This is a genomic window from Microbacterium sp. RU33B (genome assembly GCF_900155915.1).
GTDB lineage: Bacteria > Actinomycetota > Actinomycetes > Actinomycetales > Microbacteriaceae > Microbacterium.
Window position 1 is genome coordinate 674,262 of sequence record NZ_FTPO01000001.1, and the last position, 55,198, is coordinate 729,459.

A 55,198-nucleotide genomic window follows, 5' to 3' on the forward strand; every position below is an offset into this window, starting at 1 on the left:
ACCTGTCACCGATTCCGCCCCGCCTGGGCGCATCGACTATGTCGCGGTGGAGAACTCGCCGCGGTTCGTCGAACTGAAGAAGAAGCATCGCAGCTTCGTCTTCCCCCTCGCCGTCGCGTTCCTCGTCTGGTACTTCGCGTTCGTGCTGCTCGCCTCGTTCGCGCCCGAGTTCATGGCGCAGAGGGTGTGGGGCGACATCACGATCGGACTGCTGCTCGGGCTCGGGCAGTTCGTCACGACCTTCGTCATCACGATGTGGTACGTCAGCTACGCGAACCGCCGCCTCGACCCGATCTCGTCGGAGATCCGCGGCGAGCTCGAGAAGGTGGAGTCGGGCGCATGAACGAACTCCTCGGAGCCGTGCACACGGCCGTGCAGACGGTCGAGAACGATCCGCTGCTGAACATGCTGATCTTCGGCGGCTTCGTCGCCGTGACGCTCATCATCGTGATCCGCGCGAGCCGCAACAGCAAGACGGCGGCCGACTACTACGCAGCCGGACGCTCGTTCACCGGACCGCAGAACGGCTTCGCGATCTCCGGCGACTACCTCTCGGCGGCGTCGTTCCTGGGCATCTGCGGCGCGATCGCCATCAACGGGTTCGACGGGTTCCTCTACTCGATCGGATTCCTCGTGGCCTGGCTGGTCGCGCTGCTGCTCGTCGCCGAGCTCATGCGCAACACCGGGAAGTTCACGATGGCCGACGTGCTGTCGTTCCGCCTCAAGCAGGGGCCGGTGCGGATGGCCGCGGCCATCACGACCCTCGCGGTGTGCTTCTTCTATCTGCTCGCGCAGATGGCGGGAGCCGGTGGACTCGTGTCGCTGCTGCTCGGCATCGACGACAGGCTCGGGCAGTCGCTCGTCGTCGCGGTCGTGGGCGTCCTCATGGTGGTGTACGTCCTCGTGGGCGGCATGAAGGGCACCACCTGGGTGCAGATCGTGAAGGCGTTCCTCCTCATCGGCGGCGCGCTCGTCATGACGATCTGGGTGCTGGCGATCAACGGGTTCAACCTCAACACGCTGCTCGAGAGCGCCGTCGCCGCCTCCACCACCGATCCGAAGGACGCGATCCTCGGGCCCGGGCTGCAGTACGGCAAGAACCCGTGGGACTTCATCTCCCTCGCGATCGCCCTCGTGCTCGGCACCGCGGGACTCCCGCACGTGCTCATGCGCTTCTACACCGTTCCGACGGCCAAGGAGGCGCGTCGCTCGGTCGTGTGGGCGATCTGGCTGATCGGCCTGTTCTACCTCCTGACGCTCGTCCTGGGCTACGGTGCCGGGGCGCTCGTCGGGCCGGAGACGATCAAGGCGGCACCGGGCGGGGTCAATTCCGCCGCACCGCTGCTCGCGCAGGCGCTCGGCGGACCGTGGCTCATGGGTCTCATCTCCGCCGTCGCGTTCGCGACGATCCTCGCGGTCGTGGCGGGTCTGGCGATCACCGCGGCGGCGTCGTTCGCACACGACATCTACGCCAACGTCATCAAGAAGGGCAACGTCCCGCCGGACGGCGAGGTCAAGGTCGCACGCCGCACCGTCATCGTGATCGGCGTGCTCGCGATCCTCGGCGGCATCGGCGTGCAGGGCCAGAACGTGGCGTTCCTCGTGGCGCTCGCGTTCGCCGTGGCGGCGTCGGCGAACCTTCCGACGATCCTGTATTCCCTGTTCTGGCGGAGGTTCACCACGCGCGGAGCGGTGTGGAGCATGTACGGCGGTCTCATCGCCGCCGTCGGCCTCATCATCCTCTCGCCCGTGTTCTGGGGCACGGAGACGAGCGTGTTCAAGAACGTCGGAGTGGCGATCTGGCCGCTCAACAACCCGGGCATCGTGTCGATCCCGCTTGGCTTCTTCCTCGGGTGGCTCGGTTCGGTGACCTCTCGCGCGAAGGAGAGCCCGGAGAAGGCGGCGGAGATGGATGTGCGCTCGCTGACCGGATACGGCGCCGAGAAGGCGGTCGAACACTAGGCCGGTGCACATACACGCGGCCCCGGGTGGGGAGGGAGACCTCCCGTCCCGGGGCCGCGTTCGCGTGCCGGCGGCCTACTCGCCGGCGCCGCGGGCCTCGGTCGACTGCTCGAGGTCGACGAGGAGCCGCTTGATCTCGGGATGCCCGCCGTACTCGCCCAGGGAGCCGTCGGAGCGGACGACGCGGTGCACAGGCACGACGAGGGAGAACGGTGTGGTGGCGCAGGCCGTGCCCACCGCGCGGGCCGCCCCGGGACTCCCCGCCGCGATGGCCACCTCGCCGTAGCTCGCGGTCTCGCCGTACGGGATGTCGCGCACGGCTTCGAGCGCCGCGCGCGTGAATCCGCGTACCAGCCGCCAATCGAGGACGACGTCGAAGCCGCGCCGCGCACCGGCGAAGTACTCGTCGAGCTGTTCGTCGACGTCGCCGCCCGCCGACTCGTCGTGCTCGGGAACGGCGTGCAGCGCGAGCGCCAGGCGTTCGATCTCGACGCCCAGAGGTGCGCGCAGCGGATGGAGGGTCACGATGCCCTCGTCGGTGGCGACGATGAGGATGTCGCCCACGGGCGACGGGTGCACGCGGTACGCGGTGGAGGTCATGCGATCCATCCTCGTGGGGTGTCGCGCCGTCCGCGGGGGAGACCTCCGGAACGGGGGACAGCCGACCCCGCGAGCGCGGTGGGGAGGAACGGCCGGTCACCCGGCGTGTCGGGCAATACCGCGAAACTCGGCCGGGATGCGGGGGAGCGGCGCGGTCGGCGCTTAGGGTGACTCGTGTGTGGCGAGCAGATGGCAGCGCCGTGATCGGCGACGAGGTTGCCGGGTCCGCGGCATCCGTACTCCCCGGTGATCTCGGACTCTCCGACCCCGGGGTGACCGTGGTGCACGTCGCCGAGCCCGAGCGCGACCGACTGAGGCAGCTCTCCGCCGATCTCGGCGGCCGCTCGACGCTCCTGCACGTCGACGACACCGCCGACGCCGGCATCGAGATCACGAAGGCGCACCCGGGCAGTCTGCCGCAGTTCCTCACGGGGCGCTCGACGCTCCTCTCCAACCTCTTCCGCGACGAAGTCGCGCTGCGCAACGCCCATCTCGCCGCCGAGCGCATCACCGCGAAGAACGTCGAACTGCGCACGGCCCGGGGCATCGAGGCCGTGTTCCTCGCTGTCGGACTCGCCTCGTGGAGCATCGGCGGGCTGTCGTGCACGGCTCCCGTGCTGCTGCGCCCTCTCGCGATCCGTCGCCACCACGCCGACTTCGAAGTGAAGCTGCACGGTGCGTTCACGATCAACCCCGAGCTCGTCCGCGCGCTGCGCACGCACCTCGGTGTGGAGCTCGACGGCGCGGAGCTGGCGGCCCTCGCCTACGACGGCGGGGTGTTCAAGCCGCAGCCCGTGATCGACCGGCTCCGGGCGCTCACGGCATCCGTCGACACGTTCACCGTTCACCCGCGCCTCGTCGTGTCGACCTTCGCCGATGTCGGGGCAGGGATGGCCCGCGATGCCGCCGACCTCGACCACCCCGTGCTCAACGCGCTGGCGGGGCACCCCGACGACCGCGAAGCGCTCGCCCTCCGACGCGACGAGCCCGCGCGCACCAACCCCGACGAGCGCTCGCCGGCCGCCGACACGCTGCTGCTCGACGCCGACGCCGAGCAGGAGGGCGTGCTGGCCCGCATCGGTGCCGGCCACTCGCTCGCCGTGCACACGCTCCCGGGCACGGGCGGAACGCAGACGGTCATCAATGCCCTCGGCTCGCTCGTGGCCGACGGCAAGCGGGTGCTCGTCGTGAGCGCGCGCCGCTCGACGCTCGAAGGCATCCGTCATCGCCTCGACGGCATCGGCCTCGGCGGCCTCGCCGTGTCGCCCCGGCACCTGCAGCGCGACCTCATCCGCGCGATCGGCCGCAACGAGAAGGCCGAGAAGCCGAAGGTGTCCGATATCGACGGCGCCCTCGTGCGGCTGCGCGGCGTCCTGCGCGACTACCGCGGCGCCGTCACGGTGCAGCATCCGGGGCTCGGGGTCTCGGTCCTCGACATCCTGCGGACTCTCTCGACCCTGACCGGGGCGAGCGCCCCGGCGACGCAGACCCGCTTCGACCTTCCCACTCTCGAGCGCCTCGCCGGCGCCCGCAGCGCCGCCGTCGACAAGCTCACCGCCGCGGCACGCCTCGGCGAGTTCCGCTTCGGCCCCGACGACTCGCCCTGGTACGGCGTGTCGTTCGCCACGACGCAGGATGCCCGCGCCGCCCACTCGCTCGCCTCGTCGCTGCACCGCCGCGACCTCCCCGCACTTCTCGAGCGCGGGTACGAGCTGATCGGCCAGACGCGCATGCGTCCGTTCGCGACGGTCGCCCAGCTGGGGGAGTACCTGCGCCTGCTGCAGGGCATCCGCGATTCGCTCGACCGCTTCAGCCCGACCGTGTTCGAGCGGCCGCTGGTCGAGCTCATCCAGGCCCACGGCAGCCGGCGCGACGCCCCCGACATGAGCGGGGCCAACCGGCGCAGGCTCAAGCGGCTCACGAAGGAGTATGTGCGCCCGGGCGTGCACATCGTCGACATGCACGAAGCGCTCGTGCGCATCCAGCACCAGCGCACCGAGTGGCAGAAGGTCGCGGCGCAGGGCGTCACCCCTGAAGTGCCGACCGGGCTCGCCGACGTGCTCGTCGCATGGCAGCGCGTCGACGCCGATCTGGCCGCTCTCGACGGAGTGCTCTCGCGGTCGGGCACGTCGCGCCTCGCGCAGCAGCCCGTCGCGCGCCTCGTGCGCATCCTGGCGGGACTGGCCGCCGAATCCGACGTGTTCGACAACCTCGTCGAGCGCGCGACCCTGCGCGCGGAGCTCGCCGACCTCGGTCTCGAGCCCCTGCTCACCGAGCTCTCCGTGCGCCACGTGCCCGAAGACGAGGTGCGGGCCGAGCTCGAGTACGCCTGGTGGCAATCGGCGCTCGAGCACCTGCTGCGCAGCGACCGCGCGCTCCTCGGCGCGAACACCTCCGTCGTCGACCGGCTCGAGCGCGACTACCGCCTCGTCGATCAGGCGCACGCCGCGGCATCCGGGCCCCTGCTCGCCTCGCAGCTGGCCACCCAGTGGCGCATCGCGATCGTCGACGAACCGGCCGAGGCGACGGCGCTGAAGCAGGCGATCAAGCGCGGCGGTGCGACGGCCTCCGAGATGCACGCCGTGGCCCCGCGGGTCATGCGCGTTATCGCTCCGGTGTGGATCGCGTCGCCGTACGACGTGCCCGAGATCCCCGACGACCTCGAGTTCGACGTCGTGCTGATCGCCGACGCCGCCGCCCTCTGCCTCGCCGAAGCCGCCCCCGCGCTCCGCCGCGCACGTCAGGTCGTCGTCTTCGGCGACCCGGTCACCCAGCGTCCGACGCCGTTCCGCGTCGCGAGCGGCCCGGCCCCCGCGCCCGGCACGGTCGACGACCCCGAGGCCCTGCCCTTCGACGATGTGAGCGTGTTCGAGCGCCTCGCCGAGATCGTGCCGGTGGCGACCCTGACGCGCAGCTACCGCGCGGGCGGAGAAGACCTCGCCGAACTCGTCAACGACGCGTTCTACGGCGGCGAGATCGTGTCGCTGCCGTGGGCCGGCTCGTACCTCGGACGCGGCAGCCTCAGCGTCGACTACGTCGAAGGCGGCATGGGTGCGCCCGACCCCATCACGGGAGCGGTCGAGAGCCCGGATGCCGAGGTCGCCCGTGTCGTGACGCTCGTCGTGGAGCACGCCGTCAACCGCGGCTCCGAATCGCTCATGGTGGTCACCGCGAGCTCGAAGCACGCGGAGCGCATCCGCGGTGCCGTCGAGGCCGCCTTCGCCGGGCGCTCGGACGTGGCCGACTTCGTCTCGCGCGACACCGCCGAGCCGCTCGCCGTGCTGACCCTCGAAGAGTCCGTGGCCGAGAGTCGCGACCGCGTGATCTTCTCCCTCGGCTTCGGCCTCACCAAGCACGGTCGGGTGCTGAGCGACTTCGGAGACCTGTCGACCCCCGACGGCGAACGCCTGCTCACCGTCGGGATGACGCGCGCGCGTCGCTCGATGGTCATCGTGTCGTCGATCCGGCCGTCGGCCTTCGACGAAGGACGCCTCGAGCACGGGGCCGCGACGCTCATGGGCATCCTGGGGGGGCTCGCCGCTCGAGCCCGCGAGGCCCGCCTCGAAGACCTCGCCGACCCGCTCACGCTCATCCTCGCCCGCGAGCTGCGGCGCCTCGGGATCGCGGTCGACGTGGACTACCGAGGACTCCTTCCGCTCGTCGCCCAGCACGGCGGGAAGGCCGTCGTCGTCGAGAGCGACCCGGAGACGACGGGTGACTCGCTGCGCGAATCGCTGCGGCTGCGCCCTCAGATCCTCCGCCGCCTCGGCTGGCACTACGTGCGCGTGCACTCGTTCGATCTCTACAGCGATCCGGCTGCCGTCGCGAGACGCATCGCCGCCATGCTCGGCCTGTCGGAGGACACGCCGACCGTCGACACGGAGACCAAGCCCATCGATGCCGGCGAGTGACGACACCGAGCCCCCGGCCGTCCCGCGTCAGCGCATCGAGCGCGTTCGCGGTGCACGGCGGGCGAAGCTGACCCCGGTGGAGGGCACGATCACCGATTTCGCGGACGGTGACGACGTGCCGGATGCCGCGGCTCCCACGGCATCCGGGACTGCCGGTCCGAACGACGAGCAGCTGCGACGGGACGTCCCGCCGCACTACTGACTACGGCGCGGAAGACGTTCGTGTTCGCAACTCCTCAAGATCTCGACATCCCGGGCGCGTCCGGACGAGACACGCCGTCACGACACCGTCGTTGAGGAGTTGCGAGCCGTCATGGCGACCGGATGCTGCGCCGCTGCGGCCCAGGACTCAGGGAGCGGGCGGCGTGGTGCTGACCGAGGAGCCGGTCTGCTTCTCGAGCAGATCGCGGATCTGCGTGAGCAGCTCCTGCTCGGTCGGCGCCTTCGCGCCCTCGTCCTCCGAGACGCCGGCCTTGGCCGCAGCGCGCTCCTTGAAGTGGTTCATCGGGAGGACGAAGACGAAGTAGACGACGACCGCGACCGCGAGGAAGCTGATGACCGCGTTCAGGAGGCCGCCGATGGGGAACGTGACCGGTCCCCAGATTCCGTTGACCGTCGGTCCGACGTTGCCGCTTTCGTCGGCCTGCCACACGAGCTTGATGATCGGCTCGATGATGCTGGCCACGACGGCGTTGACGAGTGCGGTGAACGCCGCGCCGATGACGACAGCGACCGCGAGGTCGATGACGTTGCCCCGCATGATGAAGTCTTTGAAGCCCTGGATCACGAGCTGCCCCCTTGAAATCTCCGGCCTGGACGGCCTATGAACCCGACGACGCGGGAGAAGCCTTCGCTTCAGACTTCGATGATGCCGAAGATGAGGAGGAGTCGCCACCCGACGAGCCGCCTGTCGACGAGCCGCCGGTCGACGAGCCGGAGCCGGCGGTCGAGCCCGCCGCCGCGCGGGAGTCGGTGCGGTAGAAGCCCGATCCGTTGAACGTCACGCCGATCGAGCCGTACTCCTTGCGCAGCGCGCCGCCGCATTCGGGGCATTCGGTCAGCGTCGGATCGGCGAAGGACTGCACCGCGTCGAAGCGGTGTCCGCACTGCTTGCAGGCGTAGGCGTAGGTGGGCATGAGCTTCCTGTGGTGGGATCAGCGCCGCGAGGCGGGGAAGGCGAGGGTGCGGGTCGGGGTGACGACTCCGCTGACGCGCTCGTCGCGCACATCGGAGGGAACCTCGTCGAGGATCTCGGAGTCGAACACGACGGCGTACACGGGCGGGCAGCGCTCCATCGAGCCGATGGTCTTGTCGAAGTAGCCGCGGCCCCATCCCAGCCGCATCCCGATCGAATCGACGGCTGCCGCGGGGATGATCATGAGGTCGACGTCGCCTACGGCGATGGGGCCCAGGAGCTCTCCGACGGGCTCCGGCATCCCGAGCAGGCCCTCCGTGATCTCGCCCTCCAGCGACGCGGGAGACCAGTCCAGCAGGCCGTCCGCGCGCGTGATGGGCAGGAGGACGCGGATGCCGCGCGCCACGGCCGCCCGGACGAATCCTCGAGTGCCGGGCTCGGTGGTCGTGGACAGGAAGCACGACACGGAGCGCGCCCCGAGTCGGTCGACCAGGGCGTCGAGCTGCTGCTGGACCCCGAGCGCCGCGGCATCCCGCGCACTGTCGGAGAGGAGCTGACGGCGCTCGCGCAGATCCGCGCGCAGTGCGCGCTTGGCGCTGGCGATCGCGTCGGGCATGCCCTTGATTCTAGGCGCCGCCGTCGGGCGCCGTTTCCGCAGCCGGGACAGCGACTGGATAGACTCGCCCCATGCCCACCAAGCGCTTCAAGGCCGTCATCCCCGCCGCCGGACTCGGTACCCGATTCCTGCCCGCGACGAAGGCCATGCCGAAGGAGATGCTCCCGGTCGTCGACAAGCCGGCGATCCAGTACGTCGTCGAAGAAGCGGCCAACGCCGGCATCGACGACATCCTGGTCATCATCGGGCGCAACAAGAACGCGATCTCGAACCACTTCGACTCCGTGCCCGAGCTCGAGGTCAAACTCCGCGAGAAGGGCGACGACGCCCGCCTGCTGCGCGTGCTCGAATCGAGCGACCTCGCCGACATCCACTTCGTGCGTCAGGGCGAGCCCAAGGGCCTCGGCCACGCTGTGCTGCGGGCCCGCGCGCACGTGGGCGACTCGCCGTTCGCGGTGCTCCTCGGAGACGACCTGATCGACGAGCGCGATGAGCTGCTGACCACGATGATGGCCGAGCACGAGCGCACGGGAGCGGCGATCATCGCCCTCATGGAGGTCGACCCCGACCACATCCACATGTACGGAGCAGCCGCCGTCGAGGAGACCGGAACCGACGACGTCGTGCGCGTCACCGGGCTCGTCGAGAAGCCCGCCAAGGAAGACGCACCGTCCAACCTCGCCATCATCGGGCGCTACGTCCTCGGGCCCGAGATCTTCGATGTGCTCGAGCACACCGAGCCCGGCAAGGGCGGCGAGATCCAGCTCACCGACGCCCTGCAGGTGCTGGCGGCCGATCCCGAAGGCCCCGGCGTGTACGGAGTCGTCTTCCGGGGTCGTCGCTACGACACCGGCGATAGAGTGGATTACATCAAGGCCATCGTGCAGCTCGCGTCGGACCGCGACGACCTCGGTCCGGAGCTGCGCCCCTGGTTCAAGGAGTTCGCGGCGACCCTCTAGGACGAAAGGGGTGGGATGGACCCGATCGCACCTCGCCGGCACGGTCCCGTGTCGATCCGGCTCGTCAAGCCCCGCGACGCGCGCGTTCTGCAGCAGGAGCTGCTGAGCAACCGCGCGTGGCTGCGTCCGTGGGAGGCCACGAGCCCCGACGGCCCGGTGTCGTTCGACATGCGACTCGGCATCCGACGCCTCCTGCAGCAGTATCGCGACGGCGGCGGCATCCCCTTCGTCATGGAGTACGACGGCGAGGTGACGGGGCAGCTCAACGTGTGGGGCGTCGCACGCGGTTCGCTCGCCTCGGCGACCATCGGCTACTGGGTGAGTCAGCGGTACGCGGGGCGCGACATCACCCCCACCGCGGTCGCGATGGCCACCGACATCTGCTTCACCGAGCTGCGGCTGCACCGGATGGAGATCTGCATCCGTCCCGAGAACCTCGCGAGTCTGCGCATCGTGGAGAAGCTCGGATTCCGCTACGAGGGCCTGCGTCGGCGGTACATCCACATCGACGGCGACTGGCGCGATCACTACGCCTTCGCTCTCGTGCGCGAAGAGGTGCCCGAGGGCGTGCTCCAGCGCTGGGTGCAGGGTCGAGCGCCGCAGGATGCCGCGAGCATCCCGCCCGCCGACCGCTCCCACGCCTGATCGGGGTGGCGCTGGCCCACGCTGCTGGTCCGCGAGGGCGCCGCGACGGATGTCGGAGGCCGGGCTTAACCTTCGAGTAAATGTCGAGAGTGCGACACGCGCACGGATGGGGCGGCGTGTGCTCCGCCGTCGCCTACCGTTTACGACATGGGTGGGCAGGTGCTGGGTGGCGGGGTGATCGTCCTCGTCTGCGTACTCCTCTGGCTGGTCTATCTGCTTCCGTCGTGGGCGAGCCGTCATCGCTACGACGCGTCGGAGCGCAATGCCGTGCGGCTCAACCAGGCCCTGCGCATCCTCGCCGAGACGAGTGAGACACCCGAGGAGCTGCGCATCGAGCTGAACACGCGCACCGCGTACACGCAGCAGAAGCTCGCCCGCCGCGCCCAGGCCGAGCGCGACGAGATCGAACGCCGCGCCCAGGCGGAGCGCGACGACATCGCCCGTCGCTCGCTCGCCGAGCGCGAAGAGCTCGCACGGCGTGCTCAGAACGCCCACGAAGAGCTCGAGCTCCGCGCAGCACGCGAGCGTGAAGCCGCCCGGATCGAAGATGCCCGGCGCGAGCTCGCCTCGGCCCGTGCCCTTCCCGCCGCCCGTCGCGCGCGTGCGCGGCGTCGTGCTCGCCTGCTCACGACCTCGCTGGCCCTCGCCTCCCTCGTCGTGATCGGCGTCGGCATCGCGATCGTCGCGCAGTCGGGAGCGCAGGCCGTGCTGTGGGTGGGCGCCGGACTCGCCGCGGTGAGCGGTCTCCTGCTGCACCGCATGTCCCGAGTGGGACGTCCCGTCGCCGTTCAGGACGCCCGCACCGCGGTCGCTGTGCACGCCGAAGCGCCCCTGCAGGACGTCGCCCTTCCGTCGGATCGCCGCGACTGGCAGCCCCGATCGCTTCCCCGACCGCTCACGGCGTCGGCCGGTTCGCGCGCCGCAGCGGTGCTCGACGCCGCAGAAGCTCGTGACGCGCTGCGGCAGGCCGCCCGCGAGGAGGCTCTGCGCGAGCGCGTGGAGGCCCAGCGTCCGCCCTCCATCGTCGCCGCTCGCCGTGCCCGCGACGAGGCGGCAGCCGCCGAGTTCGCCCGCCGCGGACCCGTCGACGACGACGCGATCGAGGCGCATGTGCGCCAGCTGCTCGAACGGCGCGCCTCCGGCCAGTAGCCGCACTCCGGCCTCGGCGCGACGCGCAGGTCAGGCCCGGTGCACGGGGTGTCCGCCGCCGATCACGACCTCGCGCGGGGGAGTCCGCACGAGGGCATCCATCGCGTTCTCCGCGTCGATCAGCACGATGTCGGCCCGCTCGCCGGCGGCCAGGCCTGCTGTCTCCGCACCGACGAACGGCGAGGCGGCCGCGCCCGCCAGCGCGACGACCCGGCGGAGGTCCTCGTCACGGACGAGGCCCGCGGAGCGCGCATACTGCCAGGCGATCCCGAGGAGGTCTCCGGTGCCGTAGGGGCTCCACAGATCCCGGATGCCGTCAGTGCCGAACGCGAACCGCACACCGGCCGCATCGAACTCGTGCAGCGGCAGCTGGGGCAGCCGCAGCGGCGCCACGGTCGTCATGCTCACGTCGAGCCCGGCCATCCGCTGCAGCAGATCCCGGCGGCGCGCGGCATCCGTCTGCGCGATCGCGAAGCCGTGCGCGATGGTGACCCGGCCCTGCAGGCCCAGGGATTCGGTGCGATCGAGGATGAGGTCGAACTGGAAAGTCCCGAGCTCGCCGCCGTCGTGCAGGTGGATGTCGATGCCGGTGCCGTGATCGGCGGCGATGGCCATGATCGCATCGAGCTGTCCGACCGGATCGCGGTCGATCCCGGCCGGGTCGAGTCCTCCGATGTGCTCGACACCCGCTGCCGCCGCCTCCGCGAGCAGCTCGATCGTCCCCGGCCGGCGCAGGACGCCGTCCTGAGGGAACGCGACGATCTCGCTGGTGAGGGCATCCCCGTAGTCGGCGAGCGCTTCGCGCACGACGTCGATGCCGCGCAGGCCGATGCCGAGGTCGACGTCGACGTGGGTGCGCAGGCCCGTGGTGCCGTGCCGCACGAGTTCGGCCAGCACCCGGCGGGTGACCTCGACGCCCGGGATGCCGAGCTCGTCGCGGCGCGCCCGCTCGTGCCGGATCCGCCCGTCGGTACCGCCCTCGCCGCCGTAGGACTGCCACGGAAGGCCCCACCACGACTTGTCGACGTGCGCGTGGGCGTTGACCAGTCCGGGGAGGGCGAGGAGCCCGCGTCCGTCGATCTCGGTCGCCCCGACCGGCGCGTCGGATGCGGGTTCGATCGACCCGATCAGGCCGTCATCGTGGATCAGGACGTCGTGCAGGCCGGGGGTGTCATCGAGCCGGATGCCGCGCAGCGCGGTGATGCGGGGAGGGAGGAGCATGCCTCCATCCTGCCCTCCGTCGATTCGAACCGGCTCCGCGACCGTGATAACCTGAACGAGGTTCACGGGCCTATGGCGCAGTTGGTAGCGCGCCTCGTTCGCATCGAGGAGGTCAGGGGTTCAAATCCCCTTAGGTCCACCGGAATCCAGAAAGCCCCCGCTTCGGCGGGGGTTTTCTGCGTCACCGGACGTGCCCGGGCTGCGACGTCTCCGTGGCCTCTCCGCACCTCGGCGAAGGCATGTCGAGGATGTAGGAGACAGCCGCTGTTGCGCCGCCGACGGCCCCCGTCGTCGTGTTTCTCCTACGATCTCCCACCACCACGCCGCCGAGATCGCCGGTCTTCGGCGGCACGGATCGGTCCGAGCTGCCCGAGGCCTCCTCCACAGCCACCGCCCCGTCGGGATGTTCCCCGGATCTGCCGACCCGGCCGGGAGGTCCGGCCGGAGGGCTCGGACACTTCAGCATGACCTCGTTCCGAACGACGCCGGCCCTGCATCGTCGCGTCGACCTCTTGGCCGCTGGCTGGACAGACCGCCGCATTCGAGCGGCCGTCGATTCGGGTGCCCTGATGCGGTTGCGGGGTGGCGTCTTCGCGCCGGCCGACACGGCAGAGGGTTGCCTGGCCGCGGGGCGCGTCGGCGGTCGGCTGACGTGCCTGTCGGAGCTTGCCCGGCTCGGAGTATTCGTGCTGGAGGAAGGTCCGCTCCACGTGCACGTCCCGGCGAATGCGCCGCGCCACCGGCGGATCGGACGTCCTGTCACGCTCCATTGGCGCGAGCTGTCCCGGAGCCCACATCCTCGATCGCTCTCGGTAGAGCCCTTCGACGCGCTCGTGCAGGCCGTGCGCTGTCAGACGCCGCGCGCATCCGTGGCCACGATCGACTCGGCACTTCGTCTCGGCGTACTGCACAGCGACGACCTCGACGCTCTGTTCGCTGCACTGCCCCGCCGGTACCGGATGCTGCGGAAGCTCATCGATCCGCGAGCCGAATCCGGCCCGGAGTCGCTGCTCCGGCTGATATTGATGTCGCTCGGATGCCGCTTCGAGGATCCAGGTATCGGTGCCAGGCGTCGGCCGTGTCGACTTCGTGGTCGATGGCTGGCTCGTGATCGAGTGCGACAGCCGGGCGCACCACTCCACATGGGAGGCACAGCGGGAGGACAGACGTCGCGACCGGGCGCTCGCCGAACGGGGCTACGCCGTACTGCGCGTGATCGGCGAAGACGTCATGTGGAATCCGTCTGCCGTTCTCGCGGCCGTAGGAGGACTCCTCAGCGGCCACCGTGGTGGCCGCCGACTCGTGTCGAGAACCGTAGGAGTTTCCGTGGTCTGAGCGAGCTCAGGATGCCGCGCCCGGCGAGTCTTCCTACATTGTCGACGAGCCCGCTGAACGCCGGTGAGGCCGAATGCCGGTCAGCAGGCCGGTCAGGCCGGTCAGGCGGTCGCGGAGGCTGCGGCGCGCGCGGCGGCGGGAAGCGCGTCGAGGATGCGGGAGATCGCCGCGTCGTCGTGGGATGAGGAGACGAACCAGGCCTCGAACACCGACGGCGGCAGCGAGACACCCGCCTCGAGCATCGCGCGGAAGAAGGGCGGGTACCGGAACGCGTCCTGCGCCTTGACCTCGTCGTAGTCGCGGGGCGCGGTGCCGGCGAAGACGATCGAGAACAGGTTGCCGGCGCGCTGGACGACGTGCGTCACGCCTTCCGCGGCGAGGGCGGACGACGCGGCGTCCGCGATCGTGTCGGCGCCCGCGTCGATGCGGGCGTACGCCTCCGCGTCGAGGTGCTGCAGGGTCGCCAGGCCCGCGGCGACGGCGAGCGGATTGCCGCTCAGCGTGCCCGCCTGGTACACCGGGCCGAGGGGCGCGAGGAGGTCCATGATCTCGGAGCGTCCGCCGAGAGCGGCCAGCGGCAGCCCCCCGCCGACGACTTTGCCGAACGTCAGGAGATCGGCCTCGAACGGCACGGGGTCGATGCCCCACCAGCCCGCGGATCCGACGCGGAAGCCCGTGAGCACTTCGTCGACGATGAGCAGGGCGCCGTGCGCGTGCGCGATGTCGGCGAGCGCGGAGTTGAAGCCCGGCGCGGGCGGCACGACGCCCATGTTGGCCGCGGAGGCCTCGACGATGACCGCGGCGATCTCGTCGCCGCGGGCCGCGAAGACCTCGCGGATCGCATCGAGGTCGTTGTACGGCAGCACGAGGGTCTGTGCGGCGATCGCGGCGGGGACGCCGGCCGACCCCGGCAGGGCGAGGGTCGCGACGCCCGACCCCGCTTCGGCGAGCAGGCCGTCGGAGTGGCCGTGATAGTGGCCGGCGAACTTCACGACGAGGTCGCGTCCGGTCGCGCCGCGCGCCAGGCGGATCGCCGTCATGGTCGCCTCGGTGCCCGTCGAGACCAGCCGCAGCTTCTCGATCGGTCCGTCGACGCCGTCGCGGACGACGCGGTCGCGGATGAGCTCGGCGAGCTGGGTCTCACCCGGCGTCGAGGCCCCGAACCCGAGGCCGCGCGTCGCGGCATCCTGCACCACCTGGACGACGGCGGGATGCGCGTGCCCGAGGATGGCCGGACCCCACGACCCGACGAGGTCGACGTACTCACGTCCCTCGACGTCGGTCACGTACGGTCCCGCCGCCGACACGAAGAAGCGCGGCGTGGTCTGCACCGAGCCGAACGCGCGCACGGGCGAACTCACGCCGCCCGGCATGGCCGCACGCGCGCGGGCGAACTCCTCGGCATTCGTGGGGGTCATCGCAGCCATCCCGCCAGCTCGGTCGCCCAGTAGGTCAGCACGGCATCCGCTCCCGCCCGCCGGATGCTCAGCACCGACTCCTCCACGGCCCGGCGCCGGTCGATCCATCCGTGGGCGGCGGCCGCCTCGATCATCGCGTACTCGCCCGACACCTGGTACGCCCAGACGGGGACGGGCGAGGCCGCCGCGGCATCCGCCAGCACGTCGAGGTACGACATCGCCGGCTTCACCATGACGATGTCGGCTCCCTCGGCGACATCGAGATCGATCTCGCGGAGACCCTCGCGGCGATTGGCGGGGTCGAGCTGGTACGTGCGGCGGTCGCCGACGAGCGACGACTGCACGGCTTCGCGGAACGGGCCGTAGAAGGCCGAAGCGTACTTCGCCGCGTAACCCAGGATCGGGTTGCCGGCGAAGCCGTCGGTGTCGAGCGCGTCGCGGACCGCCGCCACCTGGCCGTCCATCATGCCGGAGAGCCCGAGCAGCGCCGAGCCCGCCGACGCCTGAGCCAGCGCCATGTCGCGGTACCGCTCGAGCGTCGCGTCGTTGTCGACGCGCCCCTCCGCGTCGAGCACGCCGCAGTGCCCGTGATCGGTGAACTCGTCGAGGCACAGGTCGGTCTGCACGACGAGCGCACCGCCCACCTCCTCCACGGCGGCACGCGTCGCGACGTTCAGGATGCCGTCGGGGTCGGTCGCGCCCGAGCCGATGGCGTCTTTGTGCTCGGGCACGCCGAACAGCATGACGCCGCCGACCCCCGCCTCGGCGGCGGCGACGAGCGCGGCGCGCAGCGAATCGAGCGAGTGCTGCACGACTCCGGGCATCGACGAGATCGGCACGGGCGCCCCGGCGCCCTCGCGCACGAACATCGGCAGCACGAGGTCGGCAGGGTGCAGCAGGGTCTCGCTCACGAGGCGGCGCATCGCGGGCGTCGCGCGCAGGCGACGAGGACGCAGGGTCATGGACGGTCTCCCATCAGGTCGGCGGCTCCGGCGGCGAGCAGCTCGGACGCGGCGCGCTCGGCGATCTCCCGCGGAGCGTCGCGGTCGGGCCAGTAGGCGCCGTGCGCGGCCGTCAGCCGCTGCGTGCCGTCGGCGCTGTAGACGCGGGCGGAGAGCAGGATGAGCTCGGCGTCGATGAGCGCGTGCGCGCCCACGGGGGCGGAGCAGCCCGCCTCGAGGAGCGCGAGCACGTGGCGCTCGGCGTCCGCCGTGGCTCTGCTCGACGGGTGATCGAGCGCCTTCACACGGGGCTCCTCCCCGCGGCGCACCTCGATCGCGAGCGCACCCTGACCGGGCGCGGTGGGCCAGCGGACGAGGTCGAGGAACTCGGTGACGGCGTCGAGCCGGTGGAGGCGGGTGAGCCCGGCGGCGGCGAGGACGACGGCATCCAGCTCGCCGTTCGCCACGAAGCCCAGGCGGGTGTCGACGTTGCCGCGGATGTCGACGACGTCGAGATCGGGTCGTCGCGCCTTCAGCTGGGCGACGCGTCGCGGCGAGCCCGTGCCCACGCGGGCGCCTTCGGGCAGGGTCTCTAGGGTGAGGCCGTCGCGGGCGACGAGCGCGTCTCGAGCGTCTTCGCGCTTCGGAACCGCGCCCACGACGAGGTCGGGGTGCGGGGCCGTCGGCAGGTCCTTGAACGAGTGCACGATGACGTCGCACTCGCCCGCGAGCAGCGCGTCGCGGAGGGCCCCCGTGAACAGGCCCGTGCCTCCTGCGCGCGACAGGGGTTCGCGGCTGCGGTCGCCGTCGGTCGTGATCGTGACGAGCTCGGTCTCGGCGCCCGTCTTCGCGCGCAGGGCGTCGGCGACCGTGCCCGTCTGCGTCAGGGCGAGGGCGCTGCCGCGCGTGCCGATGCGCAGTGCCGTCACGCGAGCACCTCGGAGATCTCGTCGAGGCCGATGCGGCGTCCGGTGAAGAACGGGACCTCTTCGCGCACGTGCCGGCGCGCTTCGGTCTGACGCAGGTGCCGCATGAGGTCGACGAGGTCGACGAGCTCGGGTGCCTCGAGGGCCAGGATCCACTCGTAGTCGCCGAGGGCGAACGAGGCCACGGTGTTGCTCAGCACCTGCGGGTACTCGGAGCCCTTGCGGCCGTGGTCGGCGAGCATCGTGCGCCGCTCGTCGTCGGGCAGCACGTACCACTCGTACGAGCGGACGAACGGGTACACCGTGATCCACTCCGCGGGGGCAAGTCCGCGCAGGAACGCGGGGGAGTGGTTGCGCGTGAACTCCGCCTCGCGGTGCACGCCCATCGCGTTCCATACCGGGAGCAGATCGGCGAGGGGCTGCGCGCGCCGCAGGGTGCGCAGAGCCGACTGCAGCACCTCCGGACCGGTGCCCGCGTCGAGGTCGGAGTGGAGCCACACCATCAGGTCGGCGTCGGCGCGCAGGCCCGAGACGTCGTACCAGCCGCGGATCGTGACGCCGGAGTCCTCGACCTGCCGAGCGGCATCGGCCAGGTCCATCCCCGTCGCGGGCTTCGCGGGATCGCGACGGAACACCGCCCAGAGGGTGTACCCGAGCTTCTCGGATGCGGCGGGGGCGGACTGCGGGATCGTGCTCATGCCTCCATCCTCACCCGACATCGCACGGCGTGCTAATCGGCCGGTCAGTTCCGGAAAAGCTTCAGGAAGCGAGAAGGTTGACCGCGGTCGTCTCGGCGTGCGCCACGATGCCGGCGAGCCCCGACCCTGCGACGGTCTCGCCGACGACGATCATGGCGGGGGCACCGGATGCCGCGGCGGGCCGGGTCCACGTGACGCGAGCGGCGTCGATCACCGACGCACGCGGCAGCTCCACGCCGAGGAGGTCCGCGGCATCCGCCCGCGCCGTCGCGACGTGCGCGCCGGGGTCGTCGTCGTACGACAGCCGCAGCACGTGGAGTCCGCCCGTGACCTCCCGCAGCCACGCCCACTTCGCCGTCGCGTGCGTGAGTGCGCGCGCCCGGATGCCGGGTGCGCCGTCGGCGACGAGAAGTCCGCTGCCGCGCGGCGCGGAATCGAGCGCACTCTGCTCGACGACGAGGGTCACGAGCACGATGTCGCGCCCCGGTTGCGCCGGTGCCGCGACACCGGGTGCCGCCGCGACCACGGTGCCGCGCAGCGCGCGGACGTCGTCGACGTGCGAACCGAGTTGCACGTCGACGCCGAGGCGCGCGAGATCGCCGCCCAGCGCCGCGGGAAGGCGATGGATGCCGCCACGCAGACCCGCGACGGCGGAGCCGGCCGGCGCGGCGGCGCGCAGCGCGAGGACGGCGGCGCCGAGCGACCCGTGGGCGTCGAGGGCCTCGCGCAGCCGGGGATGCGCGAGAGCGAGCCCGACCTCGTCGGCGCGACGGGAGTGCACGCCGCGGACGACGGGGGCGACGAGCTCCGCGAGCACGGCCTCTCCCATCCGGGCTCGCACGAGCGCGGCGAGGTCGTCGGGCACGTCGCCGAGCGGTGCGCGGTCGAGTTCGGCCGCCAGAGCCGCCGCCGGGGCGCCGATGACTGCCGCGACGTCGGGAGCGAGCGGATCGCCGGGGATGCCGAGCACGCTCGTGGCGGGGAGGGGTGCGGCCGGGCCGACCGCCGGCTGCAGCCACGCCGGCCCGGGCCGCGGCAGGACGATGTCGCCGTCGAGCCCGAGCTCCGCGAGCAGCGCCGCGACGTACCCGCCGCGCACCGCGAAGCTCTCGGCGCCGGCATCCAGCTCTATCCCGCCGACGGTGTGCGCGGCGACGGTGCCCCCGAGCTGCTGCGACGACTCGTGCAGCACGACGGAGGCGCCGCCCAGCGCGAGGCGGCGCGCGACGACGAGGCCGGCAACCCCGCCGCCCACGACCTCGACGTCAGGAGCGGGCATGCACGAGCTCGACGATGCGCGTGAGCACTCCGGGGTCGGTCTCGGGCGGCACGCCGTGTCCGAGGTTGAGCACGTGCGCCGGCGCGGCGCGGCCGCGGTCGAGCACATCGAGCACGTGGGCCTCGAGCACCGGCCAGGGGGCCTCGAGGAGAGCCGGGTCGATGTTGCCCTGCAGGGGGATGTCGCCGCCGAGCCGGCGCGAGGCCTCGTCGAGCGGAAGCCGCCAGTCGACGCCCATCACGTCGGCGCCGATCTCGCGCATCGACGTGAGCAGTTCGCCCGTGCCCACGCCGAAGTGCACGATCGGCACGCCCAGCGCCTTCGCCGGACCGATCGCCGCAGCCGAATGGGCGAGGACGTGGCTCCGGTAATCGGCGACGCTGAGCGATCCGGCCCACGAGTCGAAGAGCTGCGCCGCCGATGCCCCGGCGGCGACCTGGGCCTCGAGGAAAGCGCCGGTGATGGTCGCCGTCCACGCGAGGAGGGCGTTCCACGTCTCCGGGTCGGATTTCATGAGGGCCCGCGTGCGCAGCTGCTCGCGTGACGGACCGCCTTCGACGAGGTACGAGGCGAGCGTGTAGGGCGCGCCCGCGAAGCCGATGAGCGGGGTCGCTCCGAGCTGTGCGACCGTGAGTGCGACCGCGTCGCGGATGGGCTGGAGTGCGGCGGGGTCGAGCGGAGGCAGCGCCGCGACATCCGCCGCGGACCGAACCGGAGACTCGAGCACGGGACCGCGACCGGGGACGATCGTGACGTCGACTCCTGCGAGCCGCACCGGGATCACGATGTCGCTGAAGAAGATCGCGGCGTCCACGCCGTGCCGGCGCACGGGCTGCAGCGTGATCTCGCTCGCCATCCCGGGGTCGAGGCAGGCGTCGAGCATGTCTGTGCCGACCCGGAGTTCCCGGTACTCGGGGAGGGATCGCCCCGCCTGCCGCATGAACCAGACCGGCGTCACCTCCGGCCTGTCGGCGCGGTACGCACGGACGAGCCGGGAGTCGGTATGACGGTCTGCGGACGGGGACGGAGCCGAGTGGGAGTTCACAGCGTTAAGATTAGGCACGTGCTCCTGTGTCTCAGTGCGAGTCATCGCAACGCGTCGTTCGACGTGCTGGAGCGTCTGTCGATCGGCGCCCCCGCTGCGACGCGCGCCCTCGTCGACGAGGAGCTCTTCGTCTCGGGAGCCGTCGTGCTCGCCACCTGCAACCGTTTCGAGGCGTATCTCGATTTCGACGAGCCACTCACCGGAGGCGAGGCGGTCGCGCTCGAGTCCGTCGTGGAGGCACTGGCGGAGGCGAGCGATCTGGATGCCGGCATCCTCCGCGCGTCGGTGTCGGTGCACCGCGGCAACGACGTCGCAAGCCACCTCTTCGCCGTGACGAGCGGTCTCGAGTCGATCGTCGTGGGCGAGGAGGAGATCTCCGGCCAGGTCGGGCGCGCGCTCGACACGGCACGGGCCGGCGGCACCACGAGCCGTGCCCTGGAGCGCCTCTTCCAGAAGGCGACGCACACCAGCCGCGGCGTGCGCGGCCGCACCGCGCTCGGCGGTGCGCACCGCTCGCTCGTGCGGCTCGCCCTCCAGCTGGCGGACTCGCGGGTGGCAGACTGGTCGACGACCCGGGTCCTGGTCGTGGGAACGGGCCGGTACGCGGGCAAGACCGTCGGAGCCGTCCGGGCTCTCGGCGCCACCGACATCCGCGTGTTCTCGCCGTCGGGTCGGGCGGGGGCGTTCGCGGCCTCGCACGGTCTCCTCGTGGAGGAGTCCTTCCCGGATGCCGCGTCCCGCGCCGATGTCGTCATCACGTGCACGACCGAGGCCGTCGTGCACGCCGACGCCCTGACGCCCGGCCGGCGGCTGCTGGTGATCGACCTCGGCCTGCCGCGGAACGTCGATCCGGATGTCGCCGGCGTCGCCGGTGTCGAGCTCCTCGATCTCGAGACGATCAAGCTCCACGCCCCCCTCGAGCAGTTCGACGCGCACGACCACGCCCGCACTCTCGTGGGCGATGCCGCAGCCGAGTTCGCCGCCGACATCACGGCGGCCCCGGCCATCACCGTGCTGCGGGCCGAGGCCCACGCCGTGCTCGAAGCCGAGATCGCCCGTGCCCGCTCGCGCGGGGCGGGCGAGGAGACCGAGGCCGCTCTCCGGCACCTGGCCGGCGTCATCCTGCACGGCCCGTCGGTGCGCATCCGCGAGCTGGCCGCCGAAGGACGCATCGACGAGGTTCACGCTGCGCTCGAAGTGCTCCACGGCATCACGGTCGTGCCGGCCGCGCCCGAGGCGGAAGACGCCGCCGGGATCGCCTAGTCGACGCACGGATGCCGCGTCCCCCGGCTTCGGCGGGGACGCGGCATCCGTCTTCCGCGTCGAGACTACGCCGTCGCGCCTTCGCGCGCACGGAGGTCTTTGCGCAGGATCTTGCCCGAGGCGGACTTGGGGATCGCATCGATGAACTCGACGCGGCGCACCTTCTTGTGCGGCGCGAGGTTCTCGGCCACGTACGCCATGACCTCGTCGGCCTCGAGCCCGGAGTCGGGGGCGGCGACGATGAACGCCTTCGGGATCTCCTGCCTGTCGTCGTCGAGCACGCCGACGACGGCGGCGTCCATGATCTTCGGATGCCCGAGCAGCAGCGCCTCGAGCTCGGCCGGCGCGATCTGGTAGCCCTTGTACTTGATGAGCTCCTTGACGCGGTCGACGATCGTGAACCAGCCGCGTTCGTCGTACGTGGCCACGTCGCCGGTGTGCAGGAAACCCTCGGCGTCGAGCGTCTCGGCCGTCGCCTCCGGCTTGCCCAGGTACCCGAGCATCACGTTCGGGCCCTTGATCCACAGTTCACCCGGCCGGGTGCGTCCGTCGGCGTCGATCTCGGTGATCTCCTCGCCGGTGTCGAGGTCGATGAGCTTGCAGACCTGGTTGGGCAGGAGCGTCCCCACCGAGCTCACCGGCACGTCGTCACGGTCGTACGGCATCGCGTGCGACACGGGGCTCAGTTCGCTCATGCCGTATCCCTGCATCATGCGGGCGTGGAGCCGGCGGCCGGCCGCCTCGGCCGTCTCGCCGTCGAGCGGCGCGGCGCCGGAGAACACGGTGTGGACGGTGGAGATGTCGAACTGGTCGACGATCGGATGCTTCGCCAGAGCGACGGCGATCGGCGGTGCGATGTAGAGATACGTGCAGCCGAACGTCTGGATGTGGGTGAGGAAGTCCACCAGGTCGAACCTGGGCATCGTCACGAGGCTGGCCCGCTGCTTCAGGGCGAGGTTGAGCAGCACCGTGAGGCCGTAGATGTGGAAGAACGGCAGCACCGCGAGCACGCGGTCGGTGTCGCGCAGGTCGATGTTCGCGCGCGACTGCTGCACGTTGGCGACGAGATTGCGGTGGCTCAGCATCACGCCCTTCGGGATGCCCGTCGTCCCGGAGGAGTAGGGGAGCGCGGCGACGTGCGTGGCGGGGTCGAACACGACCTCCGGCGCCGGATGCCGCTCACCGAGCAGGTCGCGCAGGCTCGGGTGCCCCTCCGCGCCGTCGAGCACGATGACGTTCTCCCGCGGCATCCCGACCGCGTCCGCCGCGGCGCTCGCCGCGGCCAGCAGCGGACTCACGGTGACGAACCAGGTGGCCCCGGCGTCGCGGAGCTGCTTCTCGATCTCGGCCGCGGTGTAGAGGGAGTTGATCGTCGTGACGGCGGCGCCGGCGCGCAGCGCTCCGTGGAACACCGTTGCGAACGCGGGCACGTTGGGGCAGAGCAGCGCGAGGACGGTGTCGGTGCCCACGCCCCGGGCCGCCAGGGCGCCGGCGAACGCGTCGATCTGCGTCCGCAGCTGGCCGTAGGTGGTCTCGGCTCCGGATGCCGGATCGATCAGCGCGATCCGGGCGAGATCGTCGTCGTCGAGCGACGCGAACAGGAAGTCGTAGACGCTGACATCGGGGATCTCGACGTCGGGCTGAGGGCTGGTGAACACGGGTCTCCTTCGACGGTCCACCGTCGCGGCTGCGTCGCCGCGACGATGGGGTCCATCATGCCACCGGGTTCAGTGCGCGAGGACGGCGCGGCGCCCTCCCGTGGCGAGCCGTTCCGCCGCGAGACCCTCCGCGGCCGACAGGGGCGTGACTCCGCGCTCCTCGGCCTCGCGGAAGATGTGCCGCACGGTGTCGCCGATCGCCGCGACGCGCTCCATGATCTCGGTGCGGGAGCCGATGTGCTTGGCCTCCAGGTCGAGGTAGATCACGCCGCCGGCGTTCACGACGAAGTCGGGCGCGTACAGGATGCCGCGACCGGCCAGGCGCTCGGCGCCCTCGCGGGCGGCGAGCGGGTTGTTCGCGGGACCGCAGACCGCGCGCGCGTCGAGGGCGTCGATGACCTCGTCGGTGAGGAGGCCGCCGATACCGGCGGGCACGAAGACGTCGGCGGGCACGAGGTGCTCTTCGCCGGGCATGCTCCAGTGCGCGCCGAGCTCGACGGCGAGATCGCGCTTGGCCGGATTGACGTCGGTCACGGTGAGCACGGCGCCCTCTGCCGCGAGGCGCACCGCGAGACGGCTGCCGACCTGCCCGAGACCCGACACCGTGATGCGCCGCCCGGCGACGTCGGCCGAACCCGAGATGTGCTCGAGGGTGGCGCGGAGCGATTCGTACACGCCGAGGCTCGTGGGACCGGCGGGCTCGCCCGATCCGCCCACCGCGTCGGGGAGGCCCACCACGTGATCGGTGCGCTCGCTGACGACGAGCATGTCGTCGGTCGTCGATCCGACGTCCTCAGCCGTACGGTACAGACCCGCGAGCGACTCGACGGCGTCGCCGAGGTCGAGGAAAGCGGCGCGACGGCGCTCGGCATCGAGCACGGTGCCGGGCTCGAGCGCGATGACCGACTTGCCGCCGCCGGCGTCGAGTCCGGCTGCGGCGTTCTTGAGCGTCATGGCCGCCGAGAGGCGCAGGGCGTCTCCGAGGCCGTCGCTCCAGTGCGGGTAGGTCCACAGGCGGGCTCCGCCGAGGGCCGAGCCGAGCACCGAGGAGTGCAGCGCGACGGCGATGAACAGGCCGCTGCGGCGACCGGTGACGACCTCGACACGCTCGTGCGTGAACTCGGGCAGGGGCAGGTGGTGGGTCATCGCGATCCTCTTCCGGCTGGCCTCGTGGGCTGTGCGCTCCGGATGCCTCGGCGTTGAGGCATCCGGTCTCATTGCACCATCTCCGGGCGGAGTGATCAACCTGTCCTTCGATCACTCAGCACAATGCTCAGGATGCGAGGGCTTCCGCGGGAGGAACTGCGGCGTTCTGCGTGGCGGAGCCGGTGTCGAGCACGACCGGGGGCCCGGTGAGGGCCCTCAGCGCGTAGAGGATCGTGGCGAGGTCGACGACCTCCTGCACGAGAGCGCCGACGACGGCGGGGATGACCCCGGTGGTCGCGATGAGCATGAGCGCGATGCTGAGGACGATGCCGATCCAGATGGCGGTGTACGCGACGCGGAGCGTGTGCCGACCGATCGCGATCGCCTCCACGACCTTGGCGAGCGAGTCCTTGAGGATCACGACGTCGGCGGCGTCGCCCGCCGCAGTGGATCCTTTCGCGCCCATGGCGATGCCGACGTCGGCAGCGGCGAGCACGGGAGCGTCGTTCACGCCGTCGCCGACCATCAGCACGGGGCGTGGCCGCAGCGCGCCGGCGAGATGCACCTTCTCGGCGGGGAGCAGCTCGGCGTGCACGTCGGTGATGCCGACCTCGGCGGCTACGGCCTCGGCCGTCGGGCGCGCGTCGCCGGTGAGCATGACGATGCGCTCGATGCCGTTGGCGCGCAGCCACGCCACGACGCCGGGTGCCTCGTCCCGGGGGTCGTCGGCCAGGACGATGGTTCCCGCGAATCGGCCGTCGACCGCGACGTACGCCGCAGCCTGGCCCGCGGAGAGCTCGGCGCGCTCGGTGTCGGGGGCGAGCGAGGCGATGTAGGCCGGCTTGCCCACCACGACCTCGCGCCCTTCGATGAGGGCCGTGACGCCGTTGGTCGCGATCTCCCGCGCCTCGGCCGCACCGTGCAGCGCAAGACCGCGGTCGGCGGCGGCGCGGCGGATGCCGTCGGCCAGCACGTGGCTCGAGTACTGCTCGGCCGAGGCTGCCAGAGCGAGCACCTCGTCGGCGTCGAAGCCGGGTGCCGCGTGCACGGCCACGAGCTCGGGGCGCCCCTGCGTCAGCGTGCCCGTCTTGTCGAACGCGGCCGAGCGGATGCGGGCGAGCTGTTCGACGACCGCGCCGCCCTTGAGGATCACCCCGGCCTTCGCTGCCCGCGACAGACCGCCGAGGAAGGCGACGGGTGCCGCGATCAGGAGGGGGCAGGGCGTGGCGAGCACGAGCACCTCCGCGAAGCGCGCCGGGTCGCCCGAGAGGCCCCAGGCGGCGCCGGCGATGACGAGCGAGACGGCGGTGAAGGGGATCGCGAACCGGTCGGCCAGGCGAACGACGGGGGCCCGCGACCCCTCCGCTTCGCGGACGAGGGCGACGATCTGCTGGTACTGGCTGTCGGCGCTGCGCCGGGTCGCGCGGATGCGAACGGCGCGCGAGCCGTTCACCGAGCCCGACAGCACTTCGTCGCCGGCTTCGCGGGTGACCGGGAGGCTCTCGCCCGTGATCGAGGACTCGTCGAAGGACCCCGACTCGGTGAGCAGGACGCCGTCGACCGGCACGACCTCCGCCGGCCGCACGAGCAGGACGTTGCCGACCTCCACGTCGTCGGCCGCGACATCCTGCACGTCGTCCGCCGTCGCCTCCGACGGATGCACGATGACGTGCGCGAGCTGCGGAGCCCGGTCGAGCAGGGCGGTCAGCTCGCGCTTGGCGCGGCGGCCGGCGTAGTCTTCGAGCGCCTCACCGCCGGAGAGCATGAGGACGATGATGAGCGAGGCGACGTACTCGCCCACGGCGAGCGTGGCCACCATCGCCACGACCGCCAGGACGTCGAGTCCGACATGGCCGCGCAGCACGTCGCGGATCATGCCGATCAGGGTCCACAGGATGACGATCGAGACGTAGACCGTCGCGATCCACCTGCTCGTCTGATCGAGGCCGGCGAGATCGAGAGCGAGCACCGCGATGCCCACGAGGACCGTGACGGTGATCACCGGGTACCGCGAGAGGATCCGCCACAGTCGGCTCATGCCCTGAGTCTCGACCAGATCCCGCGGCACCGCCATGCAGGTGAGGCGACCCTTCGCCTCCGCCCGCCCGTCGTCGCCCTAAGCTGACCGGGTGACCGCGCACCTCTCGCCCCGCAGCCGTCTCGTCCACGACGCCCTTCGCGCCGCCGGCATCCCGGGGGAGATCGTGGTGCTCCCGGATGCCGCGTCGACCGCGGTGCTCGCGGCCGCGGCCCTCGGCGTCGAGGTCGGGGCGATCGCGAACAGTCTCGTGTTCTGGTCCGACGGCGAGCCGATCCTCGTCATGACGAGCGGATCGCATCGCGTCGACACCGCGGCGCTCGCCGAGCGTCTCGGGCGCGCCGAGATCGTCCGGGCGACGCCGGAGCAGGTGCGCGAGGCGACGGGTCAGGCCATCGGCGGGGTCGCCCCCGTCGGGCATCCCGCGCCCCTCACGACGATCATCGACGAGGCGCTCGCCGACCACCCGGAGATCTGGGCGGCCGGCGGCACGCCGCACACCGTCTTCCCTCTGACGTACGACGAGCTCGTCGTCCTCACCGGCGGACGCGTCGTCAGGGTCGACTGAACCGCCCGCGGATGGTCGCGGCCGTCACCGCCGCCGCCGCCGACCACGCCTGCGGCCGGCACGCCGCCGGGTAGGGCACCGGGCGCGACGTCTCGGCGGCGGAGTCGCCCGAGTGCAGCTCGGGCACGCGGAATCCGAAGCCCTCGGCGGCCGCCAGAAGGCCGTCGATCACGGCATCCGCCGCCTCCGTGAGGCCCGCCAGGGCCATCCCGCGCGCGATGATCGCCGAGTCGTGGGTCCAGACGCTTCCGCCGTGGTAGCTCAGCGGCCAGTAGCCGCCCGCCTCGGTCGACATCGTTCGCACCCCGTAGCCCGACAGCATCGACGGTCGGGTGAGCAGGGCTGCCACGGCCGCCTCCTCGTCGGGCTCGAGGATGCCGGTGCCCAGGAGATGGCCGATGTTGCTCGTGAGGGTGTCGACCGGCTGCTTGTGCGCGTCCAGGGCGATCGCGGGGTAGCGGCCCTCCGGTGTCGTCACCCAATACGATGCGGCGAACCGCTCCTTCAGCTCGGCGGCCCACTCCCGGAGCGTCTCGCTCCCGGGCTCGCCGAAGTGGTCGAGCAGGTCTGCGCCCGCCCGTGCGGCCTCGTAGGCGTAGCCCTGCACTTCGCACAGCGCGATCGGGCCCTCGGCGAGCTCGCCGGAGCGCCACTGGATCGAATCGCCCGAGTCCTTCCAGCCCTGGTTCGCCAGGCCATGGCCGGTCTCGTCGATGTAGTCGAGGAAGCCGTCGCCGTCGTTGTCGCCGTCGTGCAGCAGCCAGTCCAGGGCGGCCCGGAGCGCCGGGAGAAGGTCGCGCACCTCGGCTTCGGGCATCCCGGCACGCCACGCGTCGGCCAGGAGGCACACCCACAGGGCGGTGGCGTCGACCGTGCCGTAGTAGACCGGCGGGAGCACGATCCCCTCGCCGGGCATCGCCAGCGGCTCGCCGCGCAGCTCGTGGAGGATCTTCCCCGGCTGCTCCGCGGAGTCCGCGTCGGTGCGCTCGCCCTGCAGGCGCGCGAGGACGCGCAGGGTGGATGCCGCCATCCGGTGGTCGATCGGCAGGGCGAGCCGGGCAGCCCACAGCGAATCGCGGCCGAACAGCGTGAGGAACCACGGGGCGCCGGCGGCGAAGAACTCCTCGTCCGGGCGGTCGGGGAGCGCGAGTCGGAGCGCGTCGAGGTCGCCGAGCGCGGCATCCAGCCACCGTTGCAGGCGCGGGTCGCCGTCGATCTCGGGCACGACCCAACCGGTCGCTCCCGTCGCACCGCGCACGACGAGGTCGGGATCGTGCAGGAGCGCCGTCCAGGAGAGCTCGACCGACGTGCGCGGTGCGACCCGCACGCGCCACTCGAGGCTCACGCCGTCGTCGTCGGCCACGACGGTGGCGCCCGGCGCCGTGAGCGTGAAGGACCGCCGCTCCGACGTGACGGTCGCCGACTCGGTCTCGGTGGACGCGCTCCACGCGTGGGCGTTCGGCTGGCCCGCCTTGATCTCCTGGAGGGGGGAGAAGTCGGGCACGAACCGCACGCTCAGCGTCGCCTCCACGTCGTGATCGACGTTCGACACCACGGTCATCGTGTCGCGCACGACGGCATCCTCGACGTGCCGATCCCGGACGATCCGCACCTTCGGATCGGGGGAGGGGTCGTCGAGTGCACGCAGCAGACCCCCGAACACCACGCGCGACGCACCCCGCGGGGCCACCGAGATCCACTCCGCCTCCGCCGCGTCGCACCGCAGTAGGAGGCCGCGGATGTGGCGCACATCGCCGTGGTAGATCCCGTCGATGGGGTGCGCGCCCATCTCGCCGTCGGTCGTGGACCACACCTGCGTCGGCGCGCGGAGCGCGACCACTCCGTCGTGGATCAGTGGCTGGAACGCGGGCGCTCCGGTCGACGAGGTGGTCATCCCTTGACAGCTCCTTCGGTGGTGTTCATGATGCGCTTCTGGAAGACGAAGAACACGATCGCGACCGGGATGGTCATGATCGCCGCGGCGGCGAGCTTGATCGGATACTGGCTGCCCTGGCTCAGCTGACCGGACGCGAGCGATGCGACGCCCTTCGTGAGGGTCGTGAGCTCGGGCGACTGGGTCGCGACGATGAAGTGGCTGAGCTCGTTCCACGATCCCTGGAACGACAGGATGATGATCGTGATGAGCGCGGGCCGGGCCATCGGCAGCACGATCGACCAGAACACGCGGAAGGGCCCTGCCCCGTCGATACGCGCCTGCTCCTCGACCGAGGGCGGGATCGACTCGAAGAAGTTCTTCATGATGAAGACCCCCGCGGCGTCGACGAGCAGAGGCAGGATCATCCCCGCGTACGAGTCGTACAGTCCGATCTGGTTCAGCACGAGGAACTTCGGGATCAGCAGCACGACGCCCGGAACCGCCATGACCGCCACGACGAGCGCGAAGATCACACCGCGGCCGCGGAACTGCAGCCGCGCGAGGGCGTACCCCGCCAAGGACACGAAGAACACCCGACCGAGGGTGACCGCGATGGTCACGATCGCCGAGTTGGCGAACCACAGCGGGAAATCGCTCCGCGTGAACAGCAGCTCGTAGGCGGCCAGCGACCAGACGTTGGGGATCAGCCCGATGGGATCGGATGCCGCCTCCACGTCGGTCTTGAACGAGGTCGCGACCTGCACGAGGAACGGGTAGATGTAGATCAGCGCGAGGACGGCGAGCATCGCGTACAGCGCGACCTGCCCGGCGATCGAGGACCGTGAGAAGCGGCGCCGGGGAGGGCGCGCGGGCGCGGCCTGGATGAGCACCTCGGCCTCGGCGGTGGCGGTGGAGGTCATGAGCGCGTCCCCTTGGGCTGGTACTGCCGTGCTCGTCGCTTGGACACGGGGCGTTCGCGCAGCACCCAGCGCTGCAGCACCGTGAAGGCGATGATGATGAGGAAGAGGATGAACGCGATCGCTGCGCCCTCGCCCCAGTCCTGGCCGATGAAGGCCGAGTCGTACGACAGGTAGGCCGGGGTCAGCGTCGTCTTGGCCGGGCCGCCCTGCGTGCCGGTGTAGATCTGGTCGAAGACCTGCCAGCATCCGATCAGCCCGAGGGTCAGCACCGTGAACAGCGTCGGACGCAGCTGCGGCAGCGTGATCAGGCGGAATCGCTGCCATCCGCTGGCGCCGTCCATCATGCCCGCCTCGCCGAGCTCGCTCCCGATGTTCTGCAGGGCGGCGACGAAGAGCAGCATGAAGGTGCCGCTCGTGGTGAAGACGGCCATCAGGATGAAGGCGCTCATCGCCACCGAGGGCCCCGCGATCCACTCCCACCAGCTGATGCCCAGGAACTGCCCGGAGGTCAGGAACTCCGGACCCGTCTGGACGCCGACCGCGCCGAGTGCGACGTGCACGATGCCGCGGGGGTCGCTGAACCAGTTGGGCCCCGCGATGCCGATCCACGACAGCACTTCGTTCACGACACCGGTGGTGGAGAACAGGAACAGCCACAGCACCGTGATCGCCACGGAGCTCGTCATCGACGGGAAGTAGAAGGCCGTGCGGAAGAATCCACGACCGCGCAGGATCGCGCGGCTCACGAGGACGGCGAGGAACAGGGAGAGGATCGTCTGGAGGGGCACGACCAGCGCCACGTACCACGCGTTGTTGCGCAGCGCGATGCCGAAGTCGCGCTCGGCGAGCCCGCCTCCGCTGGTCACGGCGGCGTAGTTGTCGAGGCCGACGAAGCCGACGTTGCCGGAGAGGGGGCTTCCGCGGCCGCTCCAGTCGGAGAAGCTCACCCACAGTGCCATCAGCACCGGGACGAAGAGGAACACGCCGAGGATGACGATCACGGGAGCCGTGAAGATCCATCCGGCGGCGGCCTCCCCGCGCCGGATCCCGGACGAGCGGGATCCGGCGCGGGGGGTGGTGACCTGAGCGGTCATGGTCAGCCGACCACGGCCTCGAGGTTGGCCTGGACGGACTGCAGGATGCCGGCGGGGTCGCCGGTCTTGAGTCCTTCGAGCTGGGCGTTGAAGTCGGCGATGACGTCGCTGGCTCCGTCGGCGTTCGGCGGGAACTGGGCGTACTCGGCTCCGTTGAGGAAGGCGGCCAGGTCGGGGTTCGCCTCGGTCCACGCGTCAGCGGCGGACGCGACCGACGGCATGGGGCCGAAGGCCTCGGAGAACGCGAGCTGCTGCTCCGCCGTCGTCAGGTACTCCACGAGGTCGAGCGCGGCCTCCTGGTTGGGGCTGTCTGCGGCCATTCCCCAGCAGTTCGTGAACTGCAGCGTGCCGGGGCCCGCCGGACCCGCGGGAAGCTCGGCCACGAGGTAGTTGACGTCGGGGAAGTCGTTGCTCATGGCTCCGCCGATCCAGTTGCCTTCGATGACCATCGCGGCGAGCTGCTTTCCGAATGCCTCGCCACCCCAGCCGGCGCCCACGTCGGACGCGTAGGCGAAGTTGCCGGCTTCGAGTCCCGCCTTGACGTAGTCGAGAGCTTCGACGTTCTCGGTGCTGTCGGCCACGGCCGCGCCGTCGACGACGAGTCCGCCGCCGGCCTGTGCCATGAACGTGCCGATGCGCTGGTACTCCGTGCCGAAGGCGAGGCCGACCGTGCCGCCGGTCGTGAGGGCGGTGCTGACGGCGTCGAGCTCCTCCCACGTGGTCGGGATGTCGGCTTCGGTGAGACCCGCTGCCGCCCACAGGTCGGTGTTGATGATGAGCGCGAGGGTCGAGAAGTCCTTCGGCGCGCAGTAGAACTCGCCGTCGACCGTGAAGTTCTCCACGAGCGAGGGGTAGAAGTCGTCCTTGTTCGAGAGCATGTCGCCGTAGGCCGCGAGCGATCCGTTGCTCGCGAAGCCGGCGATCTGATCCGTCGACAGGTAGAACAGGTCGGCGGGGGATCCGGCCGCGAAACCCTGGGCCAGCTGCTGCGACAGGTCGTTGGCGACCTGCACCTCCGCCTCGACGCCGGACTCCGCCGACCAGGCCGCGACGGCCTCTTCGACGGCTGTCGTCTCCGCCTCGCCGCTCGAGCCGATCAGGATGGTGAGCGCGTCGTCGGACGAGGTGAGGCCGCCGTCGCCCGCGTCGGTCGGCTCGTCGAAGCTCGATCCGCCGCATCCGCTCAGGACGAGTGCACCGACGACCGCCAGCGCTCCCGCTCCGACGATCGCGCGTGACTTACGTGTCATGTCTGTCTCCTTTGATAAACACCGCTGTGATGAGGACTCTTGGATTTGATCGTTCAAACTTTGAACGATCAAATCGCGCCGTTGAGAAGAAGATACGAGCGGATGACTGCCGCTGTCAAGCATCCGGGCGCTAACCTGGCCGCAGTGATTTGAACGTTCCGATCCGCGCGAAGGAGTGCCGATGGCCAAGCCCGCGACCGTGGAAGACGTGGCGCGCGTCGCGGGGGTCTCCCGCCAGACCGTCTCGAACGTGCTCAACTCGCCCGACATCGTGCGTGAGGAGACGCGCGAGCGCGTGCAGCGTGCCATCTCCGAACTGGCCTACCGCCCGCACGCCGCGGCTCGCCGACTGCGCACCCGGCGCAGCTCGACGATCGGCATCCACCTCGACCCGTATCTCGGCGGAATATCCGGAGTCATCCTCGACCGATTCGTCCATGCGCTGACGGAGCGGGCGAGCGAGCGAGGGATGCGGGTGCTGATCTACAGCGCGCGGTCGGCGGACGAGGAGATCGAGCGGCTCGCCGATCTCGTCGACGGCGCGGAGATCGATGCGGTGGTGGTGACCGGCACGTTCTTCGGCGATCCGCGGACGGGATGGCTCATCGAACGCGATGTGCCGTTCGTCTCGTTCGGGCGCCCGTGGGGCGGAGACGACGTGTACGGCTCGGCGCTCGCCTGGATCGACGTGGACGGTGCCGCCGGCACGCGTGCGGCGACGCGTCATCTCCTGGCGTCGGCGGGGCCGCGCGTCGGCTTCTTCGGCTGGCCGAGCGGCAGCGGCACCGGCGATGACCGCGAGAGCGGCTGGCGTCAGGCGATGGCGGAGGCGGGAGCCACAGGGCCCCGCTTCGAGGCCGAAGACGGTCTGGCGGGCGCTCGCAGCCTGATGTCGGAGATCTTTGCCGAACCCGGCGTGCTCGATGGCCTCGACGGTCTCGTGTGCGTCAGCGACGCCCACGCCGTGGGGGCGCACCTGGCGGCGGCCGACGCGGGCCGGCGCAGTCTGCCGGTGATCGGGTTCGACAACACTCCCGTGGCCGAGGCGCTCGAGATCTCCAGCGTCGAGCAGTCGCCGGAACTCGTCGCGGCCGGTGTGCTCAACCTGCTCATGGGACCGTCGGGCCACTCCGTCGCCCCGCGCGATCGTGCGACCCCTCCCGAGCACGTGCTGGTCGAGCCGCGTCTCGTGCTGCGCTGATCGGGAACGCTCCGCGCAGTCAGCGTCCGCCGAGGCGTCGGCCCAGTTCGGATGCTGCGGGGGCGATCGCCGCGGCCGTCGCCGCGGGGCTCAGCGAGGCGTCGTCGGGATAGGTCACGGCGATCGCCGCGATCGGCCAGCCCGTGTGGTCCGTCACGGCGACGCCGATCGAGCGGAGCCCCAGCGTGACCTCGCCGTCCTCCGAGGCGTACCCGTCGCTGCGCACGCGGCGGAGCACGTCGCGCAGCTCGCCCGGGCTCGAGGGCCCGCGCCCGGTGCGATCGGCGAACGATGCGGCATCCGGATACAGCGCCCGCACCTGCTCGCGCGGGAGTGCCGCCAGCATCGCCCTCCCGGTCGCCGTGAGATGCGCGGGGAGCCGCACGCCCACCTCGCTCACGAGCGCGGGCCGGCGCGGAGCCCGCTCCTCCACGAGGTAGAGCACGTCGCGTCCCGTCATCACCGCCAAGTGCGCGCTCTCGCCCGTACGATCGGCGAGGGCCGCGACGAGCTGCCGTCCGAGGCGGGCGAGCGGCTGCTGGCGGGCGAAGCCTCCCGCGAGCTCGAATGCGGCCGCGCCGAGCCCCCACCGTCGCTCTGCCGGGAGGTGCACGACGAACCCGTGCGCCGCCATGGTCGTCAGGAGGAAGTACACGCTGGAGCGCGGGATGCCGAGGGCGACCGAGAGCGAGCTCGCCGCGACGGGCCCGGGCTGCCGCGCGAGATGGGCCAGGATGCGCAGCGTCTGGTCGGCGGCCGGCACGTAGGCGTTGTCTGGCATGTCAGACACATGATGCCACGCCCCGCTGGTCTACGCGATCCCGAGGGTGTGGAATCGAGGGATGAGCGCGCACATCCCGGACTCCGTCGTCGTGGGCGGAACGCCCCTCACTCCCGACGAGGTCGTCGCCGTCGCCCGGCACGGTGCCCGCATCGAGCTCGACACCGACGCGATGGAGCGGGTCGCGGCATCCCGTGCCCTGATCGAGGGGCTCGCCGACGATCCCGAGCCGCACTACGGCGTCTCGACCGGATTCGGCGCGCTCGCGACCACGTTCATCGCGCCCGAGCGGCGTCGCCAGCTCCAGCTCAGCCTCATCCGCTCGCACGCCGCGGGGACGGGTGCCGAGATCGAGGCGGAGGTCGTGCGCGCTCTCCAGCTGCTGCGCCTCCAGACGCTCGCCTCGGGCCGCACGGGAGTGCGTCCCGTCGTCGTCGCGACGTATGCCGCGATGCTCGACGCCGGGATCACCCCGATCGTCCGCGAGTACGGCTCCCTCGGATGCTCGGGCGATCTGGCGCCGCTGTCGCACGTGGCGCTCGCGGCGATGGGCGAGGGGGAGGTGCGCGTCCTCGGACCGGATCAGGTGCCGGGGGAGGTCGTGTCCGCCGCGGAGGCGCTGGCTGAGGCATCCATCACCCCCCTCGTGCTCGAGGAGAAGGAGGGCCTCGCCCTCATCAACGGCACCGACGGGATGCTGGGGATGCTCCTGCTCGCGCTGCACGACTTCTCGATGCTCCTCGAGGTGGCCGACCTGGCGGCGGCGATGTCGGTGGAGAGCCAGCTCGGCACCGATGCGGTCTTCGCTTCAGATCTCATGGCTCTGCGTCCGCAGCTCGGCCAGGCGGCTTCCGCCGCGAATCTCCGCGCGTACCTCGCGGGGTCGCCGATCGTGGCGTCGCACAAGGACCCGGCGGTCTGCACGCGCGTGCAGGACGCCTACTCGCTGCGCTGCTCGCCGCAGGTGCACGGCGCCGCCCGCGACACCCGCGACCACGCGGCCCTCATCGCGACCCGCGAGCTCGCCTCGACCGTCGACAATCCGGTGGTCACCCTCGACGGACGCGTCGAGTCGAACGGCAACTTCCACGGCGCGCCCGTGGGCTACGTGCTCGACTTCCTCGCGATCGCGGTCGCCGACGTGGCCTCGATCTCGGAGCGTCGCACCGACCGCGCCCTCGACAAGGCGCGCAGCAACGGGCTGCCCCCGTTCCTCGCCGACGAGGTCGGCGTCGACTCCGGTCTCATGATCGCGCAGTACGCCGCGGCGGGGATCGTGTCGGAGCTGAAGCGGCTCGCGGTGCCGGCATCCGTCGACTCGATCCCGTCGTCTGCGATGCAGGAGGACCACGTGTCGATGGGATGGGCGGCGGCGCGCAAGCTCCGTCGCGGCATCGACGGACTCGCGCGGGTGCTCGCGATCGAGCTGCTCACCGGCGCGCGGGCGCTCGACCTGCGCGCGCCGCTGCAGCCCGGGCCCGCCACCGGAGCTGTGCGCGATCTCCTCCGCTCCGCCGGCGTCGACGGACCCGGTCCCGATCGCTTCCTGTCGCCCGACATCGAGACCGTGACGGCGCTCGTCGTCTCGGGGCAGGTGGCGCAGGTCGCGGCATCCGCCGTCGCCTGACGCGACTCACCGCGGGGCGGTGAAGCTCCACGATGCCGGTTCGAGGGCGCTCGCGACGTCCCAGTCGGTCTCGTCCCACTCGAACACGGCCACGGCGCACGTGGGCATGTGCGAGATGCCGCCGTCGGAGAGCTGGGCCGCGAGCACCGTCATACCCGGATCGTGTGCGACGACCATGATGCGCTCCACGCCGGGCTCGGTGGTGGCGCGCTCGACGGCGGCGCGCAGCAGCAGCGAACCCGGTGCGCCGTAGAGCCGCTCGTCGAGCTCGACGGGAACGTCGAAGGCGCCGCTGAAGAAGTCCGCCGTCGTCGCCGCCCGCAAGGCCGTGCTGGCGAGGATCGCGTCGGGGCGGAAGCCCGTCTCCGCGAGGACGAGCGCCTGCCGCGGCGCATCCCGCAGTCCGCGTTCGTTGAGCGGTCGGTCGTGGTCATCGAGTCCGGGGTCGCCCCAATCCGACTTGGCATGGCGTACGAGCACGAGCGTCGTCACGGCGACACCGCCTTCCTGTTCGGGTGCTCCACCATCATCCCGTGAGGTAGACCCACGCCGTGCGACCGCTGGCCAGAGTGACCTGCTCGCGGCGGAACATGAGCACCTCGAACTGGTCGGCCGCGTCGAGCTCGTCCTCGGTGAAGCGGTACACCTTGCCGATGATCTTGTCGCGCGGGTCGCCCGTGCGGCGGAGCACGGGATGCTGCGACGTGCCGGTCAGTTCACCGAAGCGCGGATCGGCCATGTCGGCGTAGTCGAGCGTGAAGCCCGGGAGCATGTCGTCCTCTGCGGAGAAGATCCTGCCCAGGATCGCGCGCTGCAGCTCGGCGAGCTGCAGCGCGCCGTAGCTGAAGACGAGCTGATCCGGATCGTCCGTCATGCGCCCAGGCTACCCAGCGCCGGCGCTCGTCCGCGAGGGCGATGACCGGGGGAGCCGCACGGGGCTCCCCCGATAGTGTCGGACTGTGGCAGGTCAGAAGAAGACGATGACGCTCGCGTGGCTCGGAGCCGGTGCCGTCGCCGCTGCGGGCCTGATCATCGTCGCGATCGGACTCTTCACACCGGTGGGGGCCGCGTCCTTCGGCTGGTTCGCGTACCAGCCCCTCGCGAACGCTGCTTTCCTCTCCGGCGGATCAGCGTTCGTCCTTTCGCAGATCACCGCCGGGGGATTTCTCGTCCTCGCAGTCGGACTCATCGCGCTCGCGTACCTCGCCGGCCGAGCTTCGGGTCGCAGATCCCGACCGTAGAGCTCCGCTTCCACGCCCGCCTGGATCTCCACCTTCAGGCGGAGGCAGGAGGCTCTGTGGAGTCCGAAGGTCGGATCATCATCGACGTTCAGATCCCGAGCTCAGACAGCGGGACTGTCGGGGTCACGCAGTAGGTTGTGCGCGTGAGTATGCAGAGGAGTCTGGTCGCCGATGGGCCGGCACCGGAGATCGCGTCGGAGCTCGCCGTCTTCGGACGCTTCGTGGGCGGGTGGCGGGTGCGCAATGCGCTGTACAGCGAGGCGACCCAGTCCTGGTCCGAAAGCGAACTGGTGTGGACCTTCGACTGGATCCTCGGTGGCAGGGGAATCCAGGACGTTCTCATCGATGCGGAAGGATCCGCGTTGGGAACCACCGTACGCACCTGGGATCCGCGGGTGGGCTGGAGAGTGGTCTGGTTCTGTCCGCGGGCTGCAGAACACGTCGTTCTCACCGCGAGCGAGGTCGAGGACCGGATCGAGCTCGACGGAGTGCAAGCGGACGGTCGCCGGGTGAGGTGGATCTTCAGCGGCATCGCGCCGGACGCGTTCACCTGGGACGGGTGGTGTTCGAACGACGATGGCGGCACGTGGTGGCACGAACAGCACATGGATGTGCGACGCCTGACTCGGTGAACGACCAGCGGAGGGCGCTGTAGACCGGAGTTCGGGCGCAGGGTGCCGGACCGGACCTTGCCATGCGAATCGGCGCTCGTCCGACACCTCCGGCCTGACGGGGGGCGAGTCAGGGCCACGGAAGGGTCTGTCTCCTCCTTCGCGTCCGGTTCGGCTCGTGCGAGAGACCCACGCGCACGAGACCTATCGCGTGGGCGGGACGGGTGCTTCCAGGACGAAGAAGATGAAGCCCCGGGCGCTCCGCAGTCTCATGGGGCCCTCGCGGGGCCGCGCGGCAGAGGGCGCCGAGTCACGGGCCTAGGGTAGCGGGGCGCAGAAAGTTGATGTGCTCGAGAGCAGGTCCCGTGGCGGAGACCCGGGGAGGGTCCCGCTGCGAGGCTTTCGCGTCCAGCAGTCGCCATGGCCCCGTCACCGGCCTCTCACGGATCCGTGCCGGAGGATGGGGCACGCACACGGTGAGCGTCCTCTCGTCCACCGTCGGGAGCATCTGTCATGACCGGGCGCGAGGCGACGCTGTAGTCTCGGCGGGTGATGACCTGGTCGGAGGAGTTCGACGGCCCGGCCGGTGCTCCTCCGGATCCGTCGGTGTGGGTGGCCGAGGTGGGTGGGGGCGGGTGGGGTGATGCCCAGGAACAGACCTACACCAGGCCGCCAGCCAACGCCTCTCTCACAGGTCGCGGGGAGCTGGCGATCGTCGCTCGTGCTGAGGCCGATGGCGGCGTCTCCTCCGCGCGGCTGACCACCCGCGGCCGCGTCGCGTTCCGCTACGGCGTCATCGCGGCTCGGATGAAGGTCCCGGCGGGCGCGGGCGTGTGGCCGGCATTCTGGCTGCTCGGTACCGACATCGGGGAGGTCGGCTGGCCGGGATGCGGCGAGATCGACGTCATGGAGCACGTCGGTGCAGACCCGTACTCGGTTCACGGAACCGTGCATGGGCCCGGGTACGCAGGAGTCGGTTCGGGGATCGGATCACGTCACGTCACCCCCTCACTGCTCTCGGACCGGTTCCGCACGTACGCGGTCGAGTGGAAGCCCGACGAGGTGAGCTGGAGCGTGGATGGACACGAGTACTTCCGCGTCACCCCGGACGACATTCCCGGGCCGTGGCTCTTCAACCGTCCCTTCTTCCTCCTCATCAATCTTGCGATCGGTGGCGCGTGGCCCGGAAACGAGGCGGTCGCATCGACCCTTCCCGCGGAGCTCCTCGTCGACTGGATACGCGTCGTCGGCTCCGAGATCAGCTATTCGAAGCCTTCGCCACGTGGCTACCCGTAGCGCACGACGCCCGCACCGTCGCGGATCACGTGCTTGTCCGAGTGTCCTCGGCGGTGTCCTCGTGTCGGGGCGCGGGTGGTTCGGCGGTCGCGGCCCAGCTGGCGAGCAGCTTGAGGGCGTCGTCGGAGGGTGAGCCGGGTTCGGCGGTGAAGGTCGACAGCTGCAGCCCGGGGTCGGCCGGGAGCTCGAACGCTTCGTAGGTGAGTTCGAGGTCGCCCACGACGGGGTGGTGGATGCGTTTGACGCCGGTGCGGTGATAGCGCACGTCGTGTGCCGCCCACAGGGTGCGGAAGGTCTGCGATCGCGTGGAGAGCTCGCCGACGAGATCGGTGAGGCGCTTGTCGTAGGGATTGCGTCCGGCGTCGCTGCGCATTCCGGCGACGAACTCCTGGACGACCTTGTCCCAATCGGGGTAGAAGTCGTGGGCCGCCGGGTTGAAGAACGCGAATCGTGCACTGTTGGGGACGGGTTCGGCGAACACCGGCGAGTAGAGTGCCCGGCCGAGGCGGTTCGCGGCGACGTAGTCGTAGTAGTTGTTGCGGATGATCGCCGGCGCTTCGGTGATCGCGTCGAGAAGTCGCTGGATGCTGGGCCGCAGCGCGTGGTCGCCGGATCGGCTGCGGGGCTTGCGGGCGATGGGGGAGGCGTTCGCGGCCCGGGCGAGATCGTGCAGGTGCGCGGTCTCGGCGTCGTCGAGCTGGAGGGCGCGTGCCAGGGAGTCCAGCACGCCGTCCGAGACGCCGGAGAGGTCACCGCGTTCGAGACGGGTGTAGTAGTCGACGCTCATCCCGGAGAGCAGCGAGACCTCTTCGCGGCGGAGTCCGGGTACGCGGCGATTGCCGCCGAAGGCCGGAAGCCCCGCCTGGTCGGGAGTGATGCGTGCGCGCCGAGTGGTGAGGAACTCGCGTACGTCGCTCCGGTTGTCCATGGCTTCGACCGTACGCCGCTCCACCCCGCTGAGGGAGGTACTGACGGTACCGGGTATGTCGGCCACTGTCGGGGGACGGGCGAATGGCGTTGGCTGGGATCAACGACAGGAAGGCAGGACCGGCGATGCATACGAGGACTCTGGGTCAGGGGCTGCAGGTCTCGGCGATGGGGCTGGGTGCGATGGGCATGTCGATGTCGTACGGCCCCAACCCCGGCGACCGTGACGACATGATCGGCGTGCTCCGGTACGCGGTCGAGCACGGCGTCACGTTCATCGACACGGCGGAGGTGTACGGCCCGTACGTCAACGAGGAGCTCGTGGGCGAGGCGATCGCCCCCGTCCGCGACCAGGTCGTGGTCGCCACGAAGTTCGGCTGGGACATCGTCGACGGCAAGATGGTCGGCACGGACTCCCGGCCCGAACAGATCCGCCGCGTCGCCGAGGCATCCCTTCAGCGGCTCGGCGTCGAAGCGATCGACCTGTTCTACCAGCACCGGGTGGACCCCGCTGTTCCGATCGAAGACGTCGCCGGCGCGGTCGGCGAGCTCGTCGCGGCCGGGAAGGTCAAGCACTTCGGACTGTCGGAGGCCGGCGAGGGCACGATCCGTCGCGCACACGGGGTCTTCCCGGTGACCGCGGTGCAGAGCGAGTACTCGCTGTGGACGCGCGACCCGGAGAACGGCGTCCTCCAGGTCTGCGACGAGCTGGGCATCGGCTTCGTTCCCTTCAGCCCGCTCGGCAAGGGCTTCTTCACCGGTACGGTCACCCCGGAAGCCACCTTCGCGCCCGGGGAGATCCGCGCTCGCGTGCCGCGGTTCGAAGCGGAGAACCTCGCTGCGAATCACGCTCTCATCGACCACGTGACTTCCCTCGCCGCCGGCCGGGAAGCCACCCCCGGCCAGGTCGCGCTCGCGTGGCTGCTCGCTCAGCGCCCCTCCATCGTCCCGATCCCCGGCACCCGACGGCGCGAGCGGATCGACGAGAACGCCGCCGCGACGACCATCGGCCTGTCCGCGGACGACATCGCCGACCTCGATGCGTTGATCGACCGGATCGGCGTCGCCGGCGACCGCTACGACGAGTCCGGCATGGCCATGGTCGGCCGGTGACCGCGAACGACCGAGGTGCCGCCGGCGCCGTCCCCTTGGAGGAAACACCCATGGAACTCACGTTGAACAACGGCATCCGGATGCCCGCACTCGGGTTCGGGGTGTTCCAGACCCCGCCCGACGAGACCATCCACGCGGTGCAGACCGCGCTCGACCTCGGCTACCGTCATATCGACACCGCCGCCGCGTACGGCAACGAACGCGAAGTCGGCGAAGCCCTGCGACGCTCGGGGATCGACCGCGAGGACGTGTTCCTCGAGACGAAGGTGTGGATCAGCGACTACGGGTACGACCAGACGCTGCACGCGTTCGACAAGAGCGTCGGCAAGCTCGGAATCGACACCCTCGACCTGTTCATCCTCCATCAGGCGCTTCCTTCTCGCTTCGACCTCACGATCGGCGCCTACAAGGCTCTGGAGACCCTCCTCGAAGACGGACGCGTGCGGGCGATCGGGGTCAGCAATTTCATGCCCCATCACCTGGCCGCGCTGTTCGAGCGGACCGGGGTCGTGCCTTCCGTGAACCAGATCGAGGTGCACCCGTACTTCGCGCAGCGAGACGTGCAGGACGCGGATGCCGCAGCCGGCATCCTCACCCAGGCCTGGTCGCCGATCGGTGGGATCACCGCCTACCGTGAGGGCGGAGCGAACGCCCTTCACGACCCCACCATCTCCGCCGTCGGCGCGTCCTACGGCAAGTCGGCGGCGCAGGTCATGCTGCGCTGGCATCTGCAGCAGAGTCGCTCGGCGATCCCCAAGTCCGTCCGCCCCGAACGCATCCGCGAGAACTTCGACGTGTTCGACTTCGCCCTCACCGACGCAGAACTCGCCGCGATCGATGCGCTCGATACCGGCATCCGCCGCGGCCCCGAACCCGACCAGATCACCCTCGAAGCGTTCGGACGCGAGATCCCCGACGCCTGACCACACCGTCGAACGATCGGACGGAAGCCGAATCGCTCCGCACCCCACCGCACTGGTCGGCGTCCGTCGCGTCGGCTCGAGCGTCGATGCCAGGATGAGGTCCATGGCATTCGGGATGTCCCGCGACGTGTTGCGTCCCACCGATTCTCCGCGCGCGGATCGAGTGACGTATGTCGAGCTGTTCTTCGACCTCGTGTTCGTCCTCGCGTTGACGCAGCTCTCTGCCTATCTCTACGAGAATCAGACACCTCTGGGCGCGCTCGAGGGTGCCATCATGGTGTGCGCGCTGTGGTGGGCGTGGGTGTCGACGACGTGGGTGACCAACTGGCTCGACCCCGTCAGGCTTCCCGTCCGTGCTGCAGTGATCGCGCTGGCGTTCGTCGCGCTCGTGGTCGCCGTGTCGATCGCCGAAGCGTTCGGCGATCGAGCGTGGGCATTCGCCATCGCCTACGTGGTGCTCCAGGTGGGACGCACGGGATTCATCGTCTGGGCGACCGTGCGTCACGACCGTCGTGTCGCTCGTGATTTCACTCTCGTGCTCGTGTGGACGGTCGCCGGCGGCGCCTTGTGGATCGTCGGCGCCGTGCTGCCCCTCGCATGGCAGCTGCCCTTCTGGTCCGCGGCGCTCGCCCTCGAACTGCTGGGCACCGTGCTGGGGTTCCCGGTGCCCGGTCGCAGGAGAGTGCGGCTGAGCTCCTGGGATCTGTCCGGGGCGCACATCGCCGAGCGCACGTCTCTCTTCGTGCTCATCGCCGTCGGCGAAGGACTGCTCGTCACCGGCTTCGCCTTCGTGGAGAAGGAGTCGACGGTCGCCTCCGTCGCTGCACTGGTCACGGCGTTCATCGCCGCCGCGGCCGTGTGGTGGATCTACTTCGATCACGGCGAGCGCGTCGGCGCGAAGGCGATGGAAGCGTCGGATGAGCCGGCGCGGCTCGCTCGCACTGCGTATACCTGGGTGCACCTTCCGATCATCGCCGGCATCGTCCTGATGAGCGTCGGGGACAAGGAGATGCTCTCGAACCCCGACCAGCGCGGCCCGGCTGCGACGATCGTCATCGTCGGCGCGCCGATCCTCTTCCTCACCGGTGTCGCCTTGTTCCGTCGCGTCCTCGAAGGCCGCTGGTCGCGAGCTCAGCCGATCGGCCTCGCCGTTCTCGCTCTGCTCGCGGGCGCCGCGATCGCGATCCCGTTCCTCGACGCCCTCACGATGTCGATCGTGACGGCGAGTATCCTCGTCGCCGTCGCGGCGGGCGAGACGATCGAGCGTGTGCGTCGCGGCCATCGCGCGGGCGGGTGACCGCCCCCGGGCTTCGTCAGCCGAGGATCGCGTGCGCGATCGTGAAGATCACCAGACCCGCCAGCGCACCGACGAACGTGCCGTTCAAGCGGATGTACTGCAGGTCGCGGCCCACCATGAGCTCGATCTTCTCGGTGGTCTCGTCGGCATCCCACTTCTCCACCGTGTCGGTGATGATCGACGCGATGTCGTGGCGGTAGCGGTCGACGAGGAAGACAGCGGCATCCGTCACCCACGTGTCGACGCGGCGCTGGAGCGACTCCTCTTTCGTGAGGCGATCGCCGATCTCGACGACGGCGGACGTCGCGCGCAGGCGCAGTCCGCTCCGCGGATCGGCGAGCGAGGCGAGCAGGCCCGCCTTCGCGGTGTTCCAGGCCTCGGCGGCGAGCTCCCGCACGCGCGGGCTGTCGAACATGCGGCCCTTGGCGTCTTCGAGGCTGCCGATCGTGGCGGGATCGTTCTGCAGATTGTCGGCGAGGCGCACGAGGTACGCGTCGATCGCCAGACGCGCCGGATGGCGGGGGTCTGCCTGCATCGCCGCGACGAACTTCACGGCCTCCTTGTATACGGTGTCGTCGACGAGGCGATGGGCGATGCCGGGCACCCACGACGGGAGCCTCCGCGAGACGAGTCCGGCGAAGGTCGCGTGATTGGCGTCGAGCCAGGTGGCGATGCTGTCGACGCCGAGGTCGACCGCGCCGTGGTGGGCGCCGGCGTCGACGATGCGTCCGAGCCATCCGCCGAGCGGGGGTCCCCACTCCGGCTCGATCAGATGCTCGCGCGCGAGATCGGTGATGAGGTCCTGCACGTCGTCGTCGCTCAGCGCTCCCAGAACACCCGCTGCCATGACGGATGCCTCGGAGGTCACACGCTCGGCGTGCTCCGGCATCCGGAGCCACTCGCCGAGCTTCGCGGCGATCGCGGTGCCTTCGAGCTTCGTGCGCACGACGTCGCCGCGCAGGAACTCGGTCTCGACGAACTCGCCGAGGTTGCGTCCGATCTCGTCTTTGCGGTTCGGGATGATCGCAGTGTGCGGGATCGGGATGCCGAGCGGATGCCGGAACAGTGCCGTCACGGCGAACCAGTCTGCGAGCGCGCCGACCATGCCGCCCTCCGCCGCGGCGCGCACATACGCGAGCCAGGGCACCTGCTGCTGGAACGCGAAGGCGAACACGAACACGACGGCCATGCCGATGAGGGCTCCGAGGGCGACGCCCTTCATGACGCGCAGCGCCCGGCGTCGCTCCTGATCGGCGGGGCTCAGCTGAGAAGTGGGGGTGCGAGCCATTCCGTCATCCTCGCACGCGATCCTGCGGGTCGACCTCGGCCGCGTCGCCCGACTTCGGAGATGCCGACGCTTTTCGGAGCGCGCCGTGCTCGACTCTCCGAAAAGGGTGGCAATCTCCGAAATCCGGCACGCGGTCGCGGTGGCCCTAGGCCTCCACGGGTCCGAGCCACGCGCTCGCGACCGTCGAGTGCGCCGACTCGGGGTCGGACGGGTGGAACAGCCCGGCCAGCACGTCGCGATACAGCCGGCCGAGCTCGGAGCGGCTGAAGTACGACGATCCGCCCGAGACGAGGATCGCGTCGTCGACCACCGACTTCGCCATCGTGACCGCGCGGTGCTTCACGCCGCTCATGTACGAGAACCAGTGCGCGTCGGGCGCCGCGACCTCGTCGAGCTGACGTGTGAGGGCGGCGATCTGAGGGGGCAGCGCGTCGTAGGCGAGGGCCATGTCGGCGATGCGCCACCGGATGTCGGGATCCTGGCTGTACGCCGCGCCGGTCTTCTTCGACGTGCGCGTGCGCGCCGTCTCGACGGCGAGATCGAGCGCGCGGCGCGCGATTCCGGTGTACACCGAGGCGAGGAGCAGTTCGAAGACGCTGAAGATGCCGAACACGATGGGGTCGGGCGTGGGGCCGGGAGCGACGCGGCGCACGACGCGGTCGGCGGGCGCCGTCGCTCCGTGCAGCTCGGTCGTGCGCGACTGCGTGCCCCGCATGCCCACGGTGTCCCAGTCGTCGCGCGTGACGACGGCATCCGACCGGGGCACGAACGCGTAGACGAGCTTCGGGCCGTCGGGACTCGTCGTGTCGAGCCCGTGCAGGCCGAGCTGGGTCCACACGGGCGCGAGCGAGGTGAAGATCTTCGTGCCGGTGAACGCGTAGCCGCCGTCGGGCCGGGGAACGGCGTCGGTGTCACTGCCGAACAGAACCAGGTCGTTGCCCGCCTCGCTGATGCCGAACGCGAACACCTCGCCCCGCGCCGCGCCTTCCAGCACGAACGTCAGATCGTCGATGCCCCGATCGCGCAGCACCTTGGCCACACCCGTCCACACCAGGTGCATGTTGATCGCGAGCGCGGTCGCGGGGGCGGCGCCGGCGAGGCGCTGCTGGAGGACGGATGCCTCGGAGAGCCCGAGACCTGCGCCCCCGAGCTCGACGGGGGCCAGGATCGCGAGGTAGCCCGCCGCCTGCAGATCGGCGAGGTCGTCCTCGGGGAACGTGTTCTCGCGATCGTGCACGGCGGCCCGCTCACGCAGGCGCCCCAGCAGCTCGTCGGGCAGGATGGCGGCGGGGTCGAACGCACCGGAGTTCATGCCTCCATTCTTCTCCGCTGCGGCCGATCGAGCCGCGTTCCGCGGCGATCCGTCCTGCGCCATGATGATCACCATGTCGACAGGCCTCCGAGCTCTCATCCCCGTGGCGCAGCGTCAGACGAGTGCGACGGTGCGCGACGCACTCGATCTCGGCTTCGGCGATCACTCCGCCAAGCGCACCGGGTTCCTCATCATGCTGGTGCTGTCGGCGATCATCGCGATCAGCGGCGTGCTGTCGGATTCGACCGCGACGGTGATCGGCGCGATGATCATCGCGCCGCTCGGCACGCCGATCCTCGGCATCGCCTTCGGCATCGTGACCGGACACCTGAGCCTCGTGCTGCGGTCGATCTCGTGGGTGGCCACGGGGCTCGTGATCGTCGTCGCGCTCGGCTGGTTCTTCGCGTTCTTCATCGCCGATCCGCAGGCGCTCGAGACGAACGCGCAGATCCTCGGGCGCACCTCGCCGCATCTCCTCGACCTCGTCGCGGCGCTGGCCACCGGTACGGCGGGTGCGTTCGCGATGTGCCGCAGGGACCTCAGTGCCGTCCTCCCCGGGGTGGCCATCGCGATCTCGCTCGTGCCGCCGCTCGGCGTCGTCGGCGTGTGCGTCGGCCAGGGCGCCTGGGACGAAGCCCTCGGTGCGCTGTTCCTCTTCCTCTCCAACGTGTTCGCGCTCGTCATCGCCGGGAGCATCGTGTTCACCGCGGCGGGGTATGCCAACGATCCCGAGGCCTCGAAGACGGCGAACCGCCGCCGCGCCTACATCGTGGTCACTGTGCTCTCGCTGCTGGTCGCCCTGCCGCTCGCCGGAAACTCGATCGTCTCGGTCGCCCTCGCGCGATGGTCGACCGAGATCCGCTCCGCGGCGGAGACCTGGCTCGCCGACGAAGACGGCGCGCGCGTCGACGACGTGCAGTGGAGCGGGCTCCTCGCCACGATCTCCGTCACCGACCCCGACGGGCAGGTGCCGGCCGTCGGCGCGCTCGCCGATGCTCTCGACGGTCTGCCGTCGTTCGTCGAGGTCGTCGTCGACGTGGGCGTGGGCGACGAGCTCCGCGTGCGGTGAGCGCGCCCGCGTCGCTCAGACGTGGATACGCGTCAAGAACTCGGCGATCGTCGCCGCGGGCTTGTCACGGTGGGGGGAGTGGCCGGCCCCGGCGATGACCGACATCGTGATCAACGGGTTGGCGAGCACTTCGGCGGTGAGCGCCCCCTTGAAGATCGAGTAGACCTTCGGATCGGAGGCGAGCACGTGCGTCGGTGTCGTCAGCGCCGCGGCATCCGCCCGCACATCCCAGGGCATGTTCTGCACGCTGGTCTGCTCGACCGCCCACCGGCTCGCCTGCCGCACGGAGAGGGCTTTGAGTTCGATGTCGTTCTCGTGCCACGTCGGATGCTCCGCACGCACCGCCGCCTCGGTCGGATCGGCGAACGCGCGCTCCTGGCTGTTGCGCACGACCTGCCGGTCGTGCGCGCCGAGGTGGATGCCGGGATCGACGAGCACGAGCTGCTTCGTCCAGGCGGGGTGCGCCGCCGCTGCGACCGTGGAGGCCGCGCCCCCGAGGGAGTGCCCGACGACGAGATCCCATGCGGCGCCGCCGGCGTCGGGGAGCGTCTCGGCGAGGTCGGCCGCGTAGGCCGCGATCGTGTAGTCGAGCGCGCGCGGCGCGAGCCCGTGGCCGCGCAGATCGATGGCGGTGGCGTGCCATCCGGCGTCGGCCAGCGCGGTGCCGAAGAGCCACATGAGCGGGCCGTTCGAGCCGAGGCCGTGCACGAGCAGGGCTCGACGAGGCGCAGAGGAGGACCCCCACGTGTGACGGGGGAGGGTGAGGGGGGAGGGCATGCGTCCAGCCTACGGACGCCCCGTGGCAGGGGCGCCGACCCCGGCGCGCGTCAGAGCATCGCGAGCAGGTCGGGGCCGAACACGACCAGGCCGGCGACGACGAACAGGACCGCCGCGACCGCCAGGATCACCACGACGAGGATGTTCCCGAGGATCGTGAGCAGGAGCGCCGGAAGCAGTCGTGCGGATGTCGGAAGTGCGGTGGATGCGGTGTCGGTCACGTCTCCGACGCTACGGAGCGGGTCGGCGCGGGGCATCCGCCGTGAGTCCCCTGGGTGTACATCGCAAGGATGATCTCGCCCGCCCCTCGCCTGCGCCGCGCACGCCATGATGGGGGAGTGATCTCCACCGACCTCGCCCTCGCCCTCCGTGACGCCGGGCTCGTGTGGCATCCGCGGTCGGGAGACCGGTTCCAGCTCAGCGAGCCGGAGTTCGACGCCGACGTCTTCACGGTCAGCGAGATGACGATCGAGCCGCGCGAGTACCCGACCGGCCGCATCCTCGCCTTCAACGGGACGACCGAATGGGCACTGGACTCCGTCGCCCAGGAGGAGGCATTGTGGCTGCCCAGCGAGGCGCAGCTGCGCGAGATGCTGCGCGGCGCGTTCCGATCGCTGCGGCGCCTGGCCGACGTCTACGAGGTCGAGATCGTCGTCGCCGGCGAGCCGCACATGTTCGAGCATCCCGAGCCGGCGGATGCGTACGCGCTCGCCGTGCTGGAGCTGCTGCGCCGCATCGCCTGAGCCTGCTGACGCCATCTCATCCTCTGCATGCCGTGCTCATAGGATGAGGCGATGAGCGACGGAGTGGACGAACCGACGTGGGGGCGCGCTTCGGAGCGCATCGTCGCGGTGCTGAGCGCGCAGGACTTCGATGAGAGCTACTACGCCTGGTGCCGGGAGTCCGCCGACACCGATGCGGACGAGCTCCCGGCCGGGGCGCCCGCCGTGCGCGAGTTCATCGATGCGTTCCGCGCCGCTGGCGCAACGGTCGATCGCGACGGGCGCACACGGCGCTTCACCGTGACCGCGGACGCAGGCCCGACGGCCGTCGAGCTGCGGTGCGAACTCGGCCGGGGCATCAACACGCTCTCACCGCTGCTGTCGGTCCATGTCGCCGGCGCGGCGCGCGAGCGCGCGGTGAGCCTGAGCGGCCTCGCGCGGCAGGTGCTGTTCGCCCGGCAGCCCGATGCCGACGATCCGCTCTATCCCTATCCGATCGTGCGCACGCGCCGTCAGCTCGATGCCCTGACGGTCGGACTGGTCAGGATGCTGGAGGCCGTGGCGCGCGACTACCCGGCCTGACGTCCTACGGCCGCGCGATCGGACCCGTGAGTCCCGAGGGGGGCAGGGTCGAGATCGGCGCCGTGTCGGGGATCGGGCTCGCGTCGCGGCCACGCAGGTCGGGGAAGGCCCGCACGAAGACCGTCGAGACGACGAGGCCCACCGCTGCGAAGGCGGCCGCGGCGACGTAGGCGCCCTGCGGTCCGACTCCGTCGATGAGGAAGCCGGCGGTCGCCGAGCCGGCCGCCGCGCCGATGAGCTGGCCTGTGCCGACCCATCCGAACGCCTCAGCCGTGTCGCTGAACTTCACGCTCGCCGACGTCATCGCGAACAGCACGGCCAGAGCGGGGGCGATGCCGATGCCGGCGAGGATCAGCGTGCCGCCGAGCCACCACACGTCGAGCGACACCATCGTGAGGCTGAGGCCCACCGTCACGATGAGGAGGCGGCGCGCCATGGCCCACGGCCCGATCGGGATGTGGCCGAGCCCGAGACCTCCGGCGAGACTCCCGACCGAGAAGAGCGCGAGCACGATGCCCGCCTCGAGACCGCCGTGGCCGAACGTCGCGACGACGCCCGCCTCCACAGCCGAGCACGCGCCGATGAGGAGGAATCCGATCAGCGTCGCCATCAGCACGGCGGGCTTGGCGAGCACCTTGCCGATCGTGCGGCGGCTGGGCGGGATGCGTACGCGCCCCACCTCGGGCGACAGGATGAACCACGCACACCCGCCGATGAGGATCACGACGATCAGCAGAAGAGCCGGAACCGTGCCGACCTGCGTCGCGACGAACGTGATCAGCACGGGCGCGATGATCCAGATGATCTCCTGGAGGCTCGCATCCAGCGAGAAGAGCGGCGTGAGCTGCCGCGAGTTCACCATCTTCGGGTAGATCGTGCGGACGGCGGACTGCACGGGCGGCGTCGACAGGCCCGCCAGCATCCCGAGCGCCATGTATCCCGGCAGCGGCAGCGAGAGGAGGGCCAGCGCCGCGATCGTGGCGGCGCACACGGCGGCCGTCAGCGTGAGCACGCGGCGCATGCCCCAGCGACCCATCCAGCGGCTCGTGACGGGTCCGGCGATCGCCTGGCCGATGGATGTCGCGGCGAGCACGAGTCCCGCCGCTCCGTACGAGCCCGTGACGTGCTCGATGTGCAGCAGGATCGCGAGACTCGTCATCCCGTTCGGGAAGCGCGCCGTCAGCTGTGCAGCGATGATGCGCCCCACGCCGGGGGTGCGCAGAAGATCGCGATACCCCGCCTTGCCGCCTGCCACCGCTCCACGCTAGCGCCGCGCGAGGGCGCGTGCACAACGGCCGAGATCCGCTCTCCCGGCGACACGCCGCGACACGCCCAACGCGCTGTCCACAGGCAGATCCGATGTCGGAGGCCGCGCGTAGCGTCGTGCCTGTGGACAGGTGCGGCCGCGGCATCCGAAACCCCCGATGGTTCAGGGCTTTTCCAGGTTCGGAAGAACCTCGTCGCCTGTGGATGAATCGGTGGACAACCTGTGTTGTACATGGGGAGAGCGGTGGAAAACTACACGGATGTAACTACTAGCCCTTGTGGTGCTTTCGAATGTCGGTACCCATATGTAGTATTGGACTCCCGGCGGGGGGCCTGCCGGAAAACAACAGATTTTGAGGGGAGAGACACATCCACATGGCGATCACTGTCTACACAAAGCCTTCGTGCGTGCAGTGCACGGCGACGTACCGCGCACTCGACTCGAAGGGCATCGAATACGAGATCCACGACCTCTCGCAGGACGCCGACGCGCTCGAGCAGGTCAAGGCGCTGGGCTACCTCCAGGCGCCCGTCGTCATCACCGACGAAGACCACTGGTCGGGCTTCCGTCCCGACAAGATCGACGAGCTCGCAGCCCGTCTGTCCTGACGACCATGAGCACAGCGGTCGCCACGAGCGCGCCGCTGCTCGTGTACTTCTCGAGCGTGTCGGGCAACACTGCGCGCTTCATCGAGAAGCTCGGAAGGCCGGCGCAGCGCATCCCCCTCCGACCCGGCGATCCGCCCCTCGTCCTCGATGAGCCGTTCGTGCTGGTCACCCCCACCTACGGGGGAGGCCAGGGCCGCGGCGAGGAGAAGGGTGCGGTTCCCAAGCAGGTCATCCGCTTCCTCAACGACGAGGTCAATCGGAGCCTGATCCGCGGAGTGATCTCCGCGGGAAACACGAATTTCGGCGCGGCGTTCTGCCTCGCCGGCGACGTCATCAGCCGCAAGTGCCGTGTGCCGCACTTGTACCGGCTAGAACTCTTCGGCACGCCGGAAGACATCGATCGCGTGAGCGACGGATTGGATAGATGGTGGAAACTGCAGTGACCCAGACAGTGGCCGATTTCAAGCACAACCCCGCGTTCGAGGGGATGGACTACCACTCCCTCAACGCGATGCTGAACCTGTACGACGCCGACGGCAAGATCCAGTTCGACGCCGACAAGCGCGCCGCGCGGGAGTACTTCCTGCAGCACGTCAACCAGAACACCGTGTTCTTCCACTCCCTCAAGGAGCGCCTCGACTACCTCGTCGAGAAGGAGTACTACGAGCCGGAGGTGCTGGCGAAGTACCCGCTCGAGTTCATCCAGCAGCTCACCGACCGCGCGTTCGGCGCGAAGTTCCGCTTCGAGACCTTCCTCGGCGCGTTCAAGTACTACACGAGCTACACGCTCAAGACGTTCGACGGCAAGCGCTACCTCGAGCGCTTCGAGGACCGCGTCGTGATGACGGCCCTCGGGCTCGCCGACGGTGACCAGGCGCTGGCCACCGCGATCGTAGACGAGATCATCTCCGGTCGCTTCCAGCCGGCGACGCCCACGTTCCTCAACTCCGGCAAGGCGCAGCGCGGCGAGCTCGTCTCCTGCTTCCTGCTGCGCATCGAAGACAACATGGAGTCGATCGCCCGCGGCATCAACTCCGCGCTGCAGCTGAGCAAGCGCGGCGGCGGCGTCGCCCTGCTCCTGTCGAACATCCGCGAGTCGGGTGCGCCGATCAAGCAGATCGAGAACCAGTCCTCGGGCATCATCCCCGTCATGAAGCTCCTCGAAGACAGCTTCAGCTACGCCAACCAGCTGGGTGCCCGTCAGGGTGCCGGGGCCGTGTACCTGACGGCTCACCACCCCGACATCATGAAGTTCCTCGACACCAAGCGCGAGAACGCAGACGAGAAGATCCGCATCAAGACGCTGTCGCTCGGCGTCGTGATCCCCGACATCACGTTCGAGCTCGCCAAGAACGACGAAGACATGTACCTCTTCTCGCCCTACGACGTCGAGAAGGTCTACGGAGTGCCGTTCGGCGACATCTCGGTGACCGAGAAGTACCGCGAGATGGTCGACGACGCGCGCATCAAGAAGACGAAGATCAACGCCCGCGAGTTCTTCCAGACGCTCGCCGAGATCCAGTTCGAGTCGGGCTACCCGTACATCATGTTCGAAGACACGGTGAACAAGGCCAACCCGATCAAGGGCCGGATCAACATGTCGAACCTGTGCTCGGAGATCCTGCAGGTCAACACGCCCACGACGTACAACGAGGACCTCTCCTACGCCGAGATCGGCAAGGACATCTCGTGCAACCTCGGGTCGCTCAACATCGCGCTCGCGATGGACTCGCCCGACTTCGGACGCACGGTCGAGACCAGCATCCGCGCCCTCACCGCGGTCAGCGACCAGAGCCACATCCGCTCGGTCCGCTCGATCGAAGACGGCAACGACCGCTCGCACGCGATCGGCCTCGGCCAGATGAACCTGCACGGCTACCTCGCCCGCGAGCACGTGCACTACGGCTCCGAAGAGGGCCTCGACTTCACGAACATCTACTTCTACACGGTCGTGTACCACGCGCTGCGGGCGTCCAACCGCATCGCGATCGAGCGCGGCGAGACGTTCGACGGGTTCGCGGACTCCACGTACGCGTCGGGGGAGTTCTTCGACAAGTACACCGAGCAGGAGTGGGTGCCCCAGACCGAGCGCGTGCGCGAGCTGTTCGCCGGTCACCACATCCCCACGCAGGACGACTGGCGCGAGCTGAAGGCATCCATCCAGCAGCACGGCATCTACAACCAGAACCTCCAGGCCGTGCCGCCGACCGGCTCGATCTCGTACATCAACAACTCGACGTCGTCGATCCACCCGATCGCGTCGAAGATCGAGATCCGCAAGGAAGGCAAGCTCGGGCGCGTCTACTACCCGGCGCCGTTCATGTCGAACGACAACCTCGAGTTCTACGAAGACGCGTACGAGATCGGCTACGAGAAGGTCATCGACACGTACGCGGCGGCGACGCAGCACGTCGACCAGGGTCTCTCGCTGACGCTGTTCTTCAAGGACACCGCCACCACGCGCGACATCAACAAGGCGCAGATCTACGCGTGGCGCAAGGGCATCAAGACGATCTACTACATCCGCCTCCGCCAGATGGCGCTCGAGGGCACCGAGGTCGAGGGCTGCGTCAGCTGCACGCTCTAGTGCGCTGACCTGGACTTGCTGAAAGAGATGACGATGAGCGAAAAGCTTCCCCTGCTGAACCACGTGCAGGCGATCAACTGGAACCGCATCCAGGACGATAAGGACCTCGAGGTCTGGAACCGTCTGGTGAACAACTTCTGGCTGCCTGAGAAGGTGCCGCTGTCCAACGACATCCAGTCGTGGAACACGCTGACCCCCGAAGAGCAGACCCTGACGATGCGCGTCTTCACGGGCCTCACCCTCCTCGACACGATCCAGGGCACGGTGGGCGCGGTGTCGCTCATCCCCGACGCGATCACGCCGCACGAAGAGGCCGTCTACACGAACATCGCGTTCATGGAGTCGGTGCACGCCAAGAGCTACTCGTCGATCTTCTCGACGCTGTGCTCCACGCCGGAGATCGACGACGCGTTCCGCTGGTCGGTGGAGAACGAGGCGCTGCAGAAGAAGGCGCGCATCGTCATGGACTACTACCGCGGCGACGAGCCGCTGAAGCGCAAGGTCGCCTCGACGCTGCTCGAGTCGTTCCTGTTCTACTCGGGCTTCTACCTGCCCCTGTACTGGTCGTCCAAGGCGAAGCTGACGAACACGGCCGACATCATCCGCCTCATCATCCGCGACGAGGCCGTGCACGGCTACTACATCGGCTACAAGTTCCAGAAGGGTCTGGAGAAGCTCTCCGAAGCGGAGAAGCAGGACATCAAGGACTACACGTACTCCTTGATGTACGAGCTCTACGACAACGAGGTGCAGTACACGCAGGACCTCTACGACGGCGTCGGCCTCACGGAGGAGGTCAAGAAGTTCCTCCACTACAACGCCAACAAGGCCCTGATGAACCTGGGCTACGAGGCCATGTTCCCCGCGACGCTGACGAACGTCTCGCCGGCGATCCTGTCGGCCCTCTCGCCGAACGGCGACGAGAACCACGACTTCTTCTCGGGGTCGGGCTCGTCGTACGTCATCGGCAAGGCCGTCGCGACCGAAGACGACGACTGGGCTTTCTGAGTCGTCACCGCGAGCCCGCCGTCCGGCCATCGCCGAGGCGGCGGGCAGCGTGGGTCATTGCCGCGGCCACTCCCATCGCGGGTCGGCGGCGGCGAGATGCTTCGCCATGGTGCGTCGCCGGGACTGGTCTCGCTTGGCCTCGCCGAGACGGGGCCAGATCCACTCCGCCGGGAGGACGTGGAGCGACAGGGTCGACACGTCGCCGGCCGACTCCCGCACGTTGACGACCGCATGGTCGTGGACCCGCCAGGCGAAGGAACGCTGCTCGGGCCGCATGCCGGCCTCCGCGAGCCGCTCTCCGTATCCCCCATCGGGACTGATCCACGTCTCATTGTGGAATCCGTCGCCGCCGAAGGAGTGAATACCGTGCATCTCGAGGTTCTTGCACGCACGTTCGAAGTGCTCTCGCGCGCCCCGGTCCTGTCCGATCACCTGTGCGAGCGGGAAGACCTTCACCAGTCCCCTCTCGATGACGTGTGGACTGAGTTCCGTCCACGGTACGTCCGGGCTGTGCCGATGGCTCGCGAGCGCGTCCATCACGGCGGGTCCGTCGGCGAGCTGCTCGAAACCTTCCATGGTTCAACTATGCGCGGTCGCGAGGCCCCCGCGGAATCCGGTCGGATGCCGCGGCCTGATCGCACGACGTGTCAACCCCCTGAGTCGACCCCGGCAGCCCGCGTAGCGTCGAAGACTCACCTATCGGGAGGACACCCATGCCCAAGCCCATCGTCTGGCTGCTCGTTGCCGTCGTCGGAGCCGTCGCGTACGTCGCCGGCACCAAGGCAGGACAGTCGCGCTACCGCGAGATCAGCAGCGTCGCCAAGCAGGTCTGGGACGACCCCTCGCTGAGCAAGGCCCGCAAGAACGCCAGAAAGGCGATCGAGAAGGCAGCCAAGAAGGCATCCAAGAAGCTCAGCTGATCGATCGGGGTGTCGCTGACGCAGGTGATGACGGGGGAGCGCGCGCGGGCATATGCTCAGCGCCATGAGCGTTCCCCCCGCGCCTGATTCTCCGCGATCCCCCGTCACGGTCACCCTGCCGATCCTGATCGGCGTCGGCGTGGCGGTGGTGCTGCTGTCGTTCCTCGCCTCGTTCCTCGGCTCGTCGCTCGCGGCGCCCGGCGCCGCCGCTCCTGCAGCGACCGTCACGGTCGATCCGAGCCCGCTGCCGACCGACGACTACGACGACGTCGCGGAGGAGATCCTGCCCGCAGGGTCGGCCGTGCGCGCGGGAAGCGGTGCGCCCGAGAACGGCAAGGGCCGCGACGGCGACGTCTATCTCGACCTGCAGACCTCCGACGTGTGGATC

General features: G+C 70.2%; 55 protein-coding genes and 1 tRNA gene (2 of these 56 only partly in view). 28 read left to right on the plus strand and 28 right to left on the minus strand.

What is annotated here, in order from left to right:
• Positions 1-343, plus strand: partial view of a DUF485 domain-containing protein gene (locus tag B0B14_RS03335; protein WP_076680088.1) — the 3' portion only. It extends 8 nt beyond the left edge of the window; only the last 343 of its 351 coding nucleotides appear in the window; its start codon lies off the left edge, out of view; the stop codon is at positions 341-343.
• Complete coding sequence (locus B0B14_RS03340; RefSeq protein ID WP_076680089.1) at positions 340-1,962, plus strand: solute symporter family protein; 1,623 nt, start codon at positions 340-342, stop codon at positions 1,960-1,962. The genes B0B14_RS03335 and B0B14_RS03340 overlap by 4 nt, the downstream gene beginning before the upstream one ends.
• A 75-nt stretch (positions 1,963-2,037) precedes the next feature.
• Here the strand turns inward: B0B14_RS03340 and B0B14_RS03345 are convergent, their stop codons facing one another.
• Positions 2,038-2,562, minus strand: a complete 525-nt coding sequence (locus B0B14_RS03345; protein ID WP_076680090.1) for a methylated-DNA--[protein]-cysteine S-methyltransferase — start codon at positions 2,560-2,562, stop codon at positions 2,038-2,040.
• A gap of 176 nt (positions 2,563-2,738) precedes the next feature.
• Here B0B14_RS03345 and B0B14_RS03350 point away from each other — a divergent pair, with 176 nt between their 5' ends.
• Entirely contained in the window at positions 2,739-6,473 is a 3,735-nt protein-coding gene (locus tag B0B14_RS03350; RefSeq protein WP_256714236.1) for an AAA family ATPase, read from the plus strand.
• Positions 6,460-6,675: a hypothetical protein gene (locus B0B14_RS03355; protein ID WP_076680091.1), complete on the plus strand. Its 216-nt coding sequence runs from the start codon at positions 6,460-6,462 to the stop codon at positions 6,673-6,675. The genes B0B14_RS03350 and B0B14_RS03355 overlap by 14 nt, the downstream gene beginning before the upstream one ends.
• 147 nt (positions 6,676-6,822) lie before the next feature.
• Here the strand turns inward: B0B14_RS03355 and mscL are convergent, their stop codons facing one another.
• Genes mscL through B0B14_RS03370 form a run of 3 tightly spaced genes read right to left on the minus strand, consistent with a single transcriptional unit; the run spans position 6,823 to position 8,224 of the window.
• The gene (mscL, locus tag B0B14_RS03360; protein ID WP_076680092.1) at positions 6,823-7,260 is read right to left on the minus strand and encodes a large conductance mechanosensitive channel protein MscL; all 438 of its coding nucleotides are present in this window, start codon (positions 7,258-7,260) and stop codon (positions 6,823-6,825) included.
• 34 nt (positions 7,261-7,294) lie between these two features.
• On the minus strand, positions 7,295-7,609 hold the full coding sequence (locus B0B14_RS03365) for an FmdB family zinc ribbon protein (RefSeq protein ID WP_076680093.1): 315 nt from the start codon (positions 7,607-7,609) through the stop codon (positions 7,295-7,297).
• Positions 7,610-7,627: 18 nt separating this feature from the next.
• Positions 7,628-8,224 carry a 5-formyltetrahydrofolate cyclo-ligase gene (locus tag B0B14_RS03370; RefSeq protein ID WP_076680094.1) on the minus strand — a complete coding sequence of 199 codons (597 nt, stop codon included), beginning with the start codon at positions 8,222-8,224 and terminating at the stop codon, positions 7,628-7,630.
• A 71-nt stretch (positions 8,225-8,295) separates the two neighbouring features.
• On the opposite strand from B0B14_RS03370, the gene galU reads away from it, so the two are divergent.
• From galU to B0B14_RS03385, 3 genes are all read left to right on the plus strand, one after another.
• A complete protein-coding gene (gene galU / locus B0B14_RS03375; RefSeq protein ID WP_076680095.1) occupies positions 8,296-9,183 on the plus strand; it encodes a UTP--glucose-1-phosphate uridylyltransferase GalU in 888 nt (295 codons plus the stop codon).
• Between the two features lie 15 nt (positions 9,184-9,198).
• Positions 9,199-9,828: a GNAT family N-acetyltransferase gene (locus tag B0B14_RS03380; protein WP_076680096.1), complete on the plus strand. Its 630-nt coding sequence runs from the start codon at positions 9,199-9,201 to the stop codon at positions 9,826-9,828.
• Positions 9,829-9,975: 147 nt separating this feature from the next.
• A complete protein-coding gene (locus B0B14_RS03385; protein WP_076680097.1) occupies positions 9,976-10,977 on the plus strand; it encodes a large exoprotein in 1,002 nt (333 codons plus the stop codon).
• A gap of 30 nt (positions 10,978-11,007) precedes the next feature.
• Here B0B14_RS03385 and B0B14_RS03390 read toward each other — a convergent pair whose 3' ends face one another.
• Positions 11,008-12,198 (minus strand): amidohydrolase family protein, encoded by a 1,191-nt coding sequence (locus B0B14_RS03390; RefSeq protein WP_083710309.1) that lies wholly within the window; start codon positions 12,196-12,198, stop codon positions 11,008-11,010.
• A 66-nt stretch (positions 12,199-12,264) separates the two neighbouring features.
• Here B0B14_RS03390 and B0B14_RS03395 point away from each other — a divergent pair.
• Together B0B14_RS03395 and B0B14_RS16705 are read left to right on the plus strand one after the other, a co-directional pair.
• Positions 12,265-12,337 (plus strand) — tRNA-Ala (locus B0B14_RS03395).
• A 968-nt stretch (positions 12,338-13,305) separates the two neighbouring features.
• Positions 13,306-13,533, plus strand: a complete 228-nt coding sequence (locus tag B0B14_RS16705) for a DUF559 domain-containing protein (protein WP_256714334.1) — start codon at positions 13,306-13,308, stop codon at positions 13,531-13,533.
• Positions 13,534-13,634: 101 nt separating this feature from the next.
• On the opposite strand, the gene hemL is transcribed toward B0B14_RS16705, so the two are convergent.
• The 6 genes from hemL to hemE form a co-directional block, all read right to left on the minus strand.
• Entirely contained in the window at positions 13,635-14,960 is a 1,326-nt protein-coding gene (gene hemL, locus B0B14_RS03405) for a glutamate-1-semialdehyde 2,1-aminomutase (RefSeq protein ID WP_372236629.1), read from the minus strand.
• On the minus strand, positions 14,948-15,913 hold the full coding sequence (hemB, locus tag B0B14_RS03410) for a porphobilinogen synthase (protein ID WP_076680099.1): 966 nt from the start codon (positions 15,911-15,913) through the stop codon (positions 14,948-14,950). The genes hemL and hemB overlap by 13 nt, the downstream gene beginning before the upstream one ends.
• The gene (hemC, locus tag B0B14_RS03415) at positions 15,910-16,821 is read right to left on the minus strand and encodes a hydroxymethylbilane synthase (protein WP_076680100.1); all 912 of its coding nucleotides are present in this window, start codon (positions 16,819-16,821) and stop codon (positions 15,910-15,912) included. Before hemC ends, hemB begins: the two co-directional genes overlap by 4 nt.
• Positions 16,818-17,516 carry a hydrogen peroxide-dependent heme synthase gene (gene hemQ / locus B0B14_RS03420; RefSeq protein WP_076680101.1) on the minus strand — a complete coding sequence of 233 codons (699 nt, stop codon included), beginning with the start codon at positions 17,514-17,516 and terminating at the stop codon, positions 16,818-16,820. The genes hemC and hemQ overlap by 4 nt, the downstream gene beginning before the upstream one ends.
• Before the next feature lie 61 nt (positions 17,517-17,577).
• Positions 17,578-18,795 carry a protoporphyrinogen/coproporphyrinogen oxidase gene (locus B0B14_RS03425; protein ID WP_076680102.1) on the minus strand — a complete coding sequence of 406 codons (1,218 nt, stop codon included), beginning with the start codon at positions 18,793-18,795 and terminating at the stop codon, positions 17,578-17,580.
• Positions 18,782-19,885 carry a uroporphyrinogen decarboxylase gene (gene hemE, locus B0B14_RS03430; RefSeq protein WP_076680103.1) on the minus strand — a complete coding sequence of 368 codons (1,104 nt, stop codon included), beginning with the start codon at positions 19,883-19,885 and terminating at the stop codon, positions 18,782-18,784. The genes B0B14_RS03425 and hemE overlap by 14 nt, the downstream gene beginning before the upstream one ends.
• Here hemE and B0B14_RS03435 point away from each other — a divergent pair.
• A complete protein-coding gene (locus B0B14_RS03435) occupies positions 19,859-21,103 on the plus strand; it encodes a glutamyl-tRNA reductase (protein WP_076680104.1) in 1,245 nt (414 codons plus the stop codon). The genes hemE and B0B14_RS03435 overlap by 27 nt on opposite strands.
• Positions 21,104-21,168: 65 nt before the next feature.
• On the opposite strand, the gene B0B14_RS03440 is transcribed toward B0B14_RS03435, so the two are convergent.
• The 3 genes from B0B14_RS03440 to B0B14_RS03450 all read right to left on the minus strand — a co-directional run bounded on the left by B0B14_RS03440 (position 21,169) and on the right by B0B14_RS03450 (position 25,945).
• Positions 21,169-22,761, minus strand: coding sequence for an AMP-binding protein (locus B0B14_RS03440; protein ID WP_076680105.1), 1,593 nt, complete (start codon positions 22,759-22,761; stop codon positions 21,169-21,171).
• Positions 22,762-22,830: 69 nt separating this feature from the next.
• Positions 22,831-23,907 carry a Glu/Leu/Phe/Val dehydrogenase family protein gene (locus B0B14_RS03445; RefSeq protein WP_076680106.1) on the minus strand — a complete coding sequence of 359 codons (1,077 nt, stop codon included), beginning with the start codon at positions 23,905-23,907 and terminating at the stop codon, positions 22,831-22,833.
• A gap of 127 nt (positions 23,908-24,034) precedes the next feature.
• Entirely contained in the window at positions 24,035-25,945 is a 1,911-nt protein-coding gene (locus B0B14_RS03450) for a heavy metal translocating P-type ATPase (RefSeq protein WP_076681248.1), read from the minus strand.
• A gap of 91 nt (positions 25,946-26,036) precedes the next feature.
• On the opposite strand from B0B14_RS03450, the gene B0B14_RS03455 reads away from it, so the two are divergent.
• On the plus strand, positions 26,037-26,513 hold the full coding sequence (locus B0B14_RS03455; protein WP_076680107.1) for a YbaK/EbsC family protein: 477 nt from the start codon (positions 26,037-26,039) through the stop codon (positions 26,511-26,513).
• Here B0B14_RS03455 and B0B14_RS03460 read toward each other — a convergent pair.
• The 4 genes from B0B14_RS03460 to B0B14_RS03475 are packed head-to-tail and all read right to left on the minus strand — an operon-like array spanning position 26,500 to position 31,653.
• Entirely contained in the window at positions 26,500-28,407 is a 1,908-nt protein-coding gene (locus tag B0B14_RS03460; protein WP_076680108.1) for a glycogen debranching N-terminal domain-containing protein, read from the minus strand. The two genes, B0B14_RS03455 and B0B14_RS03460, sit on opposite strands and share 14 nt — an antisense overlap.
• The gene (locus B0B14_RS03465; RefSeq protein ID WP_076680109.1) at positions 28,404-29,309 is read right to left on the minus strand and encodes a carbohydrate ABC transporter permease; all 906 of its coding nucleotides are present in this window, start codon (positions 29,307-29,309) and stop codon (positions 28,404-28,406) included. The genes B0B14_RS03460 and B0B14_RS03465 overlap by 4 nt, the downstream gene beginning before the upstream one ends.
• Positions 29,306-30,403 carry a carbohydrate ABC transporter permease gene (locus B0B14_RS03470; RefSeq protein WP_076680110.1) on the minus strand — a complete coding sequence of 366 codons (1,098 nt, stop codon included), beginning with the start codon at positions 30,401-30,403 and terminating at the stop codon, positions 29,306-29,308. Before B0B14_RS03470 ends, B0B14_RS03465 begins: the two co-directional genes overlap by 4 nt.
• 2 nt (positions 30,404-30,405) lie before the next feature.
• Positions 30,406-31,653, minus strand: coding sequence for a sugar ABC transporter substrate-binding protein (locus B0B14_RS03475; RefSeq protein WP_076680111.1), 1,248 nt, complete (start codon positions 31,651-31,653; stop codon positions 30,406-30,408).
• A gap of 181 nt (positions 31,654-31,834) precedes the next feature.
• Between B0B14_RS03475 and B0B14_RS03480 the strand changes: the two genes are divergently transcribed.
• The gene (locus B0B14_RS03480) at positions 31,835-32,854 is read left to right on the plus strand and encodes a LacI family DNA-binding transcriptional regulator (RefSeq protein WP_076680112.1); all 1,020 of its coding nucleotides are present in this window, start codon (positions 31,835-31,837) and stop codon (positions 32,852-32,854) included.
• Positions 32,855-32,873: 19 nt separating this feature from the next.
• Here B0B14_RS03480 and B0B14_RS03485 read toward each other — a convergent pair whose 3' ends face one another.
• Positions 32,874-33,635, minus strand: coding sequence for an IclR family transcriptional regulator (locus B0B14_RS03485; protein ID WP_076680113.1), 762 nt, complete (start codon positions 33,633-33,635; stop codon positions 32,874-32,876).
• A 61-nt stretch (positions 33,636-33,696) separates the two neighbouring features.
• Between B0B14_RS03485 and hutH the strand changes: the two genes are divergently transcribed.
• Complete coding sequence (hutH, locus tag B0B14_RS03490) at positions 33,697-35,262, plus strand: histidine ammonia-lyase (protein ID WP_076680114.1); 1,566 nt, start codon at positions 33,697-33,699, stop codon at positions 35,260-35,262.
• Positions 35,263-35,268: 6 nt separating this feature from the next.
• On the opposite strand, the gene B0B14_RS03495 is transcribed toward hutH, so the two are convergent.
• Both B0B14_RS03495 and B0B14_RS03500 read right to left on the minus strand, forming a co-directional pair.
• Positions 35,269-35,754, minus strand: a complete 486-nt coding sequence (locus B0B14_RS03495; protein ID WP_076680115.1) for a SixA phosphatase family protein — start codon at positions 35,752-35,754, stop codon at positions 35,269-35,271.
• Positions 35,755-35,788: 34 nt separating this feature from the next.
• Entirely contained in the window at positions 35,789-36,136 is a 348-nt protein-coding gene (locus B0B14_RS03500) for a gamma-glutamylcyclotransferase family protein (RefSeq protein WP_076680116.1), read from the minus strand.
• Between the two features lie 85 nt (positions 36,137-36,221).
• Here B0B14_RS03500 and B0B14_RS03505 point away from each other — a divergent pair, with 85 nt between their 5' ends.
• The 3 genes from B0B14_RS03505 (at position 36,222) to B0B14_RS03515 (ending at position 38,410) form a co-directional block, all read left to right on the plus strand.
• Positions 36,222-36,503 carry a hypothetical protein gene (locus tag B0B14_RS03505; RefSeq protein WP_076680117.1) on the plus strand — a complete coding sequence of 94 codons (282 nt, stop codon included), beginning with the start codon at positions 36,222-36,224 and terminating at the stop codon, positions 36,501-36,503.
• 137 nt (positions 36,504-36,640) lie between these two features.
• A complete protein-coding gene (locus B0B14_RS03510) occupies positions 36,641-37,135 on the plus strand; it encodes a hypothetical protein (RefSeq protein ID WP_143733610.1) in 495 nt (164 codons plus the stop codon).
• Positions 37,136-37,666: 531 nt separating this feature from the next.
• On the plus strand, positions 37,667-38,410 hold the full coding sequence (locus B0B14_RS03515) for a glycoside hydrolase family 16 protein (RefSeq protein WP_076680118.1): 744 nt from the start codon (positions 37,667-37,669) through the stop codon (positions 38,408-38,410).
• Positions 38,411-38,435: 25 nt separating this feature from the next.
• On the opposite strand, the gene B0B14_RS03520 is transcribed toward B0B14_RS03515, so the two are convergent.
• Positions 38,436-39,338, minus strand: coding sequence for a helix-turn-helix transcriptional regulator (locus B0B14_RS03520; RefSeq protein ID WP_076680119.1), 903 nt, complete (start codon positions 39,336-39,338; stop codon positions 38,436-38,438).
• 125 nt (positions 39,339-39,463) lie between these two features.
• Here B0B14_RS03520 and B0B14_RS03525 point away from each other — a divergent pair, with 125 nt between their 5' ends.
• The 3 genes from B0B14_RS03525 to B0B14_RS03535 all read left to right on the plus strand — a co-directional run bounded on the left by B0B14_RS03525 (position 39,464) and on the right by B0B14_RS03535 (position 42,670).
• Positions 39,464-40,450, plus strand: a complete 987-nt coding sequence (locus tag B0B14_RS03525) for an aldo/keto reductase (RefSeq protein WP_076680120.1) — start codon at positions 39,464-39,466, stop codon at positions 40,448-40,450.
• Between the two features lie 50 nt (positions 40,451-40,500).
• A complete protein-coding gene (locus B0B14_RS03530) occupies positions 40,501-41,373 on the plus strand; it encodes an aldo/keto reductase (protein ID WP_076680121.1) in 873 nt (290 codons plus the stop codon).
• A gap of 103 nt (positions 41,374-41,476) precedes the next feature.
• Positions 41,477-42,670 (plus strand): low temperature requirement protein A, encoded by a 1,194-nt coding sequence (locus B0B14_RS03535; RefSeq protein ID WP_076680122.1) that lies wholly within the window; start codon positions 41,477-41,479, stop codon positions 42,668-42,670.
• Positions 42,671-42,686: 16 nt separating this feature from the next.
• On the opposite strand, the gene B0B14_RS03540 is transcribed toward B0B14_RS03535, so the two are convergent.
• On the minus strand, positions 42,687-43,958 hold the full coding sequence (locus B0B14_RS03540) for a DUF445 domain-containing protein (RefSeq protein WP_076680123.1): 1,272 nt from the start codon (positions 43,956-43,958) through the stop codon (positions 42,687-42,689).
• A gap of 145 nt (positions 43,959-44,103) precedes the next feature.
• Positions 44,104-45,270: an acyl-CoA dehydrogenase family protein gene (locus B0B14_RS03545; RefSeq protein ID WP_076681250.1), complete on the minus strand. Its 1,167-nt coding sequence runs from the start codon at positions 45,268-45,270 to the stop codon at positions 44,104-44,106.
• 73 nt (positions 45,271-45,343) lie between these two features.
• On the opposite strand from B0B14_RS03545, the gene B0B14_RS03550 reads away from it, so the two are divergent.
• A complete protein-coding gene (locus B0B14_RS03550) occupies positions 45,344-46,339 on the plus strand; it encodes a TIGR00341 family protein (RefSeq protein WP_076680124.1) in 996 nt (331 codons plus the stop codon).
• A 15-nt stretch (positions 46,340-46,354) separates the two neighbouring features.
• Here B0B14_RS03550 and B0B14_RS03555 read toward each other — a convergent pair whose 3' ends face one another.
• Both B0B14_RS03555 and B0B14_RS16445 read right to left on the minus strand, forming a co-directional pair.
• A complete protein-coding gene (locus B0B14_RS03555) occupies positions 46,355-47,116 on the minus strand; it encodes an alpha/beta fold hydrolase (protein ID WP_076680125.1) in 762 nt (253 codons plus the stop codon).
• Positions 47,117-47,166: 50 nt separating this feature from the next.
• Positions 47,167-47,337, minus strand: coding sequence for a hypothetical protein (locus B0B14_RS16445; protein ID WP_179085261.1), 171 nt, complete (start codon positions 47,335-47,337; stop codon positions 47,167-47,169).
• Between the two features lie 117 nt (positions 47,338-47,454).
• On the opposite strand from B0B14_RS16445, the gene B0B14_RS03565 reads away from it, so the two are divergent.
• Positions 47,455-47,859: a pilus assembly protein CpaE gene (locus B0B14_RS03565; protein ID WP_076680127.1), complete on the plus strand. Its 405-nt coding sequence runs from the start codon at positions 47,455-47,457 to the stop codon at positions 47,857-47,859.
• Positions 47,860-47,910: 51 nt separating this feature from the next.
• Positions 47,911-48,420, plus strand: coding sequence for a hypothetical protein (locus tag B0B14_RS03570; RefSeq protein ID WP_076680128.1), 510 nt, complete (start codon positions 47,911-47,913; stop codon positions 48,418-48,420).
• Between the two features lie 4 nt (positions 48,421-48,424).
• On the opposite strand, the gene B0B14_RS03575 is transcribed toward B0B14_RS03570, so the two are convergent.
• Positions 48,425-49,675: an MFS transporter gene (locus B0B14_RS03575; RefSeq protein WP_256714239.1), complete on the minus strand. Its 1,251-nt coding sequence runs from the start codon at positions 49,673-49,675 to the stop codon at positions 48,425-48,427.
• A gap of 386 nt (positions 49,676-50,061) precedes the next feature.
• Between B0B14_RS03575 and nrdH the strand changes: the two genes are divergently transcribed.
• Genes nrdH through nrdF form a run of 4 tightly spaced genes read left to right on the plus strand, consistent with a single transcriptional unit; the run spans position 50,062 to position 53,890 of the window.
• Positions 50,062-50,295, plus strand: coding sequence for a glutaredoxin-like protein NrdH (gene nrdH, locus B0B14_RS03580; RefSeq protein WP_076680129.1), 234 nt, complete (start codon positions 50,062-50,064; stop codon positions 50,293-50,295).
• 5 nt (positions 50,296-50,300) lie between these two features.
• Positions 50,301-50,738: a class Ib ribonucleoside-diphosphate reductase assembly flavoprotein NrdI gene (nrdI, locus tag B0B14_RS03585; RefSeq protein WP_076680130.1), complete on the plus strand. Its 438-nt coding sequence runs from the start codon at positions 50,301-50,303 to the stop codon at positions 50,736-50,738.
• Positions 50,720-52,882, plus strand: a complete 2,163-nt coding sequence (nrdE, locus tag B0B14_RS03590) for a class 1b ribonucleoside-diphosphate reductase subunit alpha (protein ID WP_076680131.1) — start codon at positions 50,720-50,722, stop codon at positions 52,880-52,882. Before nrdI ends, nrdE begins: the two co-directional genes overlap by 19 nt.
• Before the next feature lie 33 nt (positions 52,883-52,915).
• On the plus strand, positions 52,916-53,890 hold the full coding sequence (gene nrdF, locus B0B14_RS03595; RefSeq protein ID WP_076681252.1) for a class 1b ribonucleoside-diphosphate reductase subunit beta: 975 nt from the start codon (positions 52,916-52,918) through the stop codon (positions 53,888-53,890).
• A gap of 54 nt (positions 53,891-53,944) precedes the next feature.
• Here the strand turns inward: nrdF and B0B14_RS03600 are convergent, their stop codons facing one another.
• Entirely contained in the window at positions 53,945-54,466 is a 522-nt protein-coding gene (locus B0B14_RS03600; protein WP_076680132.1) for a hypothetical protein, read from the minus strand.
• A 137-nt stretch (positions 54,467-54,603) separates the two neighbouring features.
• On the opposite strand from B0B14_RS03600, the gene B0B14_RS03605 reads away from it, so the two are divergent.
• Together B0B14_RS03605 and B0B14_RS03610 are read left to right on the plus strand one after the other, a co-directional pair.
• Positions 54,604-54,810, plus strand: a complete 207-nt coding sequence (locus B0B14_RS03605) for a hypothetical protein (RefSeq protein ID WP_076680133.1) — start codon at positions 54,604-54,606, stop codon at positions 54,808-54,810.
• A gap of 64 nt (positions 54,811-54,874) precedes the next feature.
• A protein-coding gene (locus tag B0B14_RS03610) for a collagen-like protein (protein WP_143733611.1) crosses the window boundary here: on the plus strand, positions 54,875-55,198 show its 5' end (the start). 333 nt of this gene lie beyond the right edge of the window; only the first 324 of its 657 coding nucleotides appear in the window; the start codon lies at positions 54,875-54,877; the stop codon falls past the right edge of the window.

Excerpts from the sequence above, each read along its gene's own strand:
- B0B14_RS03425 (WP_076680102.1), bottom strand. The coding sequence starts at position 18,795 with ATGCCCGCTCCTGACGTCGAGGTCGTGGGCGGCGGGGTTGCCGGCCTC.
- hemB (WP_076680099.1), bottom strand. The coding sequence starts at position 15,913 with ATGACCCTGCGTCCTCGTCGCCTGCGCGCGACGCCCGCGATGCGCCGC.
- B0B14_RS03340 (WP_076680089.1), top strand. The coding sequence starts at position 340 with ATGAACGAACTCCTCGGAGCCGTGCACACGGCCGTGCAGACGGTCGAG.
- B0B14_RS03535 (WP_076680122.1), top strand. The coding sequence starts at position 41,477 with ATGGCATTCGGGATGTCCCGCGACGTGTTGCGTCCCACCGATTCTCCG.
- B0B14_RS03385 (WP_076680097.1), top strand. The coding sequence starts at position 9,976 with ATGGGTGGGCAGGTGCTGGGTGGCGGGGTGATCGTCCTCGTCTGCGTA.
- nrdF (WP_076681252.1), top strand. The coding sequence starts at position 52,916 with ATGAGCGAAAAGCTTCCCCTGCTGAACCACGTGCAGGCGATCAACTGG.
- hemL (WP_372236629.1), bottom strand. The coding sequence starts at position 14,960 with ATGGCTGCGATGACCCCCACGAATGCCGAGGAGTTCGCCCGCGCGCGT.
- B0B14_RS03445 (WP_076680106.1), bottom strand. The coding sequence starts at position 23,907 with ATGACCCACCACCTGCCCCTGCCCGAGTTCACGCACGAGCGTGTCGAG.
- nrdI (WP_076680130.1), top strand. The coding sequence starts at position 50,301 with ATGAGCACAGCGGTCGCCACGAGCGCGCCGCTGCTCGTGTACTTCTCG.
- B0B14_RS03515 (WP_076680118.1), top strand. The coding sequence starts at position 37,667 with ATGACCTGGTCGGAGGAGTTCGACGGCCCGGCCGGTGCTCCTCCGGAT.
- B0B14_RS03500 (WP_076680116.1), bottom strand. The coding sequence starts at position 36,136 with ATGACGGACGATCCGGATCAGCTCGTCTTCAGCTACGGCGCGCTGCAG.
- nrdE (WP_076680131.1), top strand. The coding sequence starts at position 50,720 with ATGGTGGAAACTGCAGTGACCCAGACAGTGGCCGATTTCAAGCACAAC.
- B0B14_RS03600 (WP_076680132.1), bottom strand. The coding sequence starts at position 54,466 with ATGGAAGGTTTCGAGCAGCTCGCCGACGGACCCGCCGTGATGGACGCG.
- B0B14_RS03380 (WP_076680096.1), top strand. The coding sequence starts at position 9,199 with ATGGACCCGATCGCACCTCGCCGGCACGGTCCCGTGTCGATCCGGCTC.
- B0B14_RS03525 (WP_076680120.1), top strand. The coding sequence starts at position 39,464 with ATGCATACGAGGACTCTGGGTCAGGGGCTGCAGGTCTCGGCGATGGGG.
- B0B14_RS03550 (WP_076680124.1), top strand. The coding sequence starts at position 45,344 with ATGTCGACAGGCCTCCGAGCTCTCATCCCCGTGGCGCAGCGTCAGACG.
- hemE (WP_076680103.1), bottom strand. The coding sequence starts at position 19,885 with ATGACTCGCACTGAGACACAGGAGCACGTGCCTAATCTTAACGCTGTG.
- B0B14_RS03520 (WP_076680119.1), bottom strand. The coding sequence starts at position 39,338 with ATGGACAACCGGAGCGACGTACGCGAGTTCCTCACCACTCGGCGCGCA.
- B0B14_RS03540 (WP_076680123.1), bottom strand. The coding sequence starts at position 43,958 with ATGGCTCGCACCCCCACTTCTCAGCTGAGCCCCGCCGATCAGGAGCGA.
- B0B14_RS03370 (WP_076680094.1), bottom strand. The coding sequence starts at position 8,224 with ATGCCCGACGCGATCGCCAGCGCCAAGCGCGCACTGCGCGCGGATCTG.
- B0B14_RS03470 (WP_076680110.1), bottom strand. The coding sequence starts at position 30,403 with ATGACCGCTCAGGTCACCACCCCCCGCGCCGGATCCCGCTCGTCCGGG.
- nrdH (WP_076680129.1), top strand. The coding sequence starts at position 50,062 with ATGGCGATCACTGTCTACACAAAGCCTTCGTGCGTGCAGTGCACGGCG.
- B0B14_RS03365 (WP_076680093.1), bottom strand. The coding sequence starts at position 7,609 with ATGCCCACCTACGCCTACGCCTGCAAGCAGTGCGGACACCGCTTCGAC.
- galU (WP_076680095.1), top strand. The coding sequence starts at position 8,296 with ATGCCCACCAAGCGCTTCAAGGCCGTCATCCCCGCCGCCGGACTCGGT.
- hemQ (WP_076680101.1), bottom strand. The coding sequence starts at position 17,516 with ATGAGCACGATCCCGCAGTCCGCCCCCGCCGCATCCGAGAAGCTCGGG.
- B0B14_RS03345 (WP_076680090.1), bottom strand. The coding sequence starts at position 2,562 with ATGACCTCCACCGCGTACCGCGTGCACCCGTCGCCCGTGGGCGACATC.
- B0B14_RS03570 (WP_076680128.1), top strand. The coding sequence starts at position 47,911 with ATGAGCGACGGAGTGGACGAACCGACGTGGGGGCGCGCTTCGGAGCGC.
- B0B14_RS03450 (WP_076681248.1), bottom strand. The coding sequence starts at position 25,945 with ATGAGCCGACTGTGGCGGATCCTCTCGCGGTACCCGGTGATCACCGTC.
- B0B14_RS03390 (WP_083710309.1), bottom strand. The coding sequence starts at position 12,198 with ATGCTCCTCCCTCCCCGCATCACCGCGCTGCGCGGCATCCGGCTCGAT.
- B0B14_RS03355 (WP_076680091.1), top strand. The coding sequence starts at position 6,460 with ATGCCGGCGAGTGACGACACCGAGCCCCCGGCCGTCCCGCGTCAGCGC.
- B0B14_RS03475 (WP_076680111.1), bottom strand. The coding sequence starts at position 31,653 with ATGACACGTAAGTCACGCGCGATCGTCGGAGCGGGAGCGCTGGCGGTC.
- B0B14_RS03555 (WP_076680125.1), bottom strand. The coding sequence starts at position 47,116 with ATGCCCTCCCCCCTCACCCTCCCCCGTCACACGTGGGGGTCCTCCTCT.
- B0B14_RS03460 (WP_076680108.1), bottom strand. The coding sequence starts at position 28,407 with ATGACCACCTCGTCGACCGGAGCGCCCGCGTTCCAGCCACTGATCCAC.
- B0B14_RS03485 (WP_076680113.1), bottom strand. The coding sequence starts at position 33,635 with ATGCCAGACAACGCCTACGTGCCGGCCGCCGACCAGACGCTGCGCATC.
- B0B14_RS03530 (WP_076680121.1), top strand. The coding sequence starts at position 40,501 with ATGGAACTCACGTTGAACAACGGCATCCGGATGCCCGCACTCGGGTTC.
- B0B14_RS03545 (WP_076681250.1), bottom strand. The coding sequence starts at position 45,270 with ATGAACTCCGGTGCGTTCGACCCCGCCGCCATCCTGCCCGACGAGCTG.
- B0B14_RS03605 (WP_076680133.1), top strand. The coding sequence starts at position 54,604 with ATGCCCAAGCCCATCGTCTGGCTGCTCGTTGCCGTCGTCGGAGCCGTC.
- B0B14_RS03465 (WP_076680109.1), bottom strand. The coding sequence starts at position 29,309 with ATGACCTCCACCGCCACCGCCGAGGCCGAGGTGCTCATCCAGGCCGCG.
- B0B14_RS03480 (WP_076680112.1), top strand. The coding sequence starts at position 31,835 with ATGGCCAAGCCCGCGACCGTGGAAGACGTGGCGCGCGTCGCGGGGGTC.
- hutH (WP_076680114.1), top strand. The coding sequence starts at position 33,697 with ATGAGCGCGCACATCCCGGACTCCGTCGTCGTGGGCGGAACGCCCCTC.